Source organism: Streptomyces sp. NPDC029164, assembly GCF_055563995.1.
In genome coordinates, this window is sequence record NZ_JBVHWW010000019.1 from 1 (window position 1) to 55,734 (window position 55,734).

Below are 55,734 nucleotides of genomic sequence, written 5' to 3' on the forward strand. Positions count from 1 at the left end.
ATCGTTCGACTTGCATGTGTTAAGCACGCCGCCAGCGTTCGTCCTGAGCCAGGATCAAACTCTCCATGAATGTTTACCCGTAATCGGGTGCACACGCACTTAGAGCGGGCCAGTCATGTCGGAATAAGACCGACTGACCACTGCGTCCTCGCTGTGTAATTGCCTGCCAGCGCCCGAAGGCCCGACAGGTCTTTTTCAAAGGAACCTCATCCACCGAAGTGGACGGGGTATCAACTTCTGGCGTTGATTTTTGGCACGCTGTTGAGTTCTCAAGGAACGGACGCTTCCTTTGTACTCACCCGCAGCTACATTCGCTGGGGCTTTCCTCCGGGCTTTCGTTCTGTGTCTTGCTGTGTTCTTGCGTTTCCGACTCTATCAGACTCTTTCGTGTCCGACTTCCTCGGCGCTTTCCAGTTCCTGCGCTTTCGCGCTTTCCCTTTTCGGCGATTCCGACTCTATCAGCGATTTCTCGACCCCTTGACCACTCGCCGTATTACCGAAAAGGCATACGAAAAGACAGGAGGGAGATCAAGATCGTTGATGAGGAGGAGGAGTCCCGTCCATCTGCCGTTCGCGAGAAGTTCACACGAGGCGTCCTGGCGGGAGTCACGACAGTACAGGCCCCATGGTACCCAAGCAAATCGATTCAGGCGTATGGTCTAGTCCACCGGTCTAGTCCACTAGTCTCCGTGCCGAAGGACCAGCCCGGATCGGGACCAACATCGGGCGAACCCGAACATCAAGTGACATATCCTTCAGAAGAGTACGCCGTTCGCGACAGGCAGTGACGGCGACACGATGAGCCCCACCCCTGGGAGGCCCCCATGACCAGCGTGACGTCCCCACTTGCCGGGATCGCCATCGGACTCGCGGCAGTGCCGGATCCGGTGTTCTCCGGCGCGATGGTGGGACCGGGCACCGCTATTGATCCCGTGCGCGAGCCCTCGGAGGCGGTGTCCCCCGTCGACGGTGTGGTCGTATCCCTGCACCCGCACGCGTACGTAGTAGTCGACAGCGAGGGCCACGGTGTACTCACGCACCTCGGGATCGACACGGTTCAGCTCAACGGCGAGGGCTTCGAGCTGCTCGTGAACAAGGGCGACACCGTGACCCGCGGCCAGGCCGTCATCCGCTGGAACCCCGCTGCCGTCGAGGCCGCCGGCAAGTCGCCCATCTGTCCCGTCGTGGCGCTCGAGGCGACGGCCGAATCCCTCTCCGACGTCGTCGACTCCGGCGATGTGAAGGCTGACGACGCTCTCTTCAGCTGGCAGTGACGCTTCCGCCCGTAACGGGCGAGTGAGTCGGACATCCACCGCGGCGGCTCGGCCCGCCGCTCGACCGGAGACGGGTGAAATGGAGACAACGCTGCGAGGCGTCGGCGTGAGCCACGGTGTGGCGATCGGCGAGGTGCGGCACATGGGCACGGCGGTTCTCGAGCCGCCGGCCAAGCAGATCACCGCGGACGAGGCGGAGCGCGAGCAGGGGCGCGCCCGTCAGGCGGTGAGTGCCGTGGCGGCCGATCTGATCGCGCGTGGCCAGCTGGCCGGTGGCGAGGCCCAGCACGTGCTCGAGGCCCAGGCGATGATCGCCGAGGACCCCGAGCTGATGGCGGACGTCGACCGGCGGATCGCCGTCGGCAGCACCGCCGAGCGGGGCGTGTACGACGCCTTCGCCTCCTACCGCGATCTGCTCGCGGGGGCCGGCGAGTACATGGCCGGCCGGGTGGCCGACCTGGACGACGTACGGAACCGCATCGTGGCGCGGCTGCTCGGTGTGCCGATGCCGGGTGTGCCGGACAGTGACGAGCCGTACGTGCTGATCGCGCGGGACCTGGCTCCCGCCGACACGGCACTGCTGGACCCGGCGCTCGTCCTCGGTTTCGTGACCGAGGAGGGCGGACCGACCAGTCACAGCGCGATCCTCGCGCGGGCGCTGGGCGTGCCGGCGATCGTGGCGCTGCCGGGTGCCGGTGAGATCGCCGAGGGCACGGTGATCGCCGTCGACGGCAGCACCGGTGATCTGTTCGTCGAGCCCACCACCGCGAAGAAGGCCGAGCTGGCGGCCGCGGCCGCCGAGCGCAAGGCGGCTCTCGCCGCCTCGTCGGGTCCGGGTGCGACGTCCGACGGTCACAAGGTGCCGCTGCTGGCCAATGTCGGCGGTCCCGCCGACGTGCCGGCGGCCGTCGAGGCGGGGGCCGAGGGTGTGGGCCTGTTCCGCACCGAGTTCCTCTTCCTGGACGACAGCAGGAAGGCCCCGTCCGAGGAGAAGCAGATCGAGTCCTACCGCAAGGTGCTCGAGGCGTTTCCCGAGGGCCGTGTCGTGGTGCGGGTGCTGGACGCCGGCGCCGACAAGCCGCTGGACTTCCTGACCCCGGCCGACGAGCCGAACCCGGCGCTGGGCGTCCGCGGGCTGCGCTCGCTGCTGGACCACCCGGACGTGCTCCGGACGCAGCTCACCGCGCTGGCCAAGGCGGCCGAGGGGCTGCCGGTCTACCTCGAGGTCATGGCCCCGATGGTCGCCGACCGCACCGATGCCAAGGCCTTCGCGGACGCCTGCCGTGAGGCGGGCCTCAAGGCGAAGTTCGGCGCGATGGTGGAGATCCCCTCCGCCGCGCTCCGGGCGCGCTCGATCCTGCAGGAGGTCGAGTTCCTGTCGCTGGGCACGAACGACCTCGCCCAGTACGCCTTCGCCGCCGACCGGCAGGTCGGCGCGGTGTCGCGGCTGCAGGACCCGTGGCAGCCGGCGCTGCTCGACCTCATCTCCATGTCGGCCGAGGCCGCCAGGGCCGAGGGCAAGAGCTGCGGTGTGTGTGGTGAGGCCGCTTCGGACCCGCTGCTGGCCTGTGTGCTGACGGGTCTGGGTGTCACCTCCCTGTCGATGGGTGCCGCGTCGATTCCCTATGTGCGGGCGACGCTCGCCAAGTACACGCTCGCCCAGTGCGAGCGTGCCGCGGCGGCCGCCCGTGCGGCGGACAGCGCCGAGGAGGCGCGCGTGGCCGCGCAGGCGGTGCTCTCCGGCGAGTAGCCGGACGCGGTGTGGTGTGGATCGAGGGGCCTTCGCCGGTGGCGAGGGCCCCTCGGTCGTTCAGTGGTGCGGGCCGGGGGCGTCGACCTCGTAGCCGGGGCAGTATTCGACCCCGGATTCCGGGGCGACGGGCTCCCCCGTGTCGGCGTCGGTGCAGTAGGCGTTGAAGACGGCCGCGGCCGAGAGCGCGGTGAGGCGGCCGCGGTCCAGGCGCCAGCCGTGGACCCGGTCACGGTGGCCTTCGGTGGTGCTCCGCACCACCAGTCCCCCGGGTCCGCCCTGGGCGAGCCCGGCGGCGAGGACCGTCACGAAGTCGAGGCCTTCGCGGGCCTCGATGCGCGGTGGGGTGTCCGGATCTCCGGTGGTGTCGGCGTGGAGGACGGCGACGAGCTGTTCCGCCTCGGTCGGGATGCTGCAGACGAAGTGGTGGTGGCCCGGTCCGGCGCCGGCCAGGAGGCGTTTGAGCGCGTCGGTGGCGCGGTCGAAGGAGGCGTGGCCGATGTCCTCGCCGCAGTCCGCGCAGCGGCCGATTCCGGCGAGGAGGGTGGTGGCGTACTCCCAGGTGGCCTGGCGGACCGCCTCGTCGACGAGGAGCGGGACGATCTCGTCGACGGGCTGACCGGTGTAGGGCAGGACGGCGCTGCCGCCGGCCAGTTCCGCGGTGAAGCGGGTACGGGTCTCGGCGGTGTCGGGATCGAGGTGGTGTTCCCCGCAGTACTCGGCGTACGCGTCGGGGTCGAAGAGGGCGACGGTGGTGTGGATGCCGCGGGCCGCGAGGGACCGGAGCAGGCCGTCGACGTGGCGGAGGTACTCGGCGTAGTCGGCGGGGTGGTCGAAGGTGAAGCTGCGGTAGCCGCACATGGCCGCGAAGTCCCCGGCGTCGGCCAGCAGGCCGAGGGTGCTGGGGACTTCGCGGCGCAGCGTGCGGCGCCTGTCCGTGTCGTGGTCGTTCTTGCGCGGTGGCATGGCTCCCCCTGAGTGATGCGATCTTCTGCTCACTCAGAGTAATCACCGCCACTGACAGTGACGGCTTCCTCAGCCGCGGGTGCGGGCCAGCTCCTCGTAGAAGTGGAGGAGTTCGAGGTTGTCCACGGAGCCCGGGTTGACCGCCTTGGCCAGGGGGGCGCCCTGCAGGAGCCGCTTGACCGGGACCTCGATGCGCTTGCCCGTGAGGGTGTGCGGGATGCCCGGGACCTCGATGATCTCGTCGGGGACGTGGCGCGGGGAGAGTTCCTCGCGGATCGTCGCCTTGATCCGGGCACGCAGGTCGTCGTCGAGGGTGGCGCCGGGGGCGAGGTGGACGAAGAGCGGCATCCAGTAGCCGCCGTTCGGCTCCTCCAGGCCGATGACCAGGGACTCCTTGATCTCGGGGAGTCGCTCGACGGCCTCGTAGATGTCGGCGGAGCCCATCCGGACGCCCTGGCGGTTGAGGGTGGAGTCGGAGCGGCCGTGGATGATCACCGAGCCGTGGTCGGTGATCGTGATCCAGTCCCCGTGGCGCCAGACCCCCGGGAACATCTCGAAGTAGCTGTCGCGGTAGCGGCTGCCGTCGGGGTCGTTCCAGAAGTGGATCGGCATGGACGGCATGGGGTTGGTGACGACGAGCTCGCCGACCTCGCCGATGACGGGCTTGCCGGACGGGTCCCAGGACTGCAGGTCGGTGCCGAGGCAGGCGGCCTGGAGCTCGCCGATGTGGACGGGGAGGGTGGGGACCGCGCCGGCGAAGCAGCTGCAGACGTCGGTGCCGCCGCTGACGGAGGCGATCCAGAGGTCCTCCGTGCCTGCTGCGAACTCGTCGTGGAGCCAGCGGAAGCCGTCGGGCGGGAGCGGGGAGCCGGTGGTGGCCACGCACTTCACGGCGGAGAGGTCGAAGTCGCGCGCCGGGTGGACCTCGGCCTTGCGGCAGGCCATGACGTAGGCGGCGGAGGTGCCGTAGAGGGTGGCCTTCGTCCGCTCGGCGATGCGCCACTGGGCGCCCGTGTCGGGGTAGCCGGGGCTGCCGTCGTAGAGGACGACCGTCGTACCGGTGAGCAGTCCGGAGACGAGGAAGTTCCACATCATCCAGCCGGTGGAGGTGTACCAGAAGAACCGGTCCTCGGGGCCGAGGTCGCAGTGCAGGCCGAGCTGCTTGAGGTGTTCGAGGAGGATGCCGCCCTGGGACTGGACGATGGCCTTGGGCAGGCCCGTCGTACCGGAGGAGTAGAGGACCCAGAGGGGGTGGTCGAAGGGGACCGCCTCGAAGACGGGCTCCACGTCGGCGGCGGTGAGGGCGGACCAGTCGAGGGCGCCGTCGGGGGCGGGCGTGCCGAGGAGCGGGATGTGGACGACGGCACGCAGGGAGGGGAGCTCGGCGCGGAGTTCGGCGACGGTGTCGCGGCGGTCGTGCTCCTTGCCGCCGTAGCGGTAGCCGTCGACGGTGAACAGGACGACCGGCTCGACCTGCTGGAAGCGGTCGAGGACGCTGCGGGCGCCGAAGTCGGGGGCGCAGGAGGTCCAGACGCCGCCGACGGCGGCGGTGGCGAGGAGGGCGACGGTGGCCTCGGGGATGTTGGGGAGGTAGCCGCTGACGCGGTCGCCGGGGCGTACGCCGAGGGCGCGCAGTTCGGCGGCGAGCGAGCCGACCCGGCGGCGGAGCTCGGCCCAGGCGACCGGGGTGACCTCGTGGGTCTCGTCCACGTACAGCAGGGCCGGGTCGCCGGCGCGGGCCGGGTCCTCGGCGGCGCGCAGGGCGTGCTCGGCGTAGTTGAGGGTGGCTCCGGTGAACCAGCGGGCGCCGGGCATGGAGCGGTCGGCGAGGACGGACTCGTACGGGGTGGTGAAGCGGACGTCGAACCACTCGGCGACGGCCTGCCAGAAGGTGTCGAGCTCGTCGACGGACCAGCGGTGCAGGGCGGGGTAGCCACCGTCGGCGGGGGCCCCGAAGCGGGTCGCGGCCCAGGCCTGGAAGGCGGTGACGCGGGCCGCGGCGATCCGGTCGGGGCCCGGCGCCCAGAGGGGTTCCGGCTGCGTGGCTGAGGTCATGGGTCGGCTCCCGGTCAAGTCTGCGGCTCGCGCTTCGTGTGCGTACGGTGCCATCGCCCGGTGGGTGTCCGCGCGACGGCTCACAGGGACGATGCCATGTGATCGACATCCGCACCAGAGTCGTCATCGCCGCTCACGGGGTCGGCGGTATGTGGGCCGCCGCTGGTCGCGGGCCGTCGCCCCGCGGGTGAACGGCAGTTGAACGCAGCCCCTTCGGCCGGGGGCCGGTGGCAGGGTGATCTCCATGGACGGTCGTGATCTGGTACGTGCGGTGAAGGACATCGGTTCGGAGCGCGGGCGGCGCGCCTGGCGCGCGGCGTGGCGCCACCGGCGTGCGGACGCGGTGGGGCTCCCCCGCCGGGGCGCGGAGCGGGCGCGCGTGCCGGGGCTGCTGACCGGTACGGAGCCCCGCCCGGGCGGGGGTGTGCTGCGGTTCGCGCGCTCGGAGCTGCTGGTACGGGTCACGGCGGGCGGCGCGGTGTTCTGGGGCTGGGACGGGGCCGGGCCGACGCCCTCGTACGCGGTGGTGGGCGACGGGCCGGAGCCGGATCCGCGGGCCGTGCTGGAGCCGGACACCGGGGGCGGCTGGCGGGTGGTGTCGGAGCGGGTGACGGTCGCGGTGTCCCGGCACGGGGCGGTGGAGGTGCGCACCCCGGGCGGGACGGTGCTGCGGCGGGAGGCGCCGCCGCGGTGGTGGGAACCGGTGCCCGTGCCCCTCGCCGGGGAGGCTGCGGTGGGCGCTGCGGTGGGGGCCGGATCCGCCTCGGGCGGGACGCACCCGACTGCGCATGCGGCCGGGGCCGGGGCCGGCGGGCTCGGGGCGGGCCGGGGGCCCGGGGGGCGGTGGGTGCAGCGCAGTGAGGTGGCGGCCGACGCGCGGTTCTTCGGGCTGGGCGGGCGGGCCGCGGGGCCGCGGCTGCGGGACGGGGCGTACCGGCTGTGGAACACGGACCCGAAGGGGGGCTTCGGGCCGGGCGTCGATCCGCTGTACCTCACGATGCCGGTGCAGATGGTGGTCGCGGACGCGGGCACGCACCTGGTGTTCCACGACAACTCCTGGGACGGCCGGGTGGTGCTGCGGGAGGGCGAGGAGGGCGCGGGCTCGGGCGCGGACCGCCCCGGGTCGAGCGAACTGCGCATGGAGGGCGGGCCGCTGCGGTGCTGGGTGCTGGTGGGGACGCCGGCGCGGGTGCTGCAGGGCTGGTCGGGGCTGACGGGCGCGGCCGCGGTGCCGCCGGAGTGGGCGCTGGGGTACCAGCACGCGCGGTGGGGCTTCGGGAGCGCGGCGGAGGTGCGGCGGGTGGTCGAGGGGTACGCGTCGCGCGGGCTCGCGCTGTCGGCCGTACACCTGGACATCGACCATTACGACGGGCACCGGGTGTTCACGGTGGACGAGGCGGCCTTCCCCGATCTGCCCGGACTGTCCGCGGAGTTGCGGGAGCAGGGGGTGCGGCTGGTCTCGATCGTGGATCCGGCGGTGAAGGCGGGGGACGCGGTGCACGTGTCGGGGCTCGCGGTGGGGGCGGACGGCGCCTTCGTGCGGGACGCGCGGGGCGAGGAGGTGCGCGGTGAGGTGTGGCCGGGCGAGTGCGCGTACCCGGACTTCACGGATCCGGCGGTACGGGAGTGGTGGGGCGGGCTGTACGAGGAGCGGCTCGCGCAGGGCTTCGCGGGTTTCTGGCACGACATGAACGAGCCGGTGTCCTTCGCCCCGTTCGGGGACGCCACGCTGCCGCGGTCGGCGCGGCACGCGATGGACGGGGCCGGCGGGGACCACCGCGAGGGGCACAACGTGTACGCGCTGGGGATGGCGCGGGCGGGGTGGGAGGGTCTGGTGCGGCTGCGGCCGGCCGAGCGGCCGTTCCTGTTCTCCCGGTCGGGCTGGGCGGGCATGCAGCGGTACGGGGGCACCTGGTCGGGCGATGTGGAGACCAGTTGGGAGGGGCTGCGGGCTTCGCTGGCCCTGGTGTTGGGGCTCGGGCTGTGCGGGGTGCCGTACTCGGGGCCGGACGTGGGCGGTTTCGGCGGGTCGCCGTCGCCGGAGTTGTACGTGCGGTGGCTGCAACTGGGGGCGTACCTGCCGCTGTTCCGCACCCACTCGGCGATCTGGGCGGGACGGCGGGAGCCGTGGGAGTTCGGGCCCGAGGTGGCGCGGCAGGCGGCGGAGGTGATGGCGGAGCGGGAGCGGCTGCGGCCGTACTTCGTGACGCTGGCGCACCTGGCGCGGCGGACGGGTGCCCCGTACGTGCGGCCGCTGTGGTGGGGGGCGACGGAGGACCGGCGGCTGCGGGACTGCGAGGACTCGTTCCTGCTGGGCGACGCGCTGCTGGTCGCCCCGGTGCTGGAGTGCGGGGCGGACCGGCGGGCGGTACGGCTGCCACGGGGCCGGTGGTACGACACCGCCACCGGGGCGGCGTACGAGGGGCCGGGCCAGATCCTGCTGGACGCCCCGCAGGGGCGGATACCGGTGCTGGCGCGGGCGGGGTCCCTGTTGCCGGTTCGCTCCGCGGGGAGTGGCGGGCTGGAACTGGAGGCCTGGGCGCCGGCGCGGGGGCGTACGGGTGGCGGGGTGGTGATCCGGGACCCGGGGCCGGGGTTCGGGGCGGGTTCGGTCGAGCGGTACACCGTGCGGTGGGCGGGGGACGAGGTGGTGGTGGAGACGGAGGGGGGCGACTCCGTCGAGGGGGTCACGGTGCGGGGGCTGTAGGGCGGTGGCCGGGGTCAGGGGGCGGGTGCGGGTGGGCCGGTGCCGGTTCAGGATCGGGGCTACGGCCCGGACCCCGCGCCTCAGACGCCGGCGAGGCTGAACCGTCGCCCGGCGGGGCCGGGATGGTGGCCGGGACGAGACCGGCGGGTGCCGGTTCAGGATCGGGGCTCCGCCCCCGGCCCCGCGCCTCAAACGCCGGCGAGGCTGGAGAGGGTGCTACGAGGTGTATGTGCCCGCGAACCAGGCGGCGGCTGCCTGGGTGTGGAGGGGGAAGGCCAGGGGGGATGGGGATCGGAGGATGTGCCAGCCCGTGGTCTCGTCCGTCGGCTTCGAGGCGGGGAGGTCGGCGGCCGGGCGGGGCGGGAGGAGGCCGAAGAGGAGGAGGTGGCCCGCCGGGGAGCTCAGGGCGTCGGCCAGGGTGACCTCGGAGGCCGGGGCCGTGATGCCGGTCTCCTCGCGGAGTTCGCGGACGACGGCGTCGCGCCAGTCCTCGCCGAAGTCGATGAAGCCGCCGGGCAGGGCGATGCCGCCGAGGGCCGGTTCGATGGTGCGGGTGATGACCACGAGGCCGGTGCCGTCAACGTCCTCGACGGGCAGGAGGGTGACGGCCACCGGGAGCGGGTTGCGGTAGGCGGTCGCCCCGCAGGCGGTGCAGGAGCGGGGCCACTCGTGGGTGGAGTACGGCGCTCCGCAGGTGGAGCAGTGCGAGTCCTTCAGCTGTGCCGGCATCCGGCGATGGTATGCCAAGGGATATGCGGATGACGGCTGTTGTGGGTGTGCTCGCGGTGCTGGCCGGCGGGGCGGTGCCCGCCGGTCCCGGGCCCGGGTTCGTGGCGCTGCGCGAGGTGGATCCGAGTGTCCGGCAGGACATGCGGTACGCCGGTGCGCGGAATTTCACCGGCGGGGTGGTGGACGGGTACGAGGAGCCGGCGTGCCTGCTGGCCCGGCCCGCCGCCGAGGCGCTGCGGCGGGCGCAGCGGGGGCTGCTGCGGCGCGGCTACGCGCTGCGGGTGTACGACTGCTACCGGCCGCAGCGCGCGGTGGACCGGTTCGTGCGGTGGGCGCGGGAGGCGGACGGCCCGGAGGACCGGGCACGGAAGGCGGAGTTCTACCCGCACGTGGACCGGAGCCGGCTGATTCCGGAGGGGTACATCGCGGCGAAGTCCGGGCACAGCCGCGGGAGCACCCTCGACGTGACCCTGGAGGAACTCTCGGGCAGGGAGGTCGGCATGGGGACGCCCTTCGACTTCTTCGATCCGCTCTCGCACACCGACGACCCGCGGATCACGGGCGCCGCCCGCGCCAACCGGCGGTTGCTGAGGGGGGCGCTGGCCGAGCATGGGTTCGTGAACCTTCCCGAGGAGTGGTGGCACTTCACGTACAAGCCGGAGGCGTATCCGGACACGTATTTCGATTTCCCCGTCTCTGTCGCCGCCGTCCGGCCGTGAGTACCGTGCCCGCATGACTTTCAGCTCGTACAAGGAATTCTGGCCGTACTACGTCGCGATGCACTCCCGGGCCGCCACCCGCTGGATCCACCTCACCGGCACGCTCACCGGTCTGGCCGTGACCGCCTACGGGCTGGCGCGCGGCCGCAGGCGCTACCTCGCCGCGCTGCCCCTGATCGGGTACGGGACCGCCTGGCCGGCGCACTTCCTGATCGAGGGGAACAACCCGGCCACCTTCGGCAATCCGGGGTGGTCGCTGCGCGGGGACGCGCAGATGATCCGGATGATGCTGGCCGGGCGGGACGCGGAGCTGGGCGAGATCGCCCGGAAGTGGCTCGCCGAGAACCCGTGCCAGGGGTGTCCGCCCGTGACAGACTTCTGACGATCCGTCAGAATCTGGCTTGGGAGGGGACTTGGCACGCACACGTACACCCGTCGTGCACGGGTGGTTCACCGAGGACGGTCCGGACGGCGGCTTCCGGCTGCTCGGCACCCGGTGCTCGGCCTGCACCGCGGTGTTCTTCCCGCGCGAGGACGCGTACTGCCGCAATCCGCACTGTCCGGGCGGCGGCGGGCTCGCCGAGGTGCCGCTGTCCCCGCGGGGCCGGGTCTGGTCCTGCACCGACGGGCGCTACCGGCCGCCCGCGCCGTACGTGTCCGACCCGGACGCGCCCTGGGAGCCGTACACACTGGTCGCGGTGGAGCTGGAGGCCGAGGGGATGGTCGTGCTGGGGCAGGCGGCTCCCGGGGTGGGGGTCGCCGATCTGGCGGTCGGGACGGAGGTCGAGGTGGTGGGCGGCGTACTGAACGAGGACGCCGGCACCGTCTGGACCACCTGGCGGTTCAAGCCGGTGGGAGGGGTGGCATGAGCGTCGCCGACATCGCCGTCCTCGGGGCGGGCATGCACCCCTGGGGCAAATGGGGCCGCAGCTTCGTCGAGTACGGCCGGACCGCCGCACGGGCTGCGCTCGCGGACGCCGGACTGGACTGGACGGACGTGCGGTCGATCGTCGGCGCCGACACCGTGCGCTCCGGATATCCGGGCTACGTGGCCGGTGCGACCTTCGCGCAGGCGCTGGGCTGGCAGGGCGCGCGGGTGACCAGCGTGTACGCGGCCTGCGCCTCCGGGGCGCAGGCGATCGGCGCGGCCCGCGCGCAGATCCTGGCGGGCCTGGCCGACGTGGTCCTCGTGGTGGGTGCGGACGCGGCGCCCAAGGGGTTCTTCGCCCCGGCGGGCGGCGATCGGCCGGACGATCCGGACTGGCTGCGGTTCCGCGTGCTGGGAGCCACGAATCCGGCGTACTTCGCGCTGTACGCCCGGCGCCGGATGGCCGTCCACGGGGACACTCCGGAGGACTTCGCCCGGGTCAAGGTGAAGAACGCGGCGGCCGGGGCGCTCAACCCGTACGCCCGCTACCGCAAGAGCGTGAGCGCCGAGGAGGTCGCGGCCTCGGCGGTGGTCGCCGATCCGCTCCGGCTGCTCGACATCTGCGCCACCTCCGACGGGGGTGCGGCGCTGGTGCTGAGCAGCATGGACTTCGCACGCTCGCGCGGGGTGGCCGATCCGGTGCGGATCCGGGCGGTGTCCACGGTGACGCCGACGTATCCGCGGACGGTGCTGGACCTGCCGGACATCGCCACCGACTCGGCGGTGGCCGTGGACCCGGCGGCCGGCTCCTTCCGGTCCTCGATCGCGCGCGCCGCGTACGAGGAGGCGGGACTCGGGCCGGACGAGCTGTCGCTCGCCGAGGTGTACGACCTGTCCACCGCCCTCGAACTGGAGTGGTACGAGGACATCGGGCTGTGCGCGGAGGGCGAGGGGGCGAAGCTCGTCCGGGAGGGGGCGACCGCGCTGGGCGGCCGGATACCGGTCAACACCAGTGGCGGGCTGGCCTCCTTCGGGGAGGCGGTGCCGGCGCAGGCCATCGCGCAGGTGTGCGAGCTGACGTGGCAGTTGCGCGGGACGGCCGGGGACCGTCAGGTGCCGGGGGCGAGGGCCGGGATCACGGCCAATCAGGGGCTGTTCGGGCACGGGTCGGCCGTCGTCGCCGTGCGCTGAACAGCTCGTGTTGTCCGAACGCTTGACGGCCCCCTGCGGCAGGTTCACACTCGCTCCACAGTCCCGCGCCGCGACCGGGACCCCGAACCCCCCGTGAGAGCTGCGGCCCGTACCCCAGTCGGCGGGGGTACGGGTCGCCTCCATGCCGGGCCCGTCGTACGGGCGCCGCTCCCGGCCCCTCGTACGGGCGCCGCGCGCGCTCCTCGTACGGGCCGCCCGTCAGGCCCCCGCCGAGAGGCTCCGGCGCCGCTCGCGCGCCAGGGACATCGCGTGTTCCACGACCCCCACCAGCACGTCCTTGACGGACTCCCGGTCGCGTGCATCGCACAGCAGCACCGGTACCCCGGGGTCGAGATCGAGCGCCGTCCGTACGGTCACCACGGGGTGCCGGTCGGCGCCGTCGAAGCAGTTGACCGCGACCACGAACGGGATCCCGCGCCGCTCGAAGTAGTCGACGGCCGCGAAGCAGTCGGCGAGGCGGCGGGTGTCGGCGAGGACCACGGCGCCGAGCGCGCCCTGGGCCAGCTCGTCCCACAGGAACCAGAACCGGTCCTGTCCGGGCGTGCCGAACAGGTACAGCACCAGGTCCTCGCGGAGCGTGATGCGCCCGAAGTCCATGGCCACGGTGGTGGTGCTCTTGCCCTCCACTCCCCCGGTGTCGTCGACACCGACGCCCGGCTCCGAGAGCCGTTCCTCGGTCCGCAGCGGTCTGATCTCACTCACCGCACTGACCAGGGTGGTCTTGCCCACCCCGAAGCCGCCCGCGACCAGGATCTTCAAGGTCAGCGGTTCGACCGGCGACACCGCGTGCATGGCACCGGTGCGGCTAAAGCGCCCGAAGGCCATCGATCACCTCACGCAGAATGGATTCATCGGGCAGTTCGGCCGGTGGTACCGGCCTGGTCACGTGGACCAGTTCCTCATCGACCAGGTCACCGATCAGGACGCGTACGACCCCGACCGCGAGGTCGAGGTCGGCGGCGAGTTCGGCGACCGACTGGGGTCCGCCCCGGCACAGCCCGAGGATGTGGGCGTGTTCCGGGGAGAGGGTCATGTCCCAGACCGGATCGTCGGCCGCCGCTTCGGCGACGACGAGCGCGATCAGGTCGAGGCGGTGCTGACCCGCGTGGCTGGTCCGGCCGCGGGTCATGGCGTACGGGCGTACGACGGGACCCGCGTCGTCGTCGAACCACTGCGCGGGGTCGGGGCCGTCGGCCGACGGGTCGACGGCGAAGCCGAAGCCGGCGGGGATGTCGGTATCGGTGTCGGTGTCGGTGTCGGTGGAGTGGTCCTGGCCTGAATCGCTCATGCCGTACGACTCACCCTCCGGCTGGCAGCCCGGTGCGCGGGGCGGTCGCCAGGTGGTCGCCCACTCGCTTGACCATCAGCGTCATCTCGTACGCGACCTGCCCGACGTCCGAGTCGGCGTCGGCCAGCACGGCCAGGCAGCTGCCGTCGCCCGCGGCCATGACGAAGAGGAAGGCCTCGTCGAGCTCGACCACGGTCTGGCGGACCCGGCCGGAGTCGAAGTGCCGGCCCACGCCCTTGGCCAGGCTGTGGAATCCGGAGGCCACGGCCGCCAGGTGCTCGCTGTCCTCACGGGTCAGGTCCTTGGAGCTGCCGGTGGGCAGGCCGTCGCCGGAGAGGACCACCGCCTTGCGGATGGAGCCGACCCGGTCGACGAGCTCGTCGAGGAGCCAGTTGAGCGGGCCGGAGCCGCGGCCCCTGGTGTCGTTGCCGGTCTGCGGTGCGGTCATCGACCGTCCCCTTCGTTCTCGAATCCTGGACCGCCGGCGGCGGAGGTGCCTGCCTCGGTCTCGGACTGCTGCGGTGCGTGCTGGTTGCGACCCGCCGTCCAGCCACGCTGGAGGGCGGACATGCGCGTACGTACGTCTTCCGCGTCGCGGTCGGCCACCTGGTCGGTGGCGGCTTCGGCGGGTGCGGTGGACGGGGACTTCTTGAGCTGGGGTGCCAGGCTGGCCTGGCGGACCCGGCGGGGAAGCCCGCCGGTACCCGGGCCGGGTGCGGGGTCCGTGTCACCGGATCCGGCCGCGGAGGCGGAGGCGGAGGTGGGCTGCGTGATCATCGACACCGGACGCTCCACCCGGCGGCCGTGCTCGGCGACCAGGGTCGGCGCGGGGCGGCGGCGCGGCAGCGGCACGGCTCCCGCCGAGCGGGGGCCGTCGGATCGCGAGGCCTCCACGCGCTGGGTCTCCAGCCGGACGGGGCCGGTGGGGGCGAGCGATTCGCGGTCGCGGTCGCCCTTGCGGGCGCCGCCGCGTTCGGTGTGCCGGTCCGTGTGCGGGCGGTCGGCCGGGCTCAGGCCCAGCAGGGCGCTGCGGGGGGTGCCGTTCGGCGGGGTCTCGTCGTCGAGGGTGGCCATGACGGGGCGACCGGGGGCGCCGGGGCGGCCGGGGACGCCGGCGGTGGTGCCGTCCAGGGCCGCGGGGTCGTCGAGGCCGTCCAGCGGGTCCAGGCCGCGGCCCACGAGCGGGGCCTCCAGCTCGACCGGGCCGCGCAGTTCGGCGGCCGGCAGCGGGCGGCCGGAAGCGGCGCGCTCCACCGCGGCCGGCGCGGGCCGCTCGGACGGGGTCCGGCCGGTGTGGCCGGCCGGCGCGGGACCGCCGGCCCGTAGGGACGGGGCGGCCCCGCGGGCGCCGTCGAGGCGCACGCCGTTGCCGTTGGTCTCGGGGGCGTCGGTGAGCAGCGCCACGGGGAGGAAGACCACCGCGGTGGTGCCCCCGTACGGGCTGGGCTGGAGGACGACCTTGACGCTGTGGCGCTGGGCGAGGCGGCTGACGACGAACAGGCCGAGGCGGTCGGTGTCGGAGAGTTCGAACTCGGGGGTCTCGGCGAGCCGGAGGTTCGCGTCGAGCAGCGCCTCCGGGGTCATGCCGAGGCCGCGGTCGTGGATCTCCAGGGTGAAACCGTTCGCCACGCGCTCGCCGTGCACCTGGACCGCGGTGTGCGGCGGTGAGAACACCGTGGCGTTCTCGAGGAGTTCGGCGATGAGGTGGGTGATGTCGGCGACGGCGGGGCCGACGATGCCCAGGCGGGTGAGCCGGCGCACCTCGATGCGCTCGTAGTCCTCGACCTCGGCGACGGCGGCCCGTACGACGTCCATCAGCTGGACGGGCTTGCGCCACTGGCGGGAGGGCGCGGCGCCGGAGAGGATCACCAGGCCTTCGGCGTGGCGCCGCATGCGGGTGGTCATGTGGTCGAGGCGGAAGAGGTCGGCGAGTTCCTCGGTGTCCTCGGTGCGGCGTTCCATGGTGTCGAGGAGCGTCAGCTGGCGGTGCAGCAGCACCTGGTTGCGGCGGGCCAGGTTGACGAACACCTCGGAGACGCCGCGGCGCAGGTCGGCCTGCTTGACGGCGGCCTCGACGGCGGCGCGCTGGAGGGTGTTGAGGGCCTGGCCGACCTGGCCGACCTCGTCCTTCTCGTATTCGAGGTGGGGCGACTCGGTCTCCACGTCCACCTGCTCGCCGGCGGCGAGGCGGCGCATCACGCCGGGCAGCCGCACGCCGGAGGCCTCGTGGGCCTCCTTGCGCAGTCGGGACAGGTCGCGGACCAGGTCGCGGCCGATGCGGACGGAGAGGATCAGGGACACGGTCAGGGCGAGGAAGCCGAGGATGCCGGCCGCGGCGGCCTGGACCATGACGTCCCTGGCGACGGGCTCGATGCGCTCCTGGTAGCGGTCGCCCGCGGCGGTGTTCATGGCCGCGAGGTCGTCGAGGACCTTGACGGCGGCCTCGTCCCACTGGGCGGCGGTCACGCTGCGCGGCTTGTTGACGGCGCCGCCCGCGATGAACCGCTCCTCGGCGTCGCGCAGGGGCTTGCTCTGGGCGTCCTTCCAGTACAGCTCGAACCGCTCCCGGTCGCCGGCGGGGAGGGTCACGAGGTTGAACTCGTAGAGCAGCGTGCGGTTGGCGGCGAAGTCGGAGACGTTGCGCACGTCGGGCGCGGTGACGTTGCGCGCGGCGAGGGCGGCGGCGACGACGGCGTCCTCGCGGGAGAGCAGCTCGCGGGCGCGGCTGATGCCGACGAGGGCGCGGCCCTCCTTGTCGACCTCCACGTTGTCCAGGCCGTGGAGGTTCATGAGGAAGTCGTAGCAGGGGTCGACGAGCCGGTTGTAGAGCTCCAGGGCCTGGGTGGGGTCCAGGGCGTTCTGGTCGACGGAGCGGCGCATGGCGCCGATGCCCTGGAAGGCGGAGACGATGGAGCGCAGGCGCTGGGAGCTCTGCGAGCTCAGCTCGTCGATGACCTTGGGGTCGCGCGCGCTCACGGTGATCTGCTCGACGGCCTGGTCGGTTTCGGCGCGGCGTTTGGTGAGTTCGGCGGTGGCGGTGGCGGCCCGGGGGTCGCCGAGGACGACGAGGGTCTGGCGCCGTTCCTTCTGGATGACGCGGACGACGTCCTCGATGGGGTAGCCGACCTTGTCGATCACGTAGGCCACGTCGAGGAGTTGGAGCGCCTCCCGGCCGGTGATGGCCGTGGCGAAGCCCCAGAGCGCGGTCAGGGAGACGAGCGGCACAAGGAGCAACGCCACGATCTTCCGGCGGATGGACTTCCCGCGAAAGCGCATGGCCTCCCCAGCCTCCCCCAGGTCAACCCCGTTACCGGGGGTCGGTGTTCCGTCATTTAAACGGCGTGAGCCTACTACTGCTCCGGAGCGGGTTCGAAGGCGTGTCCGGACGTTTTCGGCCTGACCCCTGGAGGAAGATCACCAGTTGTCCGACACTTCCGGTCAAGTGCCGCCCGATATGTGGCAGATGACACTTGGTGAGGCGTCAGTTCCTGCAACCTGATGGATGGCTGGAATTGTTTGTTCCGCGATCAGAGCGGCCTGTGGAGGTGTCCGCGGTTCGGGAATCTCTCGGTGGCGTCGGACGTCTGTCTGTTCGAGGGCCGCGTCGGGGGTAGACGTGGTGGGTAGGCATGGCGGACCGCGGCGTGGGGAGTGAGCGGACCATGAGCAGTGACGAGGACGGCGGGGCGGGTTCGGGCGCGTACGCGGAGGTGGCGGGGCGGGGGCTGTGGGTGGAGGAACCGGCCCGCCGGCGCCGGATGCCCGATCCGGTGCGGACGTCCGCGGTGCGGGCGGTGGTGATCGTGGCCGTGACCCTGACCCAGGCGACGATCACGTTCTTCCTGACCCTGACCGGGTCGTGGCTGGCCCTGCCGATGGCGCTCTGCGCGATCGCGGGGACGATCGTGGCCACCTGGGGCGCACTGGACGTGTTGATCACCCGGCAGATGTGGAACCAGCGGTACGGGGTCCTCTCGGAGCCGAGCAGCACGGCGCGCCGGCGCAGCCGCGAGGCCCGCAGGACGGCCCGCAGCCGCGAGGCCGCCCCGGGCCGAATACCCCGCGAGGACGGCCCCCTGGCCACCTCCGGGCCGTACACCACGCGCTGACGGCGGGCCCGGGCCCTGGCGCCGAGCGGCGCGGGGGCGCGGGGGCGCGGGGGCGCGTCAGGGAGGAACGCCGCGCCTCAGGAAGGAACGCCGCTGCGGCGGAACATGCGGGTGGCCGTGATCTCGCCGTGGATGGTCTCCTCCTCCGGGGACTGCTGCGGCAGGCCCGGGCGGAGGTGTTCCTCGACGCTGATGTACTTCAGACCCGCCCGCAGGTCCGCGTCGTTGCGCAGCCGGATCACCAACGGGAACTCGGCGAGCGCCGTGGTGTCGAACAGGCCCGTCGTGTAGAGCAGTTGGACGCCCAGCGCGTCGGAGACGGCCCGCTGGAGCTCCAGCAGGTACGTGGCGTTCGCGCGGCCGATCGGGTTGTCGAGGAACAGCGTGCCCGCGTGGCGGTGCTTGTCGCGGCCGCGGTCGTTGCTGCGCAGCGCCGCCATCGTGCAGTAGAGGGCGATCGCGGCGGTCAGCAGCTGCCCGCCGGAGAAGACGTCTCCCATCTGGCCGACGGGAACGCGTTCGGCGCGCAGCACCGCGTCCGGCTTGAGGATCTCCACGGAGATGCCCTTGGGTTCGAGGGCCGCCTGGACACCCCGCAGCAGCAGGGACATGCCGTCGCGGCGGCCCTCGCCGAAGGAGGCGGTGCTGTTCTTCTTCACGGCCGCGCGGGTGGCCTCGTCGATGACCTCGCCGAGCCGTTCCGTGAGCGTGGCCTGGTCCGGCTCCTCGAAGCGGATCCGCAGGAACTCCTGGCCCGACCATTCGCCCAGGCCCTCGGGGAGCTGGGAGAGGCGCTGCGCGGAGCGGAGCGTGGCCAGGGCGGATTCGACGAGGCCTCGCAGGCGGTCGACGATGCTGTCGCGGTTGCGCTCCAGCTGCGCCAGCTCGTCGGTGAGGACGCGCAGCCGGGGGGCGAAGGCCGCCGCCCAGGCCGCCGCGTGCTCGGGCAGGGCCGCGGCGGGCAGTTCCCGGATCTGCTGGCGCGCGGGGGTGCGTACCTGCTCGTAGCGGGTGGCGTTGGCGTGCCGGACCAGGATGTCGCTCGCCTCGCGCACCGCGGACTCGGCGGCGGAGAGGTCGGCCGCGCAGCCGCGCAGGGAGCGGCGGGCCTCGGTGGCCGACTGGCGGGCCTCCTCCAGGGTGCCCGGGTGGGGCACCGGCTCCTGCTCGTCCTCGGCGTGCGTGTGGTCGCGCAGGAGGTCGCGCAGCAGGGCGGCGGTCTCGTCGAAGCCGCCGGCGCCGTCCTCGGCGGTGCGGTGGGCGCGCAGCAGGTCCGCGTGGGCGGCGCGGGCGCTCTCCACGGCCGCGGTGTGGGCGGCGAGCTGGGCGGTGGCCGTACGGAGCAGGGCCTGGGCCTGTTCGACGTCCCCGGGGACCAGTTCCTCGGGCAGTTCGGTGTGCGCCTCGCCCTCGGCGGGGGCGTGCCGCTCGGCCTCGCCGCGCAGGCGGCCGAGCTGCTCGCTGGCGGTGGACGCGCGGGTCTCCAGCATCTGCACGAGGGACTCGGCGCGGGCGGCGGCGGCCTGCCGGGAGGGGCCGTCGGCGCCGTCGGTGCCTTCGAGGAGCTGGGCGGCGCGGGTGCGGACCTTGTTGGTGAGGCGGTCGAGTTCGGCGAGGGCGGCGCTCTCGTCGCTCTCGGCGCGGGCCTGTTCGGCGCGCAGGTCGGCGCCGACGCCCACCTTCTCGTAGAGCTGGGAGGCCGCGCGGTAGGCCTCCCGGAGGTCCGGGAGGGGGACGCGCGGGCCGTCCGCGTCCGCGTCGGGCAGCTGGTCGGGGGCGCCGGCGATCTCGGCTCGCTCGGCGCGCAGGGCGCGGGCGGTGCGGCGGGCGTCGTCGGCCGCGCGCTGGGCGGCGCGGCGGTCCTCGTCGGCGGCGCGGGCGCGGTCCAGGCAGACCTCGGCCCGGGCCTCGGACTCGGCGGCCTCGTCGGCGAGTTCGCGGAGCCTGGCCTGCCAGCCGGCCCGCTCGCGCAGGCGGTAGGCGAGGCCGGCGAGGGCGTCGGCGACGCGGCGGGCGCGCTGGGCCGTGTCCTGGCGCTCGTCGCGGACGCGGGCGGCGTCGGCGGCGGCCTCGTCGGCCTCGGCGCGTACGGTACGGGCCTCCGCGAGCTCGGCGTCGGTCTCCTCGGCGAACGCCCGGGCGGCCGCGGCCTGTTCCGCGAGTTCGGTGAGGCGGCCGGGCGGGCAGCCGGTGCGCCAGGAGGCGAGGCGGGCGGCGAGTTCGCGGTCGCCGGAGAGGCGGGCGGCGAGCTCGCGGATCTCGGTGTCGCGGGCGCCGGCGCGGGTGCGCAGGGCCCGGCGCTCCTCGTCGGCGGCGTGCTCGTCGTGCATGGCCGGGTTCGGCGGGACGAGGAAGACCGCGGTGTCGGTGTCGGCCGCGGGCGGTACGGGCGCCAGCAGGGCGGCCGCGGTACCGACGGCGACGGTGGAGCGGGGCAGGAGGGCGGCGCCGGAGAGGACCTCGCGGGCCCGGCTGTGGGTGTCGGGGTCGGTGATGACGACGCCGTCGACGAGTTCGGGGCGGGCGGCGAGGACGGCGGCGTGGTCGGCGGGGTCCACGGACTGGGCGAGGTAGCGCCAGCCGGGGAGGGCCGGGATGCCGTGCTCTCCGAGGTACTCGACGGTGGCGAGGACGTCGGGGCCGGGCGGCAGCAGGCCGCCGTCGCCGAGGGCGCCGAGGATGCGGGAGTCGTCGGCGGCGGCGGTGCGCAGCTCGAACAGCTGGCGTTCGGCCGCGGCGACCCCGTCGGTGAGCAGGGTGCGCAGGTCGTCGGCGTTCCGGTCGAGGTCCGCGACGGTGAGCCCGCCGCCTCCGGCGGCCGTGGTGTGACCGGGGGACGCGGCGGCGGTGCCGGGGTGTCCGGCAGCGCCGGAGGCGGTGGCCGCGACGGCCGCGTCGGCCCGCGCACCGGCGCGCGGGTGCGGGAGGAAGGCATCGGGGACCTGCGGGAGGCCCAGCAGCTCCGCCAGGCGCGGCGCGGCGGCGAGGGAGGCCGCCGCCCGGTACTCGGCGTCGTGCGCGGCCTCGGCCGCCTCGGCGGCGTCCGCCGCGCGGGCGGCGGTGAGTTCGGCGCGGGATTCCGCGGCGGCGGCCTCGCGGGCGGCTTCGGCGCCGGCGCGGGCGGCGTCCCGGGCCTCGTCCCAGGCGGCCACGGCGGTCTTCTCGGCGTCGGTGGCGGCGAGGGCCGCGCGCGCCGGGTCGGCGTCGGGGGCGGAGTCGTCGAGCCAGCCGGCGCGGACGGCCTCGGCGGTCTCCTGCTGGACCTCGGCGAGGCGCGAGCGGAGGTGTTCGGCCTCGCTGCGGGCCCGCTGGGCGGCCGTGGCGGCGGCGGTGGCGTCGCGGTGGGAGTCCTCGCCGGTGGCCTGGAGGGCGGCGGAACGCTCCTCCTCCTCGTTGGCGAGCCGTTCGCCGTGCTCGGCGGCGGTGTGCAGGGCCCGTACGAGCTCACCGGCGGCCGTGGCGCGCGCGGCGAGCGCGGGGGCGGCGTCCCGCTCGGCCTCGCGGATCGCGACGGCGACGCGGGCGGAGCGGTCGGCGGCGGCGCGGTGGCGCAGCACGGTCTCGGCGGCCTGCCACGCGGAGTGCAGCGTGCGGGCTTCGAGGAGTTCGCGGCGCTGGGCGGCGGCGGCCTTGTCGGCGACGGTCAGGGCCAGCGAGGCGTGCCGGTAGGCGAGTTCGGCGGAGACGGCGGCGCTGCGGGCGCGGGCGGAGTCGGCGGCGGTGACCTGGTGGGCGGCGGCGGTGACCCGCTGGGCGAGGTCGGCGGCGCGGCCGCGTTCCTCGGCGGCGCGGGCGGACAGCCGCCGGGCGAGGGTGCGCGTACGGCGTTCCGCGCCCGCGTGGACGTCGCGCAGCCGGGAGCGGGCCCCCGCGGCCTCGACGATCTTGGTGAGCAGGTCCACGGAGCCTGCGGTGAAGTCGCGTTCGGCCATGAGCTCGGCACGGCGGCCGAGCTTGTTGCCGAAGCCGTGGACGAGGTCGGCGAGGCCGTCGGTGTCGCGGGTGTCGGTGACGGCGCGCAGCAGGAGGTCGGTGAAGTCGGAGTCCTTCTTCACCGCGAAGAGGCCGGCCGCCTCGCCCTCGTCGGCGTTCATCTCGCGCTGGTAGCGGAAGAGTTCGGGGTCGAGGCCGAGCTCGGTGAGGTGCTCGTTCCAGCGGTCGTGGATCTCCTCGAAGTACACCTCGAGGTGCGGGTACGCCTTGCCGGCCTCGGTGAGCGCGTCGCGGAAGCCCTTCATCGTGCGGCGGCGGCCCTGGGCGCCGGAGGCGCCTTCGACGGGCGGGCGCACGGCGGTGGCCTCGGCGACGGGCAGGTTGTCGAGGCCGAGGCCCGGGCCGGGGCGGAAGGAGTACCAGGCCTCGGCGAACTTCCGCGGGTCGTTGGAGACCTGGCGGCCGCGCCATTCGCTGACCTTGCCCACGACCACGCACTCGCCGGTCTGGGTGTGCTGCCACTCCAGGGCGACGTGGCCGCAGTCGTCGGCGAGCAGGAACTTGCGCAGGACGCCGGAGCTGGCGCCGCCGAGGGTGTTGCGGTGGCCGGGGAGCATCACCGAGAAGATCAGCTTGAGGAGGACGGACTTGCCGCCCCCGTTCTCCAGGAAGAGCACGCCGGCGGGCGCGGGGCGGCGCGGCGGGCCGGTGGGCTCGTCCTCGAAGAACTCCGCCTGGGCCGGCGCCGGGTGGGGCACCGGTTCGCCGACTCCGCGCAGGTCGAGCACGGTGTCGGCGTAGCGCGCACCGGCGGGCCCGATGGAGTAGAGGCGGATCCGGGACAGCTCGTACATGGCGGCGGACTCTCGTGGTGTCTGGTGACTCAGGGCGGACGGAGGACGGGTGGCTCAGGCGTGGAAGGGGAGCCCGGCATCGGCGGCCAGGTCCAGGTCGTCGCCCTCGGGCGGCGGCAGGAGGGTGGCGGAGCCGTCGCTGACGGGGACCACGCCGAGTTCCAGGAGTTCGGCCATGGCCGCGCTGCCCGCCATGTCGCGGACCTGGAGCTGGTAGCGGGGGGTGGTGCGGTAGGTGCCGCCGGACTCGTCGCCGGTGCGCTGGAGGAAACCGGAGTCGGTGAGGAAGGCCGCGGCCTTGCCGACGATGCCGGTGGTGGAGCCGGCGAGGCGGCGGGCGTCCTTGGTGGCGCCGGTCGCGCTGCGGCGGGAGTAGACGCGCCAGGCGGCCTCCAGGCCGGGGGCGTCGGAGGCCGGGTCGGTGTTCTCGCCGGTCTCCTCGGCGCGCTCCTCCAGGCGGCGGCAGGTCTGCCGGACGAAGGAGTCGACGCCGTTGACGGTGATGCGGCCGATGTAGCCGTCGTCGGCGAGGTCCTCCGGGCGGGGGAAGGCGAGGGCGGCGACGGCGAGGTGGGCGAGGCCGTGCAGGAACCGGTCGGCGGAGTCGGCGGCGGTGCGGCGGGCGTAGTCGCCCATTCGGACGGCGAAGACGGAGTCCTCGCCGGCGGCCACGGCCATGCCGGCGCGCGGGGACACCTCCAGGACGACGAGGCCGAGGCCGGTGGCGACGGCGTCGGCGAGGCGGCCGAAGGCGGGGTCCTCGCGGTAGCGGCGCAGCAGCTCGGCGTACTCGGCGTCACGGGCGGGGAGCAGCTTGGGCTGCAGCCCGAAGGCGACGAGCCGGGCCGCGTCGGCGGCGTCGGCGGGGGTCACCGCCGGGCTCGGGACCGCGACGGGGGTGGCGGGAGCCGCGGGCTCGCTCCACGCGGGGTGCTCGGCGTGGTGGTCGCTCACGGGTGGGTCTCCTCGGCGGTACGGGTGCGACGGGCGGTGCGGGCGGTACGGGCAGTGCGGGCGGTACAGGCGGTACGGGCAGTACGGGCAGTACGGGCGGTGCCGACGGTGATGGCAGTGCGGGCGGTGCCGACGGTGACGGCGGTACGGGCGGTGACGGCGGTACCGACGGTGACAGCGGTACCGACGGTGACAGCGGTACCGACGGTGACAGCGGTACGGGCGGTGACAGCGGTACGGGCGGTGCCGACGGTGACGGCGGTGCCGGCGGTACGGAGCATGCGGCAGCGCCGTGCAGGGGACTCGGCCTCGCCGGCGTGGTTCGCGACGCGCGGGCGTCCGGCCGGTGGCCCGGCCCCATCCGGCCTCGCCGGCGTTTGGGCAGGGGGCACCTCCCAGCGGTAGCTGGGGGAGGGTCCGGGCAGATCCCGGTGCCCGGCGGAGCCGGGTTTCCCGGGGCTCCGCCCCAGACCCCGCTCCTCAAACGCCGGCGAGGCTGACGCGGGCGCAGGCGCAGCCGTGTGGGCGCGCCGCCGGGCGGCCGCGAGAACCGTCTCCCGCCCGGCCAGGGCAGCGGCGGCGGCGGCGCCGGTCATGACGCCTCCGCGCGGTCCGCGGCCATGCCGGCGGCGTCGAGGAGGGCGGTGCCGACGATGAGGTCGGCGCCGCCGAACTCGGGGTCGTCGAGCTGCGTGCCGTCGTCCACCGCGAAGAGCAGCCGCTCCTCCCCCTGCCGGTACGCCGTGCCGACGGCCGGGCTCGCCGCGTGGACGGCCAGCAGGGCCACCAGGTACGGCAGGTCCGGATCGCTGCCGCGGGCCTGCGCGAGGAGCCCGGACAGCCGTCGGGGAGCGTCGTGCGGGAGGTCCAGGAGCTCCTTCGCGGCGGCGAGCTGCTCCTCGCTGAAGCGGCTGTCGTCCGGGGTGGCGATGAGGTCCGGCTCCGGCATCTCCACGCCGAGGTGCTCGCGCTCCACGGGCGGGGTGAGCAGGATCTCGACCAGGTCGCTCACCCGCACCGAGACGGGCGTGCGCAGCCCCGCGCCGGAGGCGAAGAAGGCGGCGGTCACCCGGCCGGCCTGTTCCAGGGGCAGCGGCAGGAGCGGGGCCACGAGCTGGCCGTACAGGTCGATGCCGGAGCGCGGCGTCGGGGCGGCGAAGGCCTGGCGGTCCTGCTCGGCGCGGAACAGCGGGCCCGCGTCCAGCAGCCGGGACTGGAGCTGGGTGTGGCGGCGGATGCAGTCCTTGACGATGTCGACGAGCTCGGCGGCACGGCGCTTGCTCTCCGGCTCCTCGGCCTCGTCGCGCGCCTTGCGGATGTTGGTCAGGATCGCGTTCTCGTGGCGGTAGCGGTCGGCGACGTGGTCGAGGGCCTCGGCGATCATGTCGGGCACGGCCTGCAGCCAGTCCACCGCGCGGACGTTGCGCCGGGTCGCGTCCAGGGTGCGGCGCAGCGTCTCGGCGTACTGGACCGTCCGGTAGCGGGCCTGTTCGGCGGCCAGCTGCGCGTCCGCCAGCCGCCCGCGGCTGATCAGCACCTCCAGCTTGACCTCGGCGGCGATCTGGGCGCTGGTGACGTCGGTGTCGAGGGCGCCGACCAGGACGTTGACGGCCTCGTCGGTGGTGCGCAGGTAGACGGCGCCGCCGTAGCCGGGGACCTCTTCGATCAGCTTGAAGTCGTAGTCGCGGCGGACGTAGACCCCGTCCGGGCCGAAGGTGCCGTAGATCGCGCGGAAGCCGCGGTCGACGCTGCCGACGTTGATCAGGTTCTCCAGCACCCAGCGGGCCACCCGCTCGTGCTCGGCCGCCGGGCGGGAGGGGGCCTGGGCCGCGACGCGCGGCAGCAGCCTGGCCACTATCTGCTCGTGGTCGGCGCCCGTGTCGAAGTCCATGTTGAGCGTGACCAGGTCGATCGCGGCCAGCGCGACCTCCGCCATCGCGTAGATCCCGTACTCGCCGGCCAGATTGGCCTTGCGTACGTCGAGGTCGTGCAGCGGGGCGGTGCAGGCGAGGGCGCGCAGCCGCCGGGCCAGGCCCTCGTCGGCGGCCGGGCCCGGCGCCGGGGACGGGAGGGTCTTCGCCGGGGCTGGGAGAGTCACGGACAAAGACTAGGTCCTGTTGCTGACAACATCCCAAACGGCATGGTTCGGCCGGATCGTCCCCGGCCGGACCGTGGGGCGCCTGCTCTACGCTCAGCGCATGGATTCCATGATCGCATCCTCTTCGGTGGTCGACCTCAACGCCGACCTCGGCGAGGGATTCGGACGCTGGACGCTCACCGACGACGAGGCCCTGCTCTCCGTCGTCACGAGCGCCAACGTGGCCTGCGGTTTCCACGCCGGCGACCCGTCCATCATGCGCCGGGTCTGCGAACTGGCCGCCGAGCGGGGCGTACGGATCGGCGCGCAGGTCTCCTACCGCGACCTGGCCGGCTTCGGACGGCGCGCGATGGACGTCCCGGCCGCCGAGCTGGCGGACGAGGTGGCCTACCAGATCGGCGCGCTGGAGGTGTTCGCGCGGGCGGCCGGCTCCCGGGTGTCGTACGTGAAACCGCACGGCGCGCTCTACAACCGGACCGTGCACGACGGCGACCAGGCCGCGGCCGTGGTCGCGGGCGTCCGGCTGGCCGCCGGGTCCGGTGCCACCGGGGGCCTGCCCGTCCTGGGGCTGCCCGGGTCGCTCCTGCTCGCCGCCGCCGGCGAGGCCGGGCTGGCCGCCGTACCGGAGGCCTTCGCCGACCGCGCCTACACGCCCGCCGGGACGCTGGTGCCGCGCACCGAGCCGGGAGCGGTGCTGCACGACCCGGACGCGGTGGTGGCGCGGGCCGTGCGGATGGCCGCCGGGGGGACGGTCGTGGCGGCCGACGGGTCGGCGGTCCGGGTGGCCGCGCGTTCGCTGTGCCTGCACGGGGACACCCCGGGGGCGGCCGTCCTCGCGCGGCGGGTCCGGGAGGCGCTGGGCGCGGCCGGGGTCCGCGTGGAGGCCTTCGCGTGAGGACCCTCGTGGTGGGCCGCGAGGCGCTGCTGATCGAACTGGACTCGGCGGCGGAGGTGGCCGCGCTCCACGCCGAGCTGCTGCGCCGCCGGGACGCGGGCGGGCTGGGTCCCGTACGGGACCTCGTGCCGGCGGCACGGACGGTCCTGCTGGACGGGGTGCGGGACCCGGCCGCGCTGGGTGCCCGGATCGCCCGCTGGGAGGTGCCCGCGCTCGCGGAGGCGGAGGGGCCGCTGGTCACCGTCCCGGTGCGGTACGACGGCCCGGACCTGGCGGAGGTGGCCCGGCGGTGGGGGGTGTCCCCGCGGGAGGTGCCGGGCATCGTGGGCGGCATCGGCTTCCGGGTGGCCTTCTGCGGGTTCGCCCCCGGCTTCGGCTACCTGACGGGGCTCCCGGAGCGGTTCCACCTGCCGCGCCGGGACACACCGCGTACGGCCGTCCCGGCGGGCTCGCTGGCGCTGGCCGGCGAGTACGCGGGGGTGTACCCGCGCTCCTCCCCCGGCGGCTGGCAGCTGATCGGCTCCACGGACGCGGTGTTGTGGGATCCGGAGCGGGAGCCGGCGGCGCTGTTCGCGCCGGGCGTCCGGGTGCGGTTCACGGAGGCGGGCCGTGACTGAGCTGCTCGTGGTGCGGCCGGGCGCGCTGACCACGGTCCAGGACCGGGGGCGCCCCGGGTACGCGCACCTGGGCGTCCCCCGCTCGGGGGCGCTGGACACGGCGGCGTACGCGCTGGCGAACCGGCTGCTCGGCAACCCGCCGGACGCGGCGGCGCTGGAGACGACCCTGGACGGGACGGGGCTGCGGGCGCTCGCCGCGACGGTCGTGGCGGTCACGGGCGCACCCTGCGCGGTACGGGTCTCCGGTCGCCCGGCGGCCTGGGGAGCGGCGGTCAGGCTGCCGGCCGGGGCGGAACTGGAGGTGGGTCCGGCGGAGTCGGGGCTGCGCAGCTACGTCGCGGTGCGGGGAGGCCTGGCCGTCCCGCCGGTCCTCGGCAGTCGCTCGGCGGACCTGCTGTCGGGCCTGGGGCCGCCCGTCCTGTCGGCCGGGATGCGGCTGCCGGTGGGCCCGGCCGGGCCGGATCCGGTGCCCGGGGCGGACGTCTGCGCCCTGCCAGGGCCGCCCGCGGAACTGCTGCTGCCGCTGCGCCCGGGGCCGCGCGCGGACTGGTTCGCGCCGGCTTCGCTGGCCGGGCTGTGGCGTGCGGAGTTCCGGGTGTCGGCGAGGTCCAACCGGATCGGCCTGCGCACGGAGGCGGGGCCGCCGCTGGTCCGCGCCCGGCCCGGGGAGCTGCCGAGCGAGGGCATGGTGCTGGGCGCGGTCCAGGTCCCGCCGGACGGCCTGCCGGTGGTGTTCCTGGCCGACCATCCGGTGACGGGCGGCTATCCGGTGGTCGGCGTGGTCCCGCCGGGCCCGGCCCTGGACGCCGCGGCGCAGGCCCGGCCGGGGACTCCCGTGCGCTTCCTCCGGTCCCGGTGAAACGTTTTCGGGGGCTCCGGCCAAGTACGGAGTGAGGGAGCCGACCGGGCCCCCGACGCAGGGGAGGAACCAGGGTGCGAAGCCCAGGACGGAAGACCGGGCCACCGGATCTCACCACGCACGAGGGATTCGGCGCGTTCTACGAGGAGCACATCGACGCCGTGCTCGGCTTCGTCACCCGACGGGTCGCCGACCCGCACCTGGCGGCGGACCTGACGGCGGACATCTTCCTCGCGGCGATGGGCTCGGCTTCCGGTTATCGGCCCGACAGGGGGGCGCCGATCGCCTGGTTGTTCGGGATAGCCCGCAACGTCCTGTCGGGCCACGCCCGCGGGCTCGCCCGCGAGAGCGGCGCCCTGGCGCGGCTCAGCGGCCGCCGCCTCCTCGAGGACGAGGACGTCGCGGCCCTGGAGGAACGGATCGACGCCCAGCGGGCCTTCAGGTCCCTGGCGGAACGTCACGCCGCCCTCTCCGAGCCGCTGCGCGCGGCCCTCGACCTCGTGGTCGTCGACGAACTCACCCCGGCCGAGGCCGCCCAGGCCCTCGGCGTCACCCAGGCGACCGTCCGCGTCCGCCTCCACCGGGCCCGCCGCGCGCTGCGCGGCGCCGAACCCGCAGCCGTCACCGAAACGCCGTTGGAGGCAGCCCGATGAGCACCAGGCCCAGCGGGTTCGAGGACCGGCTCAAGGCGGCACTGCTGGCCCGCCTTCCGGAGGAGGCCCCGGCCCCGGCTCCCGTCCGCTCCTTCGCCCGCCGCTACGGCATCCCGCTCGCGGTGGGCGTCGCGACGGCCGCGGTCGTCGCGGTGATGACCCTGGCCGGAGACAGCGGCGGCAACGGCTCCCTGCCCGCCGTCGGTCCGACCGGCTCGCCGAGCCCTCCGGCAACGGGCGTGCCCGAGATCAAGAAGGACCCGGACGGGTCGCTCCGGTTCAAGCTGCCCGAGCAGCAGCAGGTCCCGGCCCTCGCGGCCCGGCTGAAGGAGCTGGGGGTGCAGGTCGCGCTGGTTCCGAAGCTGCCGCCGTCCCAGTGCGGCTCCGAGCTCTACGGCGGGGTCGCGGGCTTCGATCCGATGGACGACCCCGAGGCCCAGATCCTGCAGCGCGGCGATGACGCGGTCTTCCTCAAGGTCAACGCGAAGACGGTCCCGCCGGGCTACGCGCTCGCGTTCGCGTGGTCGGAGCACTACCCGCTGGGCGATCGGGCGTTCAGCTTCAACGTGGTCGAGAAGGCCAAGGTCCCGCCCTGCACGATCGACAACTCGGAGGGCCTGGAGGCAGCACTGAAAGCACGTACCGAGCCCCCGAAGGACCCCGGCAGGACCATCGAGATCCCCGCGCCCAAGCCCGCCGACCTGTCCGAGGTGGTCCGGAGCCTCCAGGCACAGGGGGTCAGCGTCGCGCTGACCGAGCTGAAGCCCCGGTCGGAGTGCACGCACCTGGGCGGCGGGTACCTCCGTCGTCAGGCCGACCCCGAGGCCGAACTGACCTGGGGGCGGGAGAAGAGCACGTTGAGGATCAACGCGAAGACGGTCCCTCCGGGGTACACGCTCGTTTTCACGAAGCCGACGAGCGGGTCGGACCCCGGCGCCCCGGTCAGGTACGGCGTGAAGCAGACGTCCCAGGTCACGCCCTGCGAGATCGACCACTCGCTGGGCAACGGGACACCGGCCGGGTGAACGCCTGGCGACAGGCCGAGCGCGGGGAGCGGCGGGGGCGTTCCCGGACCCCCGCCGCACCGCCCGCCGCGTCGTAGCGGTGAGCCCCGGCCCCGGTCCCCTCAGGGCCGGGGCGGCCGCGCGCCCGCGACGAGGCGGGCGACGATCAGGTGGTGGAAGGGCTCGATGGCACGGAAGTACAGGCGGCCGACCGGCTTGTTGAAACGGACCACGGTGGTGCAGACACCCTCCGTGCCCTCCGAGCCCTCCGAGCCGGCCATCGGCCGCACGGCGAACGAGGCGCGGAAGTCCAGGTGTTTGTCGTCGTCCCCGCAGAGGACCTCGTCGTCCCCCACCGACAGCACCCGGAACGGGCCCACCTTCAGGCCCGGTTCGATCCGCATGTCCCGCGCCGGGCGCCCCCGCTCCTGTACGCGGAGTCCGAAGGGGGCGACCAGGCGGTCGCGCAGCGACATCAGCCGGCCGGTCCACCCGGGGCGTCCCGTGAAGACCAGCCGGGCGAACTCCACCGCACCGGTCCCGGGCGGCAGTTCGACCGACACGGCGTCCACGTGGTCGAAGGACCCGAGGCTCGCTCGTGCCGCCTCGACCACGGGTACCGCCCGCCTGCGTACCGCCTTGCCCATCACGCGCCCCCTACACGGCCGACTCCGGGGCGATCCGGCTCCGGACGGCCGACTGTACGTCCTCTTCCTCGGCGGGATCCGTCGCCAGGCGGCGCAGCCGGGGTGCGACCCGGGCGTCGGCGGTCTCGGCGTGGTGGGCCGCCACCTCGCGGGTGGTCTCCTCGCAGTCCCAGAGGCATTCGACGGCGAAGCCCGCCGCGAAGGAGGGGTCCGTGCTGGCGAGGGCCCGTGCGGCCCGGCCGCGCAGGTGGGAGGAGGCCGTCTCGCGGTAGATGTGGCGCAGCACAGGGGCGGCGCAGCCGATGGCGAGGCGGCCGGCGCCGTCCACGAGGGCGTAGAGCTGCCGGGTGTCGGGGCCCGAGCCGCGGACCGTGGAGCGCAGGGCGCCGAGGACCAGTTCCGCGTCCTCGGTTCCGCCGCGGGCGGCCAGGATGGCCGCGGCGGCCGCGCCCAGGGCGTCGGGGCGGTGGATCCAGCGCCGGGCCCGTTCGACGGCCTCGGGGCCGCACATGCGTTCGTAGGCGGCCACGGCGGGTTCGTCGGCGGCGGCTTCGATGAGGTCCAGCACGGCGGGGTTGTCCGGCTCGGCGAGGACCAGGTGGTGCAGGGCGGTGGCGCGGGCGGCCTCGCCCGAGGCGCCGGCGGCGGCCGCGAGGATCGCGGAGCGGTCCTCGGGTGCGGCGACCGCGGCCAGGCAGCGCGCGGCGGGCACGTGCAGCGGGGTGCCGCGGCGCAGACCGTCGGCGGCCCAGTCGAAGACGGCCTGGACTCCCCAGCCGGGCCGGGGGCCGCTGGGGGTCAGCTGGCGCTGCCAGCGGTCGAAGGAGCCTTGCCGGCGGGCGGCGCGCAGGCGCTCGCCGTGCTGCGGGGTCTCCTCCCACAGACACCACGGCCGGGGCTCGTAGGCGTCGCGGACGGCGGCGGCCAGCCGCGCCTCGCCCTCCGCCGTGGCGGGGAATCTGGCGAGGACCGGCGTGGCCAGGGACCGCAGGCCTTCGTCGTCGTCGCGCAGGGCGAGTTCGTCGAGGGCCCAGGCCCAGTTCGCCCCGGAGCCGGCGTACCGGCGCAGCAGCATGAGCGCGTCGTCGCGGCCGTACGAGGCCAGGTGGCCCAGGACGGACAGGGCGAGGCCGGTCCGGTGGTCCTCTTCGTCGACGAGGTCGTCGGCGCTGAAGAGGTGGTGCTCGATCTCGCCCAGCGGACCGTTGAGGTCCAGGAAGAGCCGGGCGTAGTACAAGGAGCGGTTCTCGACCTGCCAGTCCTGGCGCGGGTCGCGGAGCACGCACTGGTTGAGGGCCTCGAGGGCCTCCGCCCTGGGTGCCGCGAGTGCGTGCAGCGTGCCGTCGCCACGGCCGCGCTGGAGGAGCCCGAGCAGGGTACCGCTCGGTGCTATGACTGGTTCGAACATGGGAATGGCCTCAAATCAAGCTGGGGACGCAACCGGGAATCGGGATTCACAGGGCCGCGTAACAGCATGTGAGGACGTCCGCCGTCATGTTCCGCTCGATGTAGACCATTGCCTTCTCACTCTCGTCAGTTCTTCGTGACCATGGTGGCCGGGCCGGGCTGGGACACCCTTCGTGTCCTACCCGCTCCGGCCCGCCCCCCGTGCTCGCGAATCGAATCCGACGCCATGATGGCCCAGCCGGTTTGTGCACCGCGACCACATTTACGGCCGCCGTGACCAACCTGTGAGGTCGGGAACCGGCCGGGCCCGGCCAGATCCGAGGCAAAAACGGACTACTCGGCTCCGAAAAGTTCCAGCAGGTCGGCCTTGGCGAACATGCGCGCCGTGTCCACGGCGGAGGGCGTTCCGGCCGTCGGATCGGCCCCGCCGGCGAGCAGCGCGCGGATGACGGCCTCCTCGCCCTTGAAGACCGCCCCGGCGAGCGGGGTCTGGCCGCGGTCGTTGGCGCGGTCGGCCTCGGCGCCCCGGGCCAGGAGGGCCGACACGGCGTCGGCGTGGCCGTGGTAGGCGGCGAGCATGACGAGGGTGTCGCCGCGGTCGTTGGTGAGGTTCGCCGGGACCCCGGCGTCGAGGTAGGCGGTGAGCGTCTCGGTCTCACCCTGACGGGCGAGGTCGAAGATCTTGGTGGCCAGTTCGATGACGTCCTCGTCGGGGACGTCCTGGGAACCGGCGCCTTCCGCGGCGTGCTCGCTCATCGTTCGTTACCGCCTTTCACTCGTTGCTGACATGGTCCGCCCCGCAGCCCCGTCCCCAGGACGGGCGGGCAGGGGGGTGCACGGCACTGCGTCCGTACGGGTGAATCGCCAGGGTAGCGCCCTGGCCTGCGCATGTCCGGGTCGGGCCGAGGCAAGGATCACCCTCGCCCCCCGGTGCGCCGGACGCGCCAGCCGGGCTGAGCCGGTCAAGTGAAAAACTCGCGGATTCACCCGTATGCACCTTTTGTCGCATTGATACTTGCTGTGAGCCTGGAAGAACTGATGGTGACTGTCCCCACCAACCAGGAGAACCCCTCATGGTCCTGTCCATCTCAGGCGTGGTCCTGCTCGGCATCATCTGCTTCCTCTTCTTCAAGAAGGACGGGATGAAGCTGACGCACGCGTTCGTCTGCGCGCTCTTCGGCTTCTTCCTCGCCGGCTCCGCCATCGCCCCGAGCATCACGGCGAGCACGGCGAGCCTCGCGAGCCTGCTCGGCGGGATCAAGCTCTAGCCTGGCCATCGCGCAGCGCCACCAGCAACACCCGAAGCACCCGTCACACCCACAACTCCAGGAGACGCCCGTGGCCCGGCGCCCACTTCCCCGCATCCTCAGCAGCGGCACCGCGTCGCTGTCCCGGGGCCGCGACCTCGCTCGCACGGCCGCCGACACCGCCACGGACGTCCTCCATCCGCTCCTCACCATCGGACGCGGCCTGCGCGTCCTGGCCTCGGCCGGGCGGCGCAGATGGTCCGAGACGCCCAAGGACAAGCGTGGTCCCGCGCTGTTCCTGGGAGCCGCCTGCGTCCTCGTGGTCGCGCTCGTCCCCTACGGCCCGCTCCTCGCCCTGATCACCCTCATGGCGGCCGCGGCCTGGCACGGACGCGACCGCACCGCGGCGAAGGCCGGGCCCAGCGATGCCGAGACCGAACGGCTCGGCTCCCTCTACGAAGCCCTCGTGCCGTACTTCTCCATTCCGGAGGACCCGAACCCCCTCTTCGCCCACGGCGGGGACTGGGACAAGGCCTTCAGCGGCTACGAGTTCGACGAGGCGGGCCGCATCACCCGGCTCCACATCCGCTACCCGGCCTACTTCACCGATGGCGAGGCCGCCTCACGGGCCCGGATCGAGGCACTGCTGCACGCCAAGTCCGGGCGCGGACGGGAGTATCTCTTCGACTGGGACGAGGAGGGCAACCAGCTCGACCTGAGCGTGCTGGCGGCGCTGCCGACGGGCATCGCCGCCCAGCCGTTCGTCACCTCGCCCGGCGAGACCGTGCTCGGCTTCACCGACGCGGGCGGCGTGCAGCGCACCCTGCCCGTCCTGGAGGGCGACGAGCCCCGCGACGTGCCGCCGGTGATCTGGCGCACCGGGCCCCGCTCCACCGAGCCCCACCTGCTGGCCGTCGGCCAGCCCGGCAGCGGCACCTCCACCCTGATCCGCTCCGTCGCCCTGCAGGCCCTGCGGCACGGCGGTGACGTGCTGATCGTCGACGGCGGCGGCAGCGGCGAGTACGCCTGCCTCTCGGGCCGCGCCGGCGTCCTCGCCGTGGAATGCGGGCCGACCGGGGCGCTGGCCACCCTGGAGTGGGCCGCGCAGGAGACCGAGCGGCGCCTCATCGCAAGCCACCGCGCCCGGGAGTCCGGCCGGCCGGCGCCCGAGGACACCCGGCGCCCGCTGTGGATCCTGCTGGACCAGCCGAGCGTGCTGGCCCACCTCGCGGTCGCCGAAGGGGGCCCCGACCCGCTGGCCCAGTTGCAGGTGCCGCTGCGGCACGGACGGCCCGCGCACGTGACGGTGGTGGTGGCCGAGCACTTCGATCACCTGGAACTGCTGAACGACTCCGTCTGGCAGCACACCCGCGCCCGGATCGTCCTCGGGCCCGCCGGGATCCAGCAGATCGCCGACGTGCTGGGGCTGCCGCCGCACACCACCCCGACGGCCCAGGTGCCGCCCGGCCGCGGCTACGCCCGGCTCGGCGCGGGTCCCGTGCACCGGCTGCAGGTGCCCGCCACCCCGGACCCGTACGACGAGGCCACGCACCCGGCGTACCGCCGGGCCGTGCTCGAACTGCTGCCGGACCGGCTCGCACCGGGCGGGGGCGGTGGACGGGACCACGGCACGCCGGACAAGCCGCTCCACGGGAACCCGCCCGCACAGGGCTCGGCTCTGGGCGCCCCGGAGATCCCGGCCGAGGCTCCTTAGGCCTGTCGCGCCGGGGCCGGGCGCGCACCGGGGCATCTCCTCGGACGCCGAACGTGGCGAGGGGTCGGAGCGTGAGAGGTGGTTGCATTCGGCGCCCTGCGGGGACGCCCCGGCACACGCCCGGCCCGCCACGACCAGCGGGCAGCGGGTCCGGCGGTTACGCCACGAACGTGCGCGGCGGTTCCGCGCCGCTGCCGCCGGCGCCCGTGCCGACCAGCCGGGCCGCCGCCGCGAGGCGGGAGGCGGCCTCCTCGGCCACCGGCCCGCCCACGGTGAACGGCAGCCGGACATAGCCCTCGAAGGCCCCGTCCACGCCGAACCGCGGCCCCGAGGGGACCCGTACGCCGACCCGCTCCCCCACCTCGGCCAGCCGGGACCCGGACAGGCCGCCCGCGCGGGCCCACAGGGTGAGCCCGCCTCGCGGAACCTCGAACTCCCAGTCCGGCAGCTCCCGGCGGACCGCCGCGACCAGCGCGTCGCGGTTCTCCCGGGCCTGGTCGCGGCGGATCCCGACGGCCTCCCGCCAGCCCCCCGTGCGCATCAGCCAGTTCACGGCGAGCTGTTCCAGCACGGGCGTGCCCAGGTCGGCGTAGGCGCGGGCGGCGACCAGGCTGCGGATCACGTCGGGGGCGGCGCGGACCCAGCCGATCCGCATGCCCGCCCAGAAGGCCTTGCTGGCGGAGCCCACGGTGATGACCGTGCTGCCGGAGGGGTCGAAGGAGCAGACCGGGCGGGGCATCTCGAGCTCCGGGTCCAGCTGGAGTTCCAGCATGGTCTCGTCGGCTACGAGGACGGTGCCGGCCGAGCGGGCGGCCGCCACCATGGCGCGGCGCTGCTCGTCGGAGGCGAGGGCCCCGGTGGGGTTGTGGAAGTCGGCCACGACGTAGGCGAGGCGGGGGGCCGAGTCGCGCAGCACCTGCCGCCAGACGTCCATGTCCCAGCCGGCCAGCCCGTCCGCCATGGCGACGGGGACCAGGCGCACCCCGGCGGCGCGCATGAGCTGAAGGATGTTGGCGTAGGACGGCGACTCGACGGCGATCCGCTCCCCGCGCCCGGCGAAGAGACTGCAGATGGCGTCGATCGCGCCCATCGCGCCGGTGGTGACCATGATCTGCTCGGGCATGGTGGGGATGCCCTGCTCGGTGTAGCGGTCGGCGAGCATCCGGCGCAGCGCGGGCAGGCCGGCCGGGTAGTCGCCGTGGGTGTGCGCGTACGGGGGCAGTTCCTCCAGTGCGCCCTGGACGGCCTTGGTGAGCCAGGGCTCGGGGGCGGGGAGCGCGGCGCAGCCGAGGTCGATCATGGAACCGAGGGACTCGGGCGGCAGCGGTTCCAGGCCGCGCGCGGGCAGCGGGTTCCCGGCCGGTACGGAGGTCCAGCTGCCGGCGCCCCGGCGGGACTCCAGGAACCCCTCCCCGCGCAGGGCCTCGTACGCGGCGGCGACGGTGGTGCGGCTGAGGGAGAGGGAGACGGCCAGCTCCCGCTCGGCGGGGAGCCGTGCGGCGACCGGGACGCGGCCTTCGAGGACGAGGAGGCGGATGCCGTCGGCGAGGGTTCGGTACGCGGGCAGTTTGCGGGCGCCGGGGACCGTGGGGCGCTCCTGCTGCGAGGTGATGAGGCGGGCGAGCTGGGCGGCGCCGACCGCCGAGGTCCATTCGGCCATTGCGTCCGGTCCACCTTCGTCGGATTGGCCTCGACGGCGGGTGCCGGAAGCCGGGATTGGATTGATGCCTGCGGGCCCAGACTGTCACGCGCCAGTCCACTTCCACCAGGGGGCGATGGACCGGGGGCCGGCCGGGGGACCGGAGGGGCGCCGGATCGGCATCCACCGTGTCCGCTGCCGTGTCCGCCGCCGCGCCCGCCGTTCACCTCGCGGACCACCGTTCCCTCACGTCACGGGGGATACTGCCGCCGTGACGCACGTACGCCTTCGCCATCCGTATCTGGACCACCCGGCTCCGATCCCCTTCGCGCACCGGGGAGGTGCCGCGGACGGGCTGGAGAACACCGCCGCCGCCTTCCGCCGGGCCGCCGGGGCGGGCTACCGGTACTTCGAGACCGATGTGCACGCCACGGCCGACGGGAAACTCGTCGCCTTCCACGACTCCACGCTGGACCGGGTCACCGACGGCCGGGGCCGGATCGCCGAGCTGCCCTGGAAGCAGGTCCGCGAGGTGCGCGTGGCGGGCACCGAGCCCCTGGCGCTCTTCGAGGAGCTGCTGGAGGAGTTCCCGGACGCCCGCTGGAACATCGACGTCAAGGCCGAGTCGGCCCTGCACCCGCTGGTCAACCTGATCGCGCGGACCGGGATCTGGGACCGGGTCTGCGTGGGTTCCTTCTCCGAGAGCCGGGTGGCCCGCGCCCAGCGGATCGCCGGCCCCCGGCTGGCGACCTCGTACGGCGTACGCGGGGTGCTGGGCCTGCGGCTGCGCTCGTACGCGATCCCGGCGGCGCTGCGCGTGGGCGCGGTGGCGGCTCAGGTGCCGGAGACCCAGGCGGGCATCCGTGTGGTCGACCGGCGCTTCGTGCGGACCGCGCACGAGCGGGGTCTCCAGGTCCACGTGTGGACCGTGAACGAACCGGAACGCATGGAGGCTCTCCTCGACCTGGGAGTCGATGGCATCATGACCGACCGGATCGACATCTTGCGCACGGTGCTGGACCGGCGCGGGGCCTGGGCCTGACACGCTCTTCGGCCGCCGCGCGGGCCCGATGGCCGCTGCGGTACGGGGACCAGCGAGGGGGACACCAGATGAGCGCGGAAGACAGCAGGACGACCGAGGAAGCGGAACCAGCGGAACCGGGGGCCGAGGACGGCAGATCGGCGGCATCGGTCGCGGCCGGGGCGGCCGGGGCGGCCGCGCGCAAGCGCGAGCAGCGGGGCTGGTACTTCTACGACTTCGCCGTGTCGGTGTACTCGGCGAGCGTGCTCACCGTGTTCCTCGGGCCGTACCTGACCTCGGTGGCCAAGGCCGCCGCGGACGCCGAGGGCTTCGTGCACCCGCTGGGCATCCCGGTGCGGGCGGGGTCCTTCTTCGCGTACTCGGTGTCGGCCTCGGTGATCCTGGCCGTGCTGCTCATGCCGCTGGTGGGCGCCGCGGCGGACCGGACCGGGCGCAAGAAGCCGCTGCTGGCGGTGGCCGCGTACACGGGCGCCGCGGCGACGGCCGGGATGTTCTTCCTGGGCGGTGAGCGCTACCTGCTGGGCGGGCTGCTGCTCATCGTGGCGAACGCCTCGCTGTCCGTCTCGATGGTGCTCTACAACGCCTACCTGCCGCAGATCTCCACGCCCGACGAGCGGGACGCGGTCTCCTCGCGGGGCTGGGCCTTCGGTTACACCGCGGGCTCCGTGATGCTCGTGCTGAACCTGGTGCTCTACATGGGCCACGACTCCTTCGGGCTCACCGAGGGCATGGCGGTACGGATCTGCCTGGCCTCCGCGGGCCTGTGGTGGGGCGCCTTCGCGCTGATCCCGCTGCGCCGGCTGCGGGACCGGGCCGTGGTCCGGGAGCCGGGGGCCGGGCCGGCGGTCAGCGGCTGGAAGCAGCTCGTCGCCACGCTGAAGGACATGCGGCGCTATCCGCTGACACTGTCGTTCCTGCTGGCGTACCTGATCTACAACGACGGCGTGCAGACGGTGATCTCCCAGGCCTCCATCTACGGATCGGAGGAGCTGGAGCTGGAGCAGTCCACGCTCATCGGGGCGGTGCTGCTGGTGCAGGTCCTGGCGGTGGGCGGGGCCCTGGGGATGGGCCGCCTCGCGCGGATCTACGGCGCCAAGCGGACGATCCTGGGCTCGCTGGCCGGGTGGGGCGTGACGCTCGCGGTCGGATACTTCCTGCCGGCCCGGACCCCGGTGTGGTTCTTCGCGCTCGCCGCGATGATCGGGCTGGTGCTGGGCGGCAGCCAGGCGCTGTCGCGCTCGCTCTTCTCGCACCTGGTGCCGGCGGGCAAGGAGGCCGAGTACTTCTCGGCGTACGAGATGAGCGACCGCGGGCTGAGCTGGGTGGGTCCGCTCGTCTTCGGCCTGACCTACCAGCTCACGGGAAGCTACCGGGACGCGATCATCTCGTTGGTGGCCTTCTTCGCACTGGGATTCGTGCTCCTGGCGAGAGTGCCGGTGCGGCGCGCGGTGGAGGCGGCAGGCAATCCTGTACCGGAGCGGATCTGAGAGCGGTCCACGAGTGCGCACGGCCCGGATCCGCGAACGAATTCCGAACGAATTTAGACGTTGAAGCAAAGGGCCGGTAGTGTACGCCTTTGGCCTGCCAGGCGGACCGTTACTGCGCGCTCAAGAAGCGTGGACGTTGGGTGACATCTGCTGCCAGATGTGACAAAACGGGCATTGGTGGGTACAACAAGGGGCGGCACGACGGGCGACGCACGACCCGGAGCGGGAATCTATACCGCCGACCGGACGTTGACCGGATGACGACGACAGCGACACCTGTCCTGTGGGCGACCAAGCCCGGGAGGCACGATTCATGAGTGAGCGAGCTCTCCGCGGTACGCGCCTCGTGGTTACCAGCTACGAGACGGACCGCGGCATCGATCTGGCCCCGCGCCAGGCGGTGGAGTACGCATGCCAGAACGGACATCGATTTGAGATGCCGTTCTCGGTTGAGGCAGAAATTCCGCCGGAGTGGGAGTGCAAGGCGTGCGGCGCCATGGCACTCCTGGTGGACGGGGACGGGCCCGAAGAGAAGAAGGGCAAGCCTGCGCGAACGCACTGGGACATGCTCATGGAGCGACGCACCCGCGAGGAGCTGGAGGAAGTGCTGGCCGAAAGGCTGGCGGTCCTGCGTTCCGGCGCCATGAACATTGCCGTGCATCCGCGGGACAGCCGCAAGTCCGCCTGACAGCCGGACGGATACACAAGCCGAGGGGCCCCGCCACACAGTGTGTGGCGGGGCCCCTCGGCTTTCTCGTGCGCTGCGCCCGGCGCCGCGCCGCACCGGGCAACCGGCGCCGGGCGCCGGGCGGCGGTCCTACGGGGTCAGGGGCGGGCGGTGGCCCGTGTCCGGGCCGGCCGGGCCCTCGGGCCGGTCCTCGCGGATGACCTCGCCTTGCACGACCTTGCCGTCGGGGTAGTGGATACGGGCCTGCTGGAAGGCGTCGCCGAAGCTGCCGGCCGGGGCCGAGGCCATCTTGCGCTCCAGCGAGCGGGCCGCGCGGCGGCCGATCCACGCCCGGACGGGCGGGAGCAGGAGGAACAGGCCCGCCACGTCGGAGAGCAGCCCCGGCATCATCAGGAGCAGGCCGGCCAGCATGGTGAGGCCGTTGCCCTGGCCGGGCTGCTGCGGGGCGGGCTGGCGCCCCTGCTGGGCCTGCTGGAAGGTGTCCGACAGGTTCTTGAAGGCGCGTCGCCCGGCGCGCTTGATGACCACCGCGCCCAGGACGATGCCGCCCGCCAGCAGTGCGGCCACGGCGAGCCCGCCGGCCACGTCCGCGACCACCGTGAGCAGCCAGATCTCCAGGATCAGCCAGGCGGCGATGGCCAGCGGGAGGAAGGTTCGGGCGGGCGAACGCCGCCGGGGGGCCGTGGAAATACCGGTCGTCATACGACCAGTGTGCCTGGGGCCGCGTAAAAGCGACCTCAGCCGGAGGTACCGGACATCCCTTAGGGGGTGTCTCGCCGGCCCGGCTTGCCGGTGTCCTTGTCGCCGTCCTTGCCCAGCAGCCTGGCCGCCTGGGCCTTGAGGCCCCACTGGGTGACCCGCCACAGGGCCTCGACCACGATGTCCTTGCTCATCTTGCTGTCGCCGAACTCGCGCTCGACGAACGTGATGGGCACCTCCACCACGCGGAAGCCCTTCCGTACCGCCCTGCGGGCCAGGTCCACCTGGAAGCAGTAGCCCGCGGAGGCCACCTCGTCCAGGCCCAGGCCCTCCAGGGTCTCGCGGCGGAAGGCGCGGTAGCCGCCGGTCACGTCCCGGATCGGGACGTTCAGCATCAGCCGCGAATACGTCGAACCGCCGCGCGAGAGGATCTCCCGGCTCTTGGGCCAGTTGACGACGCGGCCGCCCGGCACCCAGCGGGAGCCGAGGACCAGGTCGGCGCCGGCCAGTGCGGTGAGCAGGCGGGGCAGTTCCTCCGGCTGGTGCGAACCGTCGGCGTCCATCTCGACGATCACTCCGTAGCCGGCGTCCAGGGCCCAAAGGAAGCCCGCCAGGTAGGCGGCGCCGAGCCCCTCCTTGCCCTTGCGGTGCAGCACGTGCACGTGGTCGTCGCCGACCGCGAGCTCGTCGGCGAGCTTGCCGGTGCCGTCGGGGCTGTTGTCGTCGGCGACCAGGATGTGGGCCTCGGGCACCGCCGCGCGGACGCGGCCGACGATCAGCCCGATGTTCTCCGCCTCGTTGTAGGTCGGAATGATCACCAAGGCCGTACCGAGCGGCCCGTAGGTCCGCTGTCCGCCGTCGCTCACTGAGTCCCCTTTTGTGCTCTTGCACGTCCTGTACGTCTGGTCGCAGAGGATGACTTTAGAACAGTGATCGGGGCCCGCGGTCCTTCGGGCCGGTCAGACGCCCGCTGGCTGCGGGCCGCCGTGACCGTTGTCTACTGGACCGCAGGGCCCCGACCCGGGGCCACCTCCCCCAGCTACCACTGGGGGTGCCCCCACCGGCGAAACCTTCCCTCGCCCCCGAGGCGCGGGCGCGCTGAGCAGACGGATCCGTCCGGCACGGACGTCCTGTGGTGGACCCGGCCGAACTTATCCGGGTCCGACCGCCGGTACCGAACCGAGGCACAGCGGATCACCCCTGTGGGCGTACGAATACCTCCCGCCCGCCGACGACGGTGGCGAGGCACACCGGCAGTTCTGATCCGGGGGTCAGATCGGGCAGTCCGGGGGTGCCCGAGCGGGGGTCCGTGGACCAGCGGGCGACCCTGTCGTCGGGGGCCTGGACCACCAGTTCGCCGGTCTGCCAGACCGCGTAGTCGGCCGGGGCGCCGGGTACGAGGATCCCCGCGTCGTCACGGCCCAGTGCCCGCCAGCCGCCCCGGGTGTGGGCGGTGAAGGCGGCCCGTACGGAGATGCGGTGCCCGGGGGTCCGGTGGAAGGCGGCCGCGCGGACGGTGCCCCAGGGGTCGAGCGGGGTGACCGGCGCGTCCGAGCCGAAGGCCAGCGGGACACCGGCCTTGAGCATGGCCGCGTACGGGTTGAGGGTGCGGGCGCGCCCGGCGCCGAGCCGGTCGGCGTACATGCCGTCCTCACCGCCCCAGGCCGCGTCGAAGGCGGGCTGCACGGAGGCGGTGAGCCCCAGCTCCGCGAAGGCCGCGATGGCGGCGGGCGTCATCATCTCGGCGTGCTCGACCCGGTGCCGGGCCGCGCGGACCCGGGCCAGGCCGACCTTCTCGGCGGCCGCCCGGACGCCCTCGACGACGGCGGTGATCGCGGCGTCGCCGATGGCGTGGAATCCGGCCTGGAGGCCCTCCTCGGTGCAGGCCGTCACGTGCTCGGCGACCGCCACCGCGTCCAGGTACTCCGTACCGGTGTGCGAGGCGTCGGCGTACGGGGCGTGCAGGCAGGCGGTGTGCGAGCCGAGGGCCCCGTCGACGAAGAGGTCGCCCGCGGCCCCGACGGCCCCGAGCGTCCTGGCCAGCTCCAGGTCCCGGTCGGCCCAGTACCCGAAGACGCGCGGCCCGGGCCGCTCGGCGGCCAGGGCGAGCAGGCCGGTGAAGTCCTCGGCGGAGGAGATGTCGGGCCCGCCGCACTCGTGCAGGGAGCCGATGCCGAGGGAGGCCGCCTGGTCGAGGGCGGCCCGCTGGGCCTCGGCGCGCTGGGCCGGGGTGACGGCGGCCAGGGCCGCCCGCCGGACGGCGTGGTGGTCGTCGGCGGTCAGCGGCTGGTCGCCGATGGGCCGCACGCCCGGGACGAGGTCGAGCAGGGCCGTGGTGACCACGGCCGAGTGCACGTCGATGCGGCTCAGGTAGAGCGGGCGGCCGCCGGCGGCCTCGTCGAGCTCGGTGCGGCGCGGCGCCCGGCGCTCGGGCCAGCGGGCGGCGTCCCAGCCGTGCCCGAGGAGCACCCGGTCGGCCGGGCGGCTCGCGGCGTACGCGCGTACGAGGTCCAGCGCGGCGGTCAGGGAGCGCGCTCCGGAGAGGTCCAGCCCGGTGAGGGCCAGACCCGCGGAGGTGGTGTGGACGTGGGCGTCGGTGAAGGCGGGCGTGACGAGCGCGCCACCGAGGTCGACGACCTCGTCCACGCCCTGCGCGAAGGCGTCGGCCGCCCCCTCGGAACCGACCCAGGCGATGTGGCCGCGTTCGACGACCATCGCGGTGGCGAAGGGGTCGGCGGGGCTGTGGACCTCGCCCCCGCGAAGGAGGACGGTCCTGGTCGGTGCTCCGGCGGCGTCGGCGGAGTGGGCGGTGCGGTCAGTCATGCCGACCAGTGTCCCGCGTCGCCCACGCCCGGCCGACCACCGGGTCCCCGCTCAGACGCGGGGCGGCCGGGCTTCGTAGGGGGTGGAGAGGACGACCGTCGTACGCGTCGAGACGTGGGCGAGGGCGCGCAGGCGGCCCAGGAGGTCCTCGAGCTCCAGGGGGGAGGCGACGCGCACCTTGAGGATGTAGTTCTCGTCGCCGGCGACGCTGTGGCAGGCCTCAATCTCGGGGACACCGGCCAGCCGGTCCGCGATGTCGTCCGGGGCACTCGGGTCGAAGGGCTTGACGGAGATGAACGCCGTCAGCGGCAGGCCGACGGCCTCCGGATCGACGACCGCCGCGTACCCGCGGATCACCCCTCGCTGTTCCAGACGGCGTACTCGCTGATGGACTGCCGACGTGGACAGTCCCGTGGCCTTGCCCAGATCCGTGTAGCTCATCCGCCCGTCCCGTACGAGCAGATCCACGATCTGGCGGTCCAGCTCCTCCATTGCGCTCATAGCCGCTCAACTTAAGGCCCAAGGGCACTCCAGGCCCAGTGGTGTCCGCCCACTGGAGGCATCTGCGCCAGGCATGTGACCAAGGCCACAGGGGTATGCAAGTGCAGGCCGGTCTGTTGTGGTTACTCGTGACGCTCGACGGGAAGTGCTTGCTGTGGCCGAGGCCGCAGAACCTGCCCGCCCGGCCCACCCAAGGGGGAGTACATCCATGCTGAACACCAAGCGCGCCGGTCGCACCGAACCGGAGCCTCTCGAACCGCTCGATTCCGGGGACGGCACCTACTCGGTGGACACCGAATACGCCGAATACCTCGATGAACTCGACGGATTCGAGATACACCACGCGATCTGCCCCGACTGCGGCCAGTCGATCGCCCTCGTCGCGGACGAGGAGTACCTGCCGCAGCACGCGCTCTGCCTGACCCCGTGGAACCCCTTCGGACTCACGGTGTGCGCGGGCACCGGGCGGCCGGCCACGGACGCGCTGCCCACCGTCGGCATGATCCAGCCGGTCCAGGCCCCCGAGTCCGTCGTCCTGTCGACGACCCTGCCCCAGGGCCTGGACTGGCGGACGCAGCCCTTCTCGCACGTGGGCGGGCCGGGCTCGCGTCCGGTCCGCGTGGTGAGCCCGGTGCTCCCCCGGCCGCAGGCGCAGACGCGGCAGCACCACGCCCAGGCGGCCTGACGACCGCCCGGGCGTCCCGGCGTTCCGCTCCCCGCTCGGACCCCTACCAGTACGTTCCCTGCACCATGGCGGCCAGGCTGGCGTGGTGCAGGATCAGGCTGTCCGGGTCCGCCGGGATCTCGACCTCCCCGAAGTGCGCCTGCCGGTAGGCGATGCGCAGCATCACGATGGCGTGCCGCAGGGCGGCGTAGAGGGTGTGGAACTCCATGTCCCGCGGGATGTGCCCGGTGAGTTCGGCGTACCGGCGCTCCAGGTCCTCCCGGCGCAGGAAGTCCGGCAGGCCGGGCTGCCCGAAGCTGACCGTCAGGTCCTGGAAGAAGCGGTGGAGGTAGACGCTCCAGCCCAGGTCCACCTCGCGGGGGGCGTAGGCGGCCATCTCCCAGTCCAGGACGGCGACCGGCGTGAAGCCGTCGTAGATGACGTTGCCGATGCGGGCGTCGCCCCAGTTGAGGACCGCGGGGCCCTCGTCCGCCGGCCACAGCTCCTCCAGGCGGGCGAAGGCCCGCTCGATGAGCGGTGACGGGGCGAGTCCGCCCACCACCCAGGCGTAATAAGCCCGTTGGGCCTCCACGTGCCGGCGCAGCGGTGTGCCCACACCGTCCGGCAGGAGGAACTCGGCCTCCTCGGCCGGGAACTGGTCGTGCAGGCGGCCCAGCAGCGAGATGCTCGCCTCCTGCAGGACGGCGCGCTCGCCATCGGTCGCGGCGTGCAGCCAGTTGCCCTCGTAGGTGTACGGCATCACATCGGGCGGGACCCGCCCCTCGGCGCGGGCCATCACGAAGAACGGCGCCCCCAGCGGCTCCGGGTCCTCCTCCAGCCACTGCACCCGCGGGACGGGCAGGTCCGTGTGCTCGGCGACCAGACGCATCACACGGTGCTGGCGCGGCATGTCGTACGTCGGGAAGACCGTGTAGGCGGCCGGGTCGGCGGCGAGCCGCAGCGCGCAGGCGCGGATCGGGGTGTCGGGGTGCTCTATGTCGAAGAGCAGGGTCTCGCTGGACATCCCGTTGGATCCGGGGACGGAGACGCCGGTGACCTTCGCGCCGGGGAGCCTGCCGTCGAGCCAGGCGGCAAGGCGCCGGCCGAGCTCTTCGGGCTCCCGGGTGGAGGTACGCGGACGTGGTGCGATGGCCATGAGTGAGCCCCTTCCTGCTACTGGGCGACGGAGGAGTAGTCGGTGAACCCGCTCGGGTCGTGGCGCCCGAAGCTGCCGTGCTCGAAGATGCCGTGCCCGGTCTGCCCGTCGAGGGTGAAACGGGCCGAGTGGTCGGTCACCCCGAAGGCGGCCATGGGGTGGGCGGCGGGGTCGGACAGGTCGTAGACGCGGCGGTCGGTCCAGCCGCGGCCCTGCCAGGTGCCGTGCTGCCAGTCGCCGGCGGGCGGGTAGCCGGCGCCGACGGCCAGCGGCGAGGAGTTCATGATCTCCACACCGAGTTCGATGGGCTTGCGGGACGGATCGCCGAGATGCACCACGGCGTTCTCGGGGTGCCGGCTGCCCGGCCGATAACGGATCTCGGTGTGCGGCCAGCCGAGCTGGACGTCGTGGCGGCCGCTGCCCTCGGGGAAGACCTGCACGGCTTCGTTGAGGGTGCGGTACCCGTCGGCGTCCTCCTGGGCGATGACCATGACGAACCGGTCCTCGAAGCGGACCGGGATCCAGAGCCAGTGGAAGCCTTCGGGCCGGTACTCCTCGGCCGCCCTGCCCCCGTCCTCACCGGGTATCGGCCGCACCCCCCAACTCCGGTCGCGGGTACCGGTCCACTCCCCCGGCGTGAGGACGAACTCCTCCCCCTTCGCCCGGATGACCCCGCTGACACCGCCGGCCTGGACGAAGCGGCGCCCCTCCAGCATGAGGCGGTCGCCGCGCCGCTGGACGTGGTGGGGCTCCCAGACGGCGGGGAACTCGGCGGTCCAGGTGACGTCGTACGAGAGCCCGTCCGGATCCTCCGGGTCCGCCGCGCAGCGGAGCGTGAGCCGCTTGAGCGGAACGTCGACGGTGATGGACAGGGGCCCCACGGACAGGTTCATCCGCTCGTCGGTGAGGGCGTCGGAGGCCCGGACGGCGAGGAGCTCGTCGCCGAGGCGGAGGGTGGCGTAGGCGTCGATGACCCCGGCGTTGGGGTACACGCCGAGGCCGAGGATGAGGACGGCGCGGCCCGCGTGGTCGAAGACGTGGAAGATGCAGCGGTCGTAGGCGTTGCGGTCGCCGCTGACGAGGTGCTTCATCGACAAGGGGGCCTGGTGGATGGGGTACTCGTCGAGCGCGACGGGCCGGTCGACGGACATGGCGGACCTCCTGGACGGCGGGCTTCGGGGGCGGCTCAGGGAATATGACGGTACGTCAGAAACCCTGCCGGGGACCACCCTTCTGGCACGTCCTGACACACCGGCACACCACGCCGTGATCTTTGACCGGACCGTAAACAGCCTGCGGCGCCGCCCCCGGACCCCCGCGCCCCAAAGGCCGGCAGGGCCGGACTATCGGGGCAGCACGGAGCGATCTCCGGCGGCCCATGTCCGACCCAGGACGGCCGGCAGACGCCGAGACGTGCGAAGCGCGTAGCGATCGCATGCGGCCTATGTCCAGCCCAGGACGGCCGGCAGACGCCGAGACGTGCGAAGCGCGTAGCGATCGGCTGCGCACCGGAACCCCGCCGGGAAACCACCGACAGGGCCGCCCCTGCTCCGATCGCCCGGCCCGTCCTCTTGGGGGTTTCTCGGCTGTCTTCGGTTCTCCGTGGCGGGTCGGTCGGTCAAGGGTGGCCGAAGGCCATCGCGCAGCGACGCGACGAAGGAGCGCCCTTGAGGGGCCGGCCCGCCACGGAAGGACGATGAGACCGACGGGAAACCCCCGCGCCCTCCCCGCTCCGCCCAGCGGTACCCGCCCCGGGGACGGCTCGAACGGATACCCGCACCCCGGGGGCGATTACCCGGCCCTTCGCTCCCGCGTTGGCGGTGCATGACCATGCTTCAGGCTTCAACCGGCCGAAGGCGTCGGCCGACGCCGCCAGGTTTCGAAGAATCGGTTCAGCATCAACGCGATCAGCGCGACCCTCGCGACCCTCGCGACCCTCGCGAGCCACAACAGCAGACGCCGGACCCGCCGATCTACCGCGATCTGCTGGCCCGGTGGGCCGACGCCGGCCGCACGCTGCCCGGACGGCGCGACCCGGAGTGGTCCCGGCTCACGTCCTCCCCGGTCTGGCCCACGACCAGCAGCGGGCTGTACTAGCCCGCCGCACCCCGGCCCCGACCCCGACCCCGCCCCGGCCGCGCCCCTCGGCCCCACGCTCCGCCCTCAGGTCAGCGGGTCTCCGGCCCCGCCAGGTGGCGGGCGATGACCATGCGCTGGATCTGGTTGGTGCCCTCCACGATCTGGAGCACCTTCGCCTCACGCATCAGGCGCTCGACGGGGAAGTCCGCGGTGTAGCCGTAGCCGCCGAGGACCTGCACGGCGTCCGTGGTGACGGCCATCGCCGCGTCCGTGCAGAACAGCTTGGCCATCGCCGCCTGGCGCGAGAACGGCTTGCCCGCATCCCGCAGCCGCGCCGCCGCGAGGTACAGCGCCCGGCCCGCCTCGATCTTGGTGGCCATGTCGGCCAGCATGAAGCGCAGCCCCTGGAAGTCGGCGATCGGGTGCCCGAACTGCTTGCGGTCCAGCGCGTACGTCAGCGCCTCGTCCAGCGCCGCCTGGGCCACGCCGATGGCGCATGCGGCGATTCCCAGACGCCCCGCGTCCAGCGCGGCCAGGGCGATGGTGAAGCCCTGCCCCTCCTCGCCGATGCGGCGCGCGTCCGGCACCCGTACGCCGTCGAAGTGCAGCTGGGCGGTGGGCGAGCCCTTCATGCCCATCTTCTTCTCGGGCACGGCCGCCGTGAGGCCTTCCGCGTCCCCGGGGACCAGGAAGGCGGTGATGCCCTTGGGGCCCTCGGCGCCCGTCCGCGCCAGGACCGTGTAGAAGTCGGCGACTCCACCGTGGGTGATCCAGGCCTTGGTACCGGTGATGACCCACTCGTCGCCGTCCCGCACCGCCTTCGTGGTGAGCGAGGCCGCGTCGGAGCCGGCGGCCGGCTCGGAAAGGCAGTAGGCGCCCAGCAGGCCGCCGCCGAGCATCGCGGGCAGGTGCGCGCCCTGCTGCTCCTTGGTGCCGTAGCCGGCAAGGCCGTGACAGGCCAGGGAGTGCACGCTGACGCCGAGACCGACGGTCAGGCGGGCCGCGGCCAGCTCCTCCAGGACCTGGAGGTACACCTCGTACGGCTGCTCGCCGCCGCCGTACTCTCCGGGATACGGGAGGCCGAGCAGGCCCGCCTCGGACAGCAGGGTGAAGACCTCACGGGGGAACCTCCCCGAGTCCTCTTCCTCGGCGGCCCGGGGACGGATCTCCCGCTGGGCGATCTCGCGTACGAGTGCGAGGAGGTCGCGGGACTCCTCGGTGGGCAGCTGACGGTCCACCGGCTGCGGGGCGCGGTCTGTCATGGCGGCGCTCTCCTCCCTGGTCGGGCACGGCGACGACGCGTGAGGTGTGGGACGCGACGCCGGGTCTCGGTGCTCTCACAGCCGATGGTGCCCTCCCGGATCACGGAATGGGCTGTTCAGCGGCTGCGGCGGCTTGAGTATGCCCGATCAGGAGCTTCCCGTCACCGGGGCAAGATCATCACGCTGACCGAACGGTCCTTCGGCAGTGGGAGGTGCCGGACACTCCGGGACGAACTCCTCGATCACCGTGAGTGTCGCGCGCAGCTGGCGCACCAGCAGGGCCCCGAGCTCAGCACGATCGGGCCGCCCCAGCGCGGACCCACCGGCCCCACCGGCCCCACCGGCCCCACCAGATCCCCCGGCCCCGTCAGCACCACCAGCCCCTCCCGCCCCACCGAGCCCGCCGATCCATTCCAGAGTGATCCCTTCCACGGCGGAGAGCCACCCGACGAGGGCGAGCCGGGCGACCGGCGGGAGTGAGCGGCGCCCGTACGCGCCTTCGGCGATGGTGGCGACCAGCTCCTCGCGGACGGCGTCGCGGATGGCGAGCACCTCCGCGTCGGAGCCGACGCCGCCGGTGACGATGGTGCGGTAGGCCGCGCGATGGTGCTCGGCGTAGTGCAGGTACCCGTCGACGGTGCGGCGGACGCGCTCCGCGTTCGGGAGGTCCGTATCGCCGCCGGCGCGGGCGACGAGCTCGGCGACCGACTCCTCGACGATGGCGAGGTAGTAGCCGCGCTTGCTCTTGAAGTAGTAGTAGATCAAGCCCTTGGCGATGCCGGCGTGCTGGGCGATGTCGTCCATGGAGAGTGCGTCGTAGGAGGTGTCGGCGAACAACTTGCGTCCGGTTGCCATGAGTTCGGCCCGGCGAACCTGTGAACGCTCGGTCGTACGGCGCTGTTGACCATGATTCAAATTCAGCCCTAGCCTCGAACCGCCACAACGTGCCCGCAGTATGGCAGCACTTCCCCTGCGCACCGGACGACGTACGGGAGGAACCGTGTCCACCGGCAAGAGCACCCCCGGGCCCGGCGACGACCTCGACCGCGACGCCACCGTCGGCACGGCGCAGAACGGCAGGGCCGCCTCGACCCTGGACCAGGTGGACGGGGTCGCCGGGGAACGGGGGAAGTTCGGCCTCCGGGCCGGGGACATCGAGGTGGCGGGCGTGAAGTCGCACGCGATCGGGATGGCTCTCGGCATCGCGGGGAGCCCTGGCCTTCGACTGGACCCCACCGCACGCGGATGCCGCGGGCGAGGAGAGTCCGTACCGGAGGAGCCCCGACGGCGCCGGCGCCGACGACCGCGGCGGCGGCACGGGCCCGCGCGCACTGGCCGCCGTACTGCCGGTGGTGCTCCTGACGGCGCTGGTGACGGGGGCCGGCGCCCCGGGGGCGGAGGCCGCCCCCGCCGCAGGCCGCCGGTGCCGATGGCCCCGCGGACTCCCTCGACGGCCACCACCTCGCTCTTCGCGCCGCGGGGCTTCGCCCTCGCAGGTACGGCCGAGGTGCCACGGTGGACGGCCGCTCAAGGTGCTGGTGCTGACGATGCGGGCGGCCTCGCCGCGCGACTACCGGCTGCGCGGCCGGGATGGCGGGGGCGAGTACGGGTTCGCCGCCGACTCCCTCGACCTGCGCGGTGACGTCACTTGTACCTGATGCGGTTCAGCGGCCGCATCAACGGGCTGCTGTGCGTCACCTTCAGCCCCGAGGGGCTGCCCGCCGATGTGATCGTCACCGACGGACTGCGGCTGGAGGCCTCGTTACAGCCAGCCGACCTGGGTGACGAACATGGCGACGACGACCACGAGGGTCCAGCCGAGGACGTGCTCCAGCCAGGAGGAGTCGTCCTTGGGGCCTCCCGTGCGGACGAGGTCCAGGGCGGGGGCGGTCGGGGTGGCGCTGTCGGCAGTCATGATGTCCAATGTGCCAGCGTTCGCGGCCTTCGCGGTAGATGACGATGGTCACGTGGTGGCGCGCGTCACACCGCCGGGCCCCCACCACGCCCGGGGTTCGGGAGCGGCGGAGGCCCGGCGGCCTGATCGGGGTGTCGTCAGATGCGGGTGTCGTCAGATGCGGGTGTCGTCAGATGCGGGTGTCGCGGTTGCGGCCCGCCATGCTCGCCATCGCGAGGCCGAGGCAGAGGGCGACGGCTCCGGTGATCACGTTGTTCACCACCGTGCGCGTCGTATCCATCTCTCCGGCGATGACCCACGGGGCGATGATCGTCCACGCGCCGAGCGCGACGGCCGTCCAGGCCATCGCGTGGGTGCGTTCGTAAGCGGATCCGAGACCACCCATGCACAGGCAGAACGCCAGGCCGGTGATCAGGTTGTTGATGGCCAGCGGGGTCAGGACGCTGAACCCGGCTATCCACGGCGAAGCCGCCAGGTACAGGCCCGTGATCAAGGCCAGTGCCTCAACGGCCTGCGCGGCAGGGGTGCTGGTCACCCGCTCGAACCGAGTGCGCATCTCGGCAAGGTCCGGGTGGTGCTCGATGCTGCTGGGATGAGTGGTCATGGCGGGCTGCCTCCTACGAGAAGCCTTATATGCCTTTTATGCCCATATTCCGCCCGTTAAGCCATCCGGACCAGCCGAGCTCGCCCAGAGCTTGCTCAGTACGTGCGCAGACCTTGCTCAGGCCTTGCCCAGACCCTGCCGAGAGCTTGCTCTGACCCTTCTCTGACCCTTCTCTGACCTTGCTCTGACCTTGCTCAGAACACACCGACCGCCGTGAGCGCCGCCGTCTGGGCCGCCCCCGGGGCCGCCGGCACGTAGAGGTAGCAGATGCCTCCGCTGCCCGAGGCGACCTTGCCGGTGGTGCTGTGGCGCTTGGTCCGGAGCCAGATCGTCTCCCATTCGGCGCGCTCGTAGACGCGGCGGACGGAGGGGTTGTCGGGCGAGTTGGGGTCGTTGGCGATCACGTCCCCGGCGGCCGTGAAGCCGATGACGGTCATCAGGTGGCCCGCGGTGCCGTAGCCCGCGCCGGTGAGTTCCTCCGGGCGGAAGGACTGCGAGGTGATGGCCGGGATGCCGGCCGCGACCAGGGTCTCCAGTTCGGTCAGGGAGGTGAGCCGGGTGACGACGCCGCCGAGCCCGCGATAGGTGGCCGCGTACGCGGCGTTGAGGGGCCAGTTGCCGCAGCCCTTGAAGGCGGCGTCGTAGGTGGAGCGGGCCGCGTGGCAGACCTGCGGGTCGGAGTACCTCGGGTTCACCCAGGTCAGGGCGGTGGCGCTGGCCTTGCCGCCCCAGTACTCGATGATCATCTGCGAGGAGGCGGGGCTGCACCAGGCCTCGCCCCCGTTGTCGTACTCGGGGTATCGCCCGGCGTGGATCTCCTGCGAGTAGCGCGGGACCTTCAGCTCGTGGGCACGGCCGGAGGGGGTGGAGGCGGGGACGGTGAACCGGTCCGGGACGTCGGAGGCCATGGCGCCCGCCAGCCACACGGTGGGGCCGCGGTCCGCGCCCGGCTTGCGGTGCAGGGTCAGGCGCAGCTGCCAGTCCCCGATCCGCAGCCCGGCGGCCGCGGCCGGGGCGTCGACGGCGAGGGTGTCGGTCCAGACCGTGGACTTCCCGTCGGTCTGGCCGTCCACGGAGGTGCGGCGGATGTCGCGGTCGCCGGAGGCCCACCGCCCCATCACGTACCAGGGGGTGACGGTGCCGTCGGTGTAGGTGCCGCGCAGCTCGATCTGGATCCAGGTGCCGGCCGGGGTACGGGCGTTCCAGGAGGCGATCGCCTCGGTGGCGGGCACGGTGGAGCGGTGCACCGGGGAGGTCCAGGTGGCGTACTCCCAGACGCTCTTCTTCCCGGTGTGCGGGTCGGCGTACTCGGTGCGGCCGGCGGCGGTCTTGATCTCCAGTCCGGGGCGGGCACCGCCGACGGCGGTGGTGCCCCGGTGGGTGCCGGCCAGCCAGTGGGCGAGGGAGTACCAGAAGCGGTTGTCGACGGTGCGGCCCGATGCCCGCGGGGACGGCGGGGAGGCAGCCGAGGCGCTGCCGCCGGGGACGCCGGCGGCGGTGGCCGCGGTGGCCGCGGTGGCGACCGCGAGCGCGGCGACGAGTACGGCCCTGCGTGGCGTGGATGCTGTCATCGCGGGTTCCCCCAGGGGGTGGGTCGGCGCTTCGGTGGCTTCACCCTTCCAGTTCCCGGCGGCCGGAGGCCGAAGCCAGGGGTCGTGTCGGGCTTGTCTACGCTGGTCGGGTGGAGCCACAGCAGTCACTTGAGTCACTCGCACGGGAGCTTGCCGCGTTGCCGCCCTCCCTCGGCCCGGTGCGCCTGATCGGGATCGACGGGCACGCCGGATCCGGCAAGAGCACCTTCGCGGGGCGGCTCGCCGAAGCGCTGGGGCACCCGCCGCTGGGACACCCTCCGCTGGGACACCCGCTGCCGGGTCATCCGCCGCTGGGGCTCCCCCCGCAGAGTGCGCCCGTGCTGCACCTGGACGACGTGGCCAGTCACGAGGAGCTGTTCGGCTGGGAGGAGCGGCTGCGGGCGCAGGTGCTGGAGCCGCTCGCCGCGGGACGGCCCGCGCACTGGGCCCCGTACGACTGGGTGGAGCGCCGCTTCGGGCCGGAGCGGGTGCTGGAGCCGGCGCCGGTGCTGCTGATCGAGGGGGTCGGGGCCGGGCGGCGGGCGCTGCGGCCGCATCTGGCGCGGCTGCTGTGGATGGAGACGCCGCGTGCGCAGTCCTGGATGCGGGGGCGAAAACGGGACGGGCGTGAACTTTCCGACTTCTGGGACGGATGGGAGCGCGCGGAGCGCGCGCACTTCTCCAGTGATCCTTCGCGCCCCTTCGCCGACACCCTGGTGCGCCAGAGCGGTACGGGATACGAGTGGTCTTCCGGGACCGGAGCGACGGTGGGAACCACCGCTTCCGTGACCGAGGGTGACGAACTCCCCCGGGCCTGAGCCGGCCTGGAAATCCTCTCCGCCGGGCCTCCACCGACCTGCTTGACCTGGGGCCCGCACCGGCCTTACGTTCTGAATGCGCGCCTTTAACGGCTGCCGCGGACACGAAGCCCCCGATTGTTCCCCCGTGATCGGGGGCTTCGTTCTGCCCACACATCCCTCCGCACATCCCTCCGCGCGGCTTCCCACCCGGCGAATCCGCCCCGGTTCTTCACCCTGAGTCACCGGATGCTCTTGGGGCGCACGCGCGAACCCGGCCTGTCGCGCCCTACGTAAGGTGCGAAACCGCAGGTACGATGCAGCCCTGATTTCATCGGCGCAATGGGCAACTCGCGCGCTCGAAGCGGGGGTTGCCGCGCACCACGGGGGCAGGCTTGTGGGGGAAGTGATGGATTTCGGCACGCCGGGCAGCATGCACGCCCCGGCCGAACTCGCCTGGCTGCGCGGAGTCGACGCCTGCACCATGGGCGCGTATCCGCAGGCCGAGGAGGAGTTCCGGGCGGCCGTACGACTCGATCCCTCGATGGCCGACGCCTGGCTGGGGCTGCACGCGCTGCGGGTCGACACCGGCAACGCGTTACTCCGGATGTACGCGCACCGGGACCGCTTCGGCGAACAGCGGGCCCGGCACCGGAGGACGCTGAACTCCTGGTACTGGCTGGGCTGGTGGGTGCAGCCGGTGCTGGAGAGCCGGCGGGACCTGCTGCTCGCCCATGCCTCGCACTGGCTGGACGGCCGCCACGTGCCCGAGCTGGACCAGGCCCTCGCGGCGCTGCCGCCGGTGGACACCGACGCGCAGGTGCGGTTCCTGCACGCCTGCCGGGCCTATCTGGTCAAGGACTGGGAGCAGCTGGTCCGGCACACCGAGCCGCTGGTGAACGATCCGCTGCTGGGGATCGAGGCGGGCCTGTTCGGCGGGATGGCCCGGGTCCGGCTGGAGATGTACGGGCAGGCGGAGCCGATGCTGTCGGCGGCGCTGATGCGATGTCGCAGTGAGCAGCCGCAGCGCAAGGAGCTGCGGTACTGGCTGGCGCGTGCGCACGAGGGCACCGGGCGCAGTGCGGCGGCGCTGCCGCTGTACCGGGCGGTGCACCGGGTGGATCCCTCGTTCATGGACACCGCGGCCCGGCTGACGGCCATCGAGGACGGCGACGACACGGACGGCATGGCCGATCTGGCGGGCCTGGCGGGGTACGCCGGGTACGGGGGCTACGCCGGGCACGGCCCCTCCCCCGCCGGCGGGGACTTCGCGGCGGTCGCCCTGGGCGGCGGGCCCGTCCAGGACATCGCGGCCGACAACCAGGCCGAGCCCGACCCGCTGGCCCCGCCGACGCCCCCGGCGGGCCGGGCGGAGGGCGCGCGGCGCAAGGTGCCCGTCCCGCCGCAGGGCGCGCCCGAGGGGCTGCCGGCCGGTCCGTCCGACCCGGTGGCGCTCGCCGAGGCGCTCGCGGAGCTGGAGCGGATGGTGGGCCTGGAACCGGTCAAACGGCAGGTGAAGGCGCTCTCGGCGCAGCTGCACATGGCGCGGCTGAGGGCGGGCCAGGGGCTGCCGGTGCAGCCGCCGAAACGCCACTTCGTCTTCTCGGGGCCGTCGGGGACGGGGAAGACGACGGTGGCGCGGATCCTGGGGCGGGTCTTCTACGCGCTGGGGCTGCTGGGCGGCGACCATCTGGTGGAGGCCCAGCGGGCGGATCTGGTGGGCGAGTTCCTGGGGCAGACCGCGGTGAAGGCGAACGAGCTGATCGATTCGGCGATCGGCGGGGTGCTGTTCGTGGACGAGGCGTACTCGCTGTCCAACTCGGGCTACAGCAAGGGCGACGCGTACGGCGACGAGGCCCTGCAGGTGCTGCTCAAGCGGGCCGAGGACAACCGGGACCACCTGGTGGTGATCCTGGCGGGCTACCCGGCCGGGATGGACCGGCTGCTGGCGGCCAATCCGGGGCTGTCCTCGCGGTTCACCACCCGGGTGGACTTCCCCAGCTACCGGCCGCTGGAGCTGACCGCCATCGGCGGGGTCCTGGCGGACGCGAACGGGGACCACTGGGACGAGGAGGCCCTGGAGGAACTGCGGAGCATCAGCGGGCACGTGGTGGAGCAGGGCTGGATCGACGAGCTCGGCAACGGGCGGTTCCTGCGGACGCTGTACGAGAAGAGCTGCGCGTACCGGGATCTGCGGCTGGCGGGCTTCGCGGGGGATCCGTCGCGGGACGACCTCGCCACGCTCCGG

48 protein-coding genes and 1 rRNA gene (1 of these 49 only partly in view) are annotated in these 55,734 nt (G+C 73.5%); 22 read left to right on the forward strand and 27 right to left on the reverse strand.

Annotation, left to right across the window (positions count from 1 at the left end):
• A 16S ribosomal RNA gene (locus tag ACZ4VT_RS19325) occupies positions 1-70 on the reverse strand; the annotation flags it as partial.
• A gap of 754 nt (positions 71-824) precedes the next feature.
• On the opposite strand from ACZ4VT_RS19325, the gene ACZ4VT_RS19330 reads away from it, so the two are divergent.
• Together ACZ4VT_RS19330 and ptsP are read left to right on the forward strand one after the other, a co-directional pair.
• The gene (locus ACZ4VT_RS19330; protein ID WP_351298844.1) at positions 825-1,274 is read left to right on the forward strand and encodes a PTS sugar transporter subunit IIA; all 450 of its coding nucleotides are present in this window, start codon (positions 825-827) and stop codon (positions 1,272-1,274) included.
• Positions 1,275-1,353: 79 nt separating this feature from the next.
• On the forward strand, positions 1,354-3,024 hold the full coding sequence (ptsP, locus tag ACZ4VT_RS19335; protein ID WP_467951139.1) for a phosphoenolpyruvate--protein phosphotransferase: 1,671 nt from the start codon (positions 1,354-1,356) through the stop codon (positions 3,022-3,024).
• Positions 3,025-3,084: 60 nt separating this feature from the next.
• On the opposite strand, the gene ACZ4VT_RS19340 is transcribed toward ptsP, so the two are convergent.
• On the reverse strand, positions 3,085-3,990 hold the full coding sequence (locus ACZ4VT_RS19340; protein WP_467951141.1) for a hypothetical protein: 906 nt from the start codon (positions 3,988-3,990) through the stop codon (positions 3,085-3,087).
• A 69-nt stretch (positions 3,991-4,059) separates the two neighbouring features.
• A complete protein-coding gene (locus tag ACZ4VT_RS19345) occupies positions 4,060-6,045 on the reverse strand; it encodes an acetoacetate--CoA ligase (protein WP_467951143.1) in 1,986 nt (661 codons plus the stop codon).
• A 244-nt stretch (positions 6,046-6,289) separates the two neighbouring features.
• Here ACZ4VT_RS19345 and ACZ4VT_RS19350 point away from each other — a divergent pair, with 244 nt between their 5' ends.
• On the forward strand, positions 6,290-8,752 hold the full coding sequence (locus tag ACZ4VT_RS19350; protein ID WP_467951145.1) for a glycoside hydrolase family 31 protein: 2,463 nt from the start codon (positions 6,290-6,292) through the stop codon (positions 8,750-8,752).
• 216 nt (positions 8,753-8,968) lie between these two features.
• Here the strand turns inward: ACZ4VT_RS19350 and ACZ4VT_RS19355 are convergent, their stop codons facing one another.
• A complete protein-coding gene (locus ACZ4VT_RS19355; RefSeq protein WP_467951147.1) occupies positions 8,969-9,481 on the reverse strand; it encodes an NUDIX domain-containing protein in 513 nt (170 codons plus the stop codon).
• Positions 9,482-9,510: 29 nt separating this feature from the next.
• Here ACZ4VT_RS19355 and ACZ4VT_RS19360 point away from each other — a divergent pair, with 29 nt between their 5' ends.
• The 4 genes from ACZ4VT_RS19360 to ACZ4VT_RS19375 are packed head-to-tail and all read left to right on the forward strand — an operon-like array spanning position 9,511 to position 12,259.
• On the forward strand, positions 9,511-10,200 hold the full coding sequence (locus tag ACZ4VT_RS19360) for a M15 family metallopeptidase (protein WP_467951149.1): 690 nt from the start codon (positions 9,511-9,513) through the stop codon (positions 10,198-10,200).
• A 13-nt stretch (positions 10,201-10,213) separates the two neighbouring features.
• Positions 10,214-10,582 carry an Mpo1-like protein gene (locus ACZ4VT_RS19365; protein WP_467951151.1) on the forward strand — a complete coding sequence of 123 codons (369 nt, stop codon included), beginning with the start codon at positions 10,214-10,216 and terminating at the stop codon, positions 10,580-10,582.
• Positions 10,583-10,613: 31 nt separating this feature from the next.
• Complete coding sequence (locus ACZ4VT_RS19370) at positions 10,614-11,069, forward strand: Zn-ribbon domain-containing OB-fold protein (RefSeq protein WP_467951154.1); 456 nt, start codon at positions 10,614-10,616, stop codon at positions 11,067-11,069.
• Entirely contained in the window at positions 11,066-12,259 is a 1,194-nt protein-coding gene (locus ACZ4VT_RS19375) for a lipid-transfer protein (RefSeq protein WP_467951156.1), read from the forward strand. Before ACZ4VT_RS19370 ends, ACZ4VT_RS19375 begins: the two co-directional genes overlap by 4 nt.
• A 219-nt stretch (positions 12,260-12,478) precedes the next feature.
• Here the strand turns inward: ACZ4VT_RS19375 and ACZ4VT_RS19380 are convergent, their stop codons facing one another.
• Genes ACZ4VT_RS19380 through ACZ4VT_RS19395 form a run of 4 tightly spaced genes read right to left on the reverse strand, consistent with a single transcriptional unit; the run spans position 12,479 to position 16,844 of the window.
• Positions 12,479-13,105, reverse strand: a complete 627-nt coding sequence (locus tag ACZ4VT_RS19380) for a GTP-binding protein (RefSeq protein ID WP_030706636.1) — start codon at positions 13,103-13,105, stop codon at positions 12,479-12,481.
• Positions 13,086-13,568: a DUF742 domain-containing protein gene (locus tag ACZ4VT_RS19385; RefSeq protein ID WP_467951159.1), complete on the reverse strand. Its 483-nt coding sequence runs from the start codon at positions 13,566-13,568 to the stop codon at positions 13,086-13,088. Before ACZ4VT_RS19385 ends, ACZ4VT_RS19380 begins: the two co-directional genes overlap by 20 nt.
• A 10-nt stretch (positions 13,569-13,578) precedes the next feature.
• Complete coding sequence (locus ACZ4VT_RS19390) at positions 13,579-14,016, reverse strand: roadblock/LC7 domain-containing protein (protein ID WP_030016314.1); 438 nt, start codon at positions 14,014-14,016, stop codon at positions 13,579-13,581.
• Positions 14,013-16,844, reverse strand: a complete 2,832-nt coding sequence (locus ACZ4VT_RS19395) for a sensor histidine kinase (protein ID WP_467951161.1) — start codon at positions 16,842-16,844, stop codon at positions 14,013-14,015. Before ACZ4VT_RS19395 ends, ACZ4VT_RS19390 begins: the two co-directional genes overlap by 4 nt.
• Positions 16,845-17,230: 386 nt before the next feature.
• Here ACZ4VT_RS19395 and ACZ4VT_RS19400 point away from each other — a divergent pair, with 386 nt between their 5' ends.
• Positions 17,231-17,677, forward strand: coding sequence for a hypothetical protein (locus tag ACZ4VT_RS19400; RefSeq protein ID WP_467951165.1), 447 nt, complete (start codon positions 17,231-17,233; stop codon positions 17,675-17,677).
• Positions 17,678-17,754: 77 nt separating this feature from the next.
• On the opposite strand, the gene ACZ4VT_RS19405 is transcribed toward ACZ4VT_RS19400, so the two are convergent.
• From ACZ4VT_RS19405 to ACZ4VT_RS19420, 4 genes are all read right to left on the reverse strand, one after another.
• Positions 17,755-22,464, reverse strand: coding sequence for a hypothetical protein (locus ACZ4VT_RS19405; RefSeq protein WP_467951167.1), 4,710 nt, complete (start codon positions 22,462-22,464; stop codon positions 17,755-17,757).
• A 54-nt stretch (positions 22,465-22,518) separates the two neighbouring features.
• Positions 22,519-23,418 (reverse strand): hypothetical protein, encoded by a 900-nt coding sequence (locus ACZ4VT_RS19410; RefSeq protein WP_467951169.1) that lies wholly within the window; start codon positions 23,416-23,418, stop codon positions 22,519-22,521.
• A complete protein-coding gene (locus tag ACZ4VT_RS19415) occupies positions 23,415-23,699 on the reverse strand; it encodes a hypothetical protein (protein WP_467951171.1) in 285 nt (94 codons plus the stop codon). The genes ACZ4VT_RS19410 and ACZ4VT_RS19415 overlap by 4 nt, the downstream gene beginning before the upstream one ends.
• A gap of 311 nt (positions 23,700-24,010) precedes the next feature.
• The gene (locus tag ACZ4VT_RS19420; protein ID WP_467951173.1) at positions 24,011-25,516 is read right to left on the reverse strand and encodes a hypothetical protein; all 1,506 of its coding nucleotides are present in this window, start codon (positions 25,514-25,516) and stop codon (positions 24,011-24,013) included.
• A 127-nt stretch (positions 25,517-25,643) separates the two neighbouring features.
• Here ACZ4VT_RS19420 and ACZ4VT_RS19425 point away from each other — a divergent pair, with 127 nt between their 5' ends.
• The 5 genes from ACZ4VT_RS19425 to ACZ4VT_RS19445 all read left to right on the forward strand — a co-directional run bounded on the left by ACZ4VT_RS19425 (position 25,644) and on the right by ACZ4VT_RS19445 (position 29,565).
• Complete coding sequence (locus ACZ4VT_RS19425) at positions 25,644-26,411, forward strand: LamB/YcsF family protein (protein WP_467951346.1); 768 nt, start codon at positions 25,644-25,646, stop codon at positions 26,409-26,411.
• Positions 26,408-27,028, forward strand: coding sequence for a 5-oxoprolinase subunit B family protein (locus ACZ4VT_RS19430; protein WP_467951175.1), 621 nt, complete (start codon positions 26,408-26,410; stop codon positions 27,026-27,028). The genes ACZ4VT_RS19425 and ACZ4VT_RS19430 overlap by 4 nt, the downstream gene beginning before the upstream one ends.
• Positions 27,021-27,887 (forward strand): 5-oxoprolinase subunit C family protein, encoded by an 867-nt coding sequence (locus ACZ4VT_RS19435; RefSeq protein WP_467951177.1) that lies wholly within the window; start codon positions 27,021-27,023, stop codon positions 27,885-27,887. Before ACZ4VT_RS19430 ends, ACZ4VT_RS19435 begins: the two co-directional genes overlap by 8 nt.
• Positions 27,888-27,961: 74 nt before the next feature.
• The gene (locus ACZ4VT_RS19440) at positions 27,962-28,540 is read left to right on the forward strand and encodes an RNA polymerase sigma factor (protein WP_467951179.1); all 579 of its coding nucleotides are present in this window, start codon (positions 27,962-27,964) and stop codon (positions 28,538-28,540) included.
• A complete protein-coding gene (locus ACZ4VT_RS19445; protein WP_467951181.1) occupies positions 28,537-29,565 on the forward strand; it encodes a hypothetical protein in 1,029 nt (342 codons plus the stop codon). The genes ACZ4VT_RS19440 and ACZ4VT_RS19445 overlap by 4 nt, the downstream gene beginning before the upstream one ends.
• 101 nt (positions 29,566-29,666) lie before the next feature.
• Here the strand turns inward: ACZ4VT_RS19445 and ACZ4VT_RS19450 are convergent, their stop codons facing one another.
• From ACZ4VT_RS19450 to ACZ4VT_RS19460, 3 genes are all read right to left on the reverse strand, one after another.
• Positions 29,667-30,191: a DUF2867 domain-containing protein gene (locus ACZ4VT_RS19450; RefSeq protein ID WP_467951183.1), complete on the reverse strand. Its 525-nt coding sequence runs from the start codon at positions 30,189-30,191 to the stop codon at positions 29,667-29,669.
• 10 nt (positions 30,192-30,201) lie between these two features.
• Positions 30,202-31,599, reverse strand: a complete 1,398-nt coding sequence (locus ACZ4VT_RS19455) for a HEAT repeat domain-containing protein (protein WP_467951185.1) — start codon at positions 31,597-31,599, stop codon at positions 30,202-30,204.
• Between the two features lie 332 nt (positions 31,600-31,931).
• Positions 31,932-32,354, reverse strand: a complete 423-nt coding sequence (locus tag ACZ4VT_RS19460) for an ankyrin repeat domain-containing protein (protein WP_362812437.1) — start codon at positions 32,352-32,354, stop codon at positions 31,932-31,934.
• Positions 32,355-32,671: 317 nt separating this feature from the next.
• Here ACZ4VT_RS19460 and ACZ4VT_RS19465 point away from each other — a divergent pair, with 317 nt between their 5' ends.
• Positions 32,672-32,866, forward strand: coding sequence for a hypothetical protein (locus tag ACZ4VT_RS19465; RefSeq protein ID WP_007262923.1), 195 nt, complete (start codon positions 32,672-32,674; stop codon positions 32,864-32,866).
• A 70-nt stretch (positions 32,867-32,936) separates the two neighbouring features.
• Positions 32,937-34,559: a P-loop NTPase family protein gene (locus ACZ4VT_RS19470; protein WP_467951188.1), complete on the forward strand. Its 1,623-nt coding sequence runs from the start codon at positions 32,937-32,939 to the stop codon at positions 34,557-34,559.
• 157 nt (positions 34,560-34,716) lie between these two features.
• On the opposite strand, the gene ACZ4VT_RS19475 is transcribed toward ACZ4VT_RS19470, so the two are convergent.
• Positions 34,717-36,219 (reverse strand): SCO1417 family PLP biosynthesis transcription factor, encoded by a 1,503-nt coding sequence (locus tag ACZ4VT_RS19475; protein ID WP_467951190.1) that lies wholly within the window; start codon positions 36,217-36,219, stop codon positions 34,717-34,719.
• A gap of 250 nt (positions 36,220-36,469) precedes the next feature.
• On the opposite strand from ACZ4VT_RS19475, the gene ACZ4VT_RS19480 reads away from it, so the two are divergent.
• The 3 genes from ACZ4VT_RS19480 to ACZ4VT_RS19490 all read left to right on the forward strand — a co-directional run bounded on the left by ACZ4VT_RS19480 (position 36,470) and on the right by ACZ4VT_RS19490 (position 39,415).
• The gene (locus ACZ4VT_RS19480; RefSeq protein WP_467951192.1) at positions 36,470-37,240 is read left to right on the forward strand and encodes a glycerophosphodiester phosphodiesterase family protein; all 771 of its coding nucleotides are present in this window, start codon (positions 36,470-36,472) and stop codon (positions 37,238-37,240) included.
• 68 nt (positions 37,241-37,308) lie between these two features.
• Positions 37,309-38,727, forward strand: a complete 1,419-nt coding sequence (locus ACZ4VT_RS19485) for an MFS transporter (RefSeq protein ID WP_467951194.1) — start codon at positions 37,309-37,311, stop codon at positions 38,725-38,727.
• Between the two features lie 313 nt (positions 38,728-39,040).
• A complete protein-coding gene (locus ACZ4VT_RS19490; protein ID WP_007262928.1) occupies positions 39,041-39,415 on the forward strand; it encodes an RNA polymerase-binding protein RbpA in 375 nt (124 codons plus the stop codon).
• 129 nt (positions 39,416-39,544) lie between these two features.
• On the opposite strand, the gene fxsA is transcribed toward ACZ4VT_RS19490, so the two are convergent.
• The 4 genes from fxsA to ACZ4VT_RS19510 form a co-directional block, all read right to left on the reverse strand.
• The gene (gene fxsA, locus ACZ4VT_RS19495) at positions 39,545-40,117 is read right to left on the reverse strand and encodes an FxsA family membrane protein (RefSeq protein WP_362814807.1); all 573 of its coding nucleotides are present in this window, start codon (positions 40,115-40,117) and stop codon (positions 39,545-39,547) included.
• A gap of 59 nt (positions 40,118-40,176) precedes the next feature.
• On the reverse strand, positions 40,177-40,980 hold the full coding sequence (locus ACZ4VT_RS19500; RefSeq protein WP_467951196.1) for a polyprenol monophosphomannose synthase: 804 nt from the start codon (positions 40,978-40,980) through the stop codon (positions 40,177-40,179).
• Between the two features lie 328 nt (positions 40,981-41,308).
• Positions 41,309-42,937 carry an amidohydrolase gene (locus ACZ4VT_RS19505; protein ID WP_467951198.1) on the reverse strand — a complete coding sequence of 543 codons (1,629 nt, stop codon included), beginning with the start codon at positions 42,935-42,937 and terminating at the stop codon, positions 41,309-41,311.
• Between the two features lie 51 nt (positions 42,938-42,988).
• Positions 42,989-43,429, reverse strand: coding sequence for an Lrp/AsnC family transcriptional regulator (locus tag ACZ4VT_RS19510; RefSeq protein WP_164721043.1), 441 nt, complete (start codon positions 43,427-43,429; stop codon positions 42,989-42,991).
• A gap of 217 nt (positions 43,430-43,646) precedes the next feature.
• Between ACZ4VT_RS19510 and ACZ4VT_RS19515 the strand changes: the two genes are divergently transcribed.
• A complete protein-coding gene (locus tag ACZ4VT_RS19515) occupies positions 43,647-44,123 on the forward strand; it encodes a hypothetical protein (protein ID WP_467951200.1) in 477 nt (158 codons plus the stop codon).
• Positions 44,124-44,166: 43 nt separating this feature from the next.
• Here the strand turns inward: ACZ4VT_RS19515 and ACZ4VT_RS19520 are convergent, their stop codons facing one another.
• From ACZ4VT_RS19520 to ACZ4VT_RS19535, 4 genes are all read right to left on the reverse strand, one after another.
• Complete coding sequence (locus tag ACZ4VT_RS19520; protein WP_467951202.1) at positions 44,167-45,258, reverse strand: phosphotransferase family protein; 1,092 nt, start codon at positions 45,256-45,258, stop codon at positions 44,167-44,169.
• 17 nt (positions 45,259-45,275) lie between these two features.
• Entirely contained in the window at positions 45,276-46,409 is a 1,134-nt protein-coding gene (locus ACZ4VT_RS19525) for an Rv3169 family protein (protein ID WP_467951204.1), read from the reverse strand.
• Between the two features lie 1,017 nt (positions 46,410-47,426).
• The gene (locus ACZ4VT_RS19530) at positions 47,427-48,599 is read right to left on the reverse strand and encodes an acyl-CoA dehydrogenase (protein WP_362857682.1); all 1,173 of its coding nucleotides are present in this window, start codon (positions 48,597-48,599) and stop codon (positions 47,427-47,429) included.
• 147 nt (positions 48,600-48,746) lie between these two features.
• Positions 48,747-49,454: a TetR/AcrR family transcriptional regulator gene (locus ACZ4VT_RS19535; RefSeq protein WP_467951206.1), complete on the reverse strand. Its 708-nt coding sequence runs from the start codon at positions 49,452-49,454 to the stop codon at positions 48,747-48,749.
• 677 nt (positions 49,455-50,131) lie between these two features.
• Between ACZ4VT_RS19535 and ACZ4VT_RS19540 the strand changes: the two genes are divergently transcribed.
• A complete protein-coding gene (locus ACZ4VT_RS19540) occupies positions 50,132-50,257 on the forward strand; it encodes a hypothetical protein (protein WP_467951208.1) in 126 nt (41 codons plus the stop codon).
• A gap of 104 nt (positions 50,258-50,361) precedes the next feature.
• Here ACZ4VT_RS19540 and ACZ4VT_RS19545 read toward each other — a convergent pair whose 3' ends face one another.
• The 3 genes from ACZ4VT_RS19545 to ACZ4VT_RS19555 form a co-directional block, all read right to left on the reverse strand.
• On the reverse strand, positions 50,362-50,514 hold the full coding sequence (locus ACZ4VT_RS19545; protein ID WP_107050446.1) for an SCO1431 family membrane protein: 153 nt from the start codon (positions 50,512-50,514) through the stop codon (positions 50,362-50,364).
• Positions 50,515-50,683: 169 nt separating this feature from the next.
• Positions 50,684-51,118 (reverse strand): SPW repeat protein, encoded by a 435-nt coding sequence (locus ACZ4VT_RS19550; RefSeq protein WP_467951211.1) that lies wholly within the window; start codon positions 51,116-51,118, stop codon positions 50,684-50,686.
• A gap of 194 nt (positions 51,119-51,312) precedes the next feature.
• Positions 51,313-52,689: a peptidase C39 family protein gene (locus tag ACZ4VT_RS19555; RefSeq protein ID WP_467951213.1), complete on the reverse strand. Its 1,377-nt coding sequence runs from the start codon at positions 52,687-52,689 to the stop codon at positions 51,313-51,315.
• 110 nt (positions 52,690-52,799) lie between these two features.
• Between ACZ4VT_RS19555 and ACZ4VT_RS19560 the strand changes: the two genes are divergently transcribed.
• Both ACZ4VT_RS19560 and ACZ4VT_RS19565 read left to right on the forward strand, forming a co-directional pair.
• Complete coding sequence (locus ACZ4VT_RS19560; protein ID WP_467951215.1) at positions 52,800-53,507, forward strand: uridine kinase family protein; 708 nt, start codon at positions 52,800-52,802, stop codon at positions 53,505-53,507.
• Between the two features lie 388 nt (positions 53,508-53,895).
• On the forward strand, positions 53,896-55,734 hold the 5' portion of the coding sequence (locus tag ACZ4VT_RS19565) for an AAA family ATPase (protein WP_467951216.1). 81 nt of this gene lie beyond the right edge of the window; only the first 1,839 of its 1,920 coding nucleotides appear in the window; the start codon lies at positions 53,896-53,898; the stop codon falls past the right edge of the window.

Bases quoted from the DNA above. Each gene is read 5' to 3' on its own strand.
- ACZ4VT_RS19330 (WP_351298844.1), top strand. From the start codon at position 825: ATGACCAGCGTGACGTCCCCACTTGCCGGGATCGCCATCGGACTCGCG.
- ptsP (WP_467951139.1), top strand. From the start codon at position 1,354: ATGGAGACAACGCTGCGAGGCGTCGGCGTGAGCCACGGTGTGGCGATC.
- ACZ4VT_RS19340 (WP_467951141.1), bottom strand. From the start codon at position 3,990: ATGCCACCGCGCAAGAACGACCACGACACGGACAGGCGCCGCACGCTG.
- ACZ4VT_RS19345 (WP_467951143.1), bottom strand. From the start codon at position 6,045: ATGACCTCAGCCACGCAGCCGGAACCCCTCTGGGCGCCGGGCCCCGAC.
- ACZ4VT_RS19350 (WP_467951145.1), top strand. From the start codon at position 6,290: ATGGACGGTCGTGATCTGGTACGTGCGGTGAAGGACATCGGTTCGGAG.
- ACZ4VT_RS19355 (WP_467951147.1), bottom strand. From the start codon at position 9,481: ATGCCGGCACAGCTGAAGGACTCGCACTGCTCCACCTGCGGAGCGCCG.
- ACZ4VT_RS19360 (WP_467951149.1), top strand. From the start codon at position 9,511: ATGACGGCTGTTGTGGGTGTGCTCGCGGTGCTGGCCGGCGGGGCGGTG.
- ACZ4VT_RS19365 (WP_467951151.1), top strand. From the start codon at position 10,214: ATGACTTTCAGCTCGTACAAGGAATTCTGGCCGTACTACGTCGCGATG.
- ACZ4VT_RS19375 (WP_467951156.1), top strand. From the start codon at position 11,066: ATGAGCGTCGCCGACATCGCCGTCCTCGGGGCGGGCATGCACCCCTGG.
- ACZ4VT_RS19380 (WP_030706636.1), bottom strand. From the start codon at position 13,105: ATGGCCTTCGGGCGCTTTAGCCGCACCGGTGCCATGCACGCGGTGTCG.
- ACZ4VT_RS19385 (WP_467951159.1), bottom strand. From the start codon at position 13,568: ATGAGCGATTCAGGCCAGGACCACTCCACCGACACCGACACCGACACC.
- ACZ4VT_RS19390 (WP_030016314.1), bottom strand. From the start codon at position 14,016: ATGACCGCACCGCAGACCGGCAACGACACCAGGGGCCGCGGCTCCGGC.
- ACZ4VT_RS19395 (WP_467951161.1), bottom strand. From the start codon at position 16,844: ATGCGCTTTCGCGGGAAGTCCATCCGCCGGAAGATCGTGGCGTTGCTC.
- ACZ4VT_RS19400 (WP_467951165.1), top strand. From the start codon at position 17,231: ATGAGCAGTGACGAGGACGGCGGGGCGGGTTCGGGCGCGTACGCGGAG.
- ACZ4VT_RS19405 (WP_467951167.1), bottom strand. From the start codon at position 22,464: ATGTACGAGCTGTCCCGGATCCGCCTCTACTCCATCGGGCCCGCCGGT.
- ACZ4VT_RS19415 (WP_467951171.1), bottom strand. From the start codon at position 23,699: ATGCTCCGTACCGCCGGCACCGCCGTCACCGTCGGCACCGCCCGTACC.
- ACZ4VT_RS19445 (WP_467951181.1), top strand. From the start codon at position 28,537: ATGAGCACCAGGCCCAGCGGGTTCGAGGACCGGCTCAAGGCGGCACTG.
- ACZ4VT_RS19450 (WP_467951183.1), bottom strand. From the start codon at position 30,191: ATGGGCAAGGCGGTACGCAGGCGGGCGGTACCCGTGGTCGAGGCGGCA.
- ACZ4VT_RS19455 (WP_467951185.1), bottom strand. From the start codon at position 31,599: ATGTTCGAACCAGTCATAGCACCGAGCGGTACCCTGCTCGGGCTCCTC.
- ACZ4VT_RS19460 (WP_362812437.1), bottom strand. From the start codon at position 32,354: ATGAGCGAGCACGCCGCGGAAGGCGCCGGTTCCCAGGACGTCCCCGAC.
- ACZ4VT_RS19465 (WP_007262923.1), top strand. From the start codon at position 32,672: ATGGTCCTGTCCATCTCAGGCGTGGTCCTGCTCGGCATCATCTGCTTC.
- ACZ4VT_RS19475 (WP_467951190.1), bottom strand. From the start codon at position 36,219: ATGGCCGAATGGACCTCGGCGGTCGGCGCCGCCCAGCTCGCCCGCCTC.
- ACZ4VT_RS19485 (WP_467951194.1), top strand. From the start codon at position 37,309: ATGAGCGCGGAAGACAGCAGGACGACCGAGGAAGCGGAACCAGCGGAA.
- ACZ4VT_RS19490 (WP_007262928.1), top strand. From the start codon at position 39,041: ATGAGTGAGCGAGCTCTCCGCGGTACGCGCCTCGTGGTTACCAGCTAC.
- fxsA (WP_362814807.1), bottom strand. From the start codon at position 40,117: ATGACGACCGGTATTTCCACGGCCCCCCGGCGGCGTTCGCCCGCCCGA.
- ACZ4VT_RS19505 (WP_467951198.1), bottom strand. From the start codon at position 42,937: ATGACTGACCGCACCGCCCACTCCGCCGACGCCGCCGGAGCACCGACC.
- ACZ4VT_RS19510 (WP_164721043.1), bottom strand. From the start codon at position 43,429: ATGGAGGAGCTGGACCGCCAGATCGTGGATCTGCTCGTACGGGACGGG.
- ACZ4VT_RS19515 (WP_467951200.1), top strand. From the start codon at position 43,647: ATGCTGAACACCAAGCGCGCCGGTCGCACCGAACCGGAGCCTCTCGAA.
- ACZ4VT_RS19520 (WP_467951202.1), bottom strand. From the start codon at position 45,258: ATGGCCATCGCACCACGTCCGCGTACCTCCACCCGGGAGCCCGAAGAG.
- ACZ4VT_RS19525 (WP_467951204.1), bottom strand. From the start codon at position 46,409: ATGTCCGTCGACCGGCCCGTCGCGCTCGACGAGTACCCCATCCACCAG.
- ACZ4VT_RS19530 (WP_362857682.1), bottom strand. From the start codon at position 48,599: ATGACAGACCGCGCCCCGCAGCCGGTGGACCGTCAGCTGCCCACCGAG.
- ACZ4VT_RS19535 (WP_467951206.1), bottom strand. From the start codon at position 49,454: ATGGCAACCGGACGCAAGTTGTTCGCCGACACCTCCTACGACGCACTC.
- ACZ4VT_RS19545 (WP_107050446.1), bottom strand. From the start codon at position 50,514: ATGACTGCCGACAGCGCCACCCCGACCGCCCCCGCCCTGGACCTCGTC.
- ACZ4VT_RS19550 (WP_467951211.1), bottom strand. From the start codon at position 51,118: ATGACCACTCATCCCAGCAGCATCGAGCACCACCCGGACCTTGCCGAG.
- ACZ4VT_RS19555 (WP_467951213.1), bottom strand. From the start codon at position 52,689: ATGACAGCATCCACGCCACGCAGGGCCGTACTCGTCGCCGCGCTCGCG.